The following is a 56514-nucleotide window of genomic DNA, read 5'->3' on the forward strand; positions in this document are numbered from 1 at the left end:
AGATTGGTGCGCCTGCATCGAGCGCAAGCCGTGATGCCGGCAGCATATCGAACATGGAGACCGGATGCAGCTACGTTTGGAAGGCGTCGCACAGCAGGCAGGTTCGCAGGCGTATCTCTATCCGCTGACGCTGGCCCCGGTTCCGGGCGCGGTCACCATCCTGCTGGGCGCGACGCAGGCGGGCAAGACTTCGCTGATGCGGGTCATGGCGGGGCTGGACCGGCCCAGCGCCGGGCGCGTGCTGGTCGACGGCGACGATGTCACCGGCATGCCGGTGCGCGAGCGCAATGTGTCGATGGTCTACCAGCAGTTCATCAACTACCCATCGCTCAGGGTGTTCGACAACATCGCTTCGCCGCTGCGGCTGCGGCGCAAGGCGGCGGCCGGCGAGATCGCCGCGCGCGTGCGCGAGCTGGCGGCGCGGCTGCATATCGACCATCTGCTGGAGCGCTATCCGGCCGAGCTTTCCGGCGGCCAGCAGCAGCGCGTGGCGCTGGCGCGCGCGCTGGCCAAGGAGGCCCCGCTGATGCTGCTGGACGAGCCGCTGGTCAACCTGGACTACAAGCTGCGCGAAGAGTTGCGCGAAGAACTGGCCCAGCTGTTCGCGCACGGCGATGCCACCGTGATCTACGCCACCACCGAGCCCGGCGAGGCGCTGCTGCTAGGCGGGCACACCGCGGTGCTCGATGCGGGCGAGCTGCTGCAGTACGGGCCCACGCCGCAGGTCTTCCACTTTCCCGATTCGCTGCGCGTGGCGCGCGCCTTCAACGATCCGCCGATGAACCTGGTCGAGGGCCGGCTCGAGGGCGGCCGGGTTGTGCTGGCCGGCGGGATCGCGGTGCCGGTGCCCGGCGTGGCGGCGCAAGACGGTCCGGTGACGCTTGGCGTGCGCGCCTCCGCGTTGCGCCTGGCGAGCGAGCCCGGCGCGGTCGCGGTGCATGGCCGCGTGGCGCTGGCCGAGCTGTCCGGGTCGGACACCTTCGTCCACGCCGATACCGCGGTCGGCAACCTGGTGGCGCAGTTCGCGGGCGTGCTCGACCTGCGGCTGGGCGAGCCGGTGACGCTGCACCTGCTGCCCGAGCAGCTCTACCTGTTCGATGCGGACGGCCGCCGCATCCATGCGCCGCGCCGGCCCGGCGGGCTCGCTACCGAGGTGCCCGGCGGCGGCGCCGCGGCGGGAGGCTGAGATGGCGCGCATCGACCTGGACCTGGCGCACTCGTACGTGCCCCATCCGCGCACCGACGAGGACTACGCGCTGCTGCCGCTGCGCTTCACCTTCGAGGACGGCGGCGCCTATGCGCTGCTGGGCCCGTCGGGCTGCGGCAAGACCACGCTGCTGAACTGCATTTCGGGGCTGCTGCGTCCTTCGCACGGCACCATCGCCTTCGACGGCCGCGACGTCACCGGCGCCACGCCGCAGGCGCGCAATATCGCCCAGGTGTTCCAGTTCCCCGTGATCTACGACACCATGACCGTCGGCGAAAACCTGGCCTTTCCGCTGCGCAACCGCGGCGTGCCGGAAGCGCAGGTGCGCGAGCGGGTCGGGCGCGTGGCCGAGATGCTGGACCTGTCGTCGACGCTCGGGCGCCGCGCCAGCGGCCTGGCCGCCGACGCCAAGCAGAAGATCTCGCTCGGGCGCGGGCTGGTGCGCCAGGACGTGTCGGCGATCCTGTTCGACGAGCCGCTGACGGTGATCGACCCGCAGCTGAAATGGCAGCTGCGGCGCAAGCTCAAGGAGATCCACCATGAGTTTCGGCTGACGCTGATCTACGTGACCCACGACCAGACCGAGGCGCTGACCTTTGCCGACCAGGTGGTGGTGATGTCGCGCGGCAAGGCGGTGCAGGTGGGGCCGGCCGATGCGCTGTTCGAGCGGCCGGCGCACACTTTCGTCGGGCACTTCATCGGCTCGCCGGGGATGAACTTCCTGCCAGGACAATGGCGCGACGGCGCCGTCGAAGTGGCCGGGCGCCGCTACCTGCCGGCGCTGGCGCCGCCGGTGGAGGCGGCGCTGCGCGCGGCGGGCAGCTTCCGCATCGGCGTGCGCCCGGAATACCTGCAACTGGCGGCCGAGCGCGACGCGCAGGCGGTGCCGGTGCAGGTGCAGCGCGCGCAGGACATAGGCACCTACTGGCTGCTGACCGGCACGGTGCAGGAGGCGGGCGCGCAGGCCGGCACGCTGCGCGCGCGGCTGGGCGCCGAGGCCGCCGGCCTGCGCGCCGGCGACACGGCGTGGCTGTCGGTGTTCAACCGGCATACCTGCTACTACGTCAACGAGGAGCTGGTGCCATGAAGCCCGTCAATCAGAAGGCCTGGCTGCTGGTGCTGCCGGTGGTGGTGTGCGTGGCGTTCTCCGCCATCCTGCCGCTGATGACCATCGTCAACTACTCGGTGCAGGACATCATCTCGCCCGAGCGGCGCGTGTTCGTCGGCACCGAATGGTTCCGCACGGTGCTGCGCGACGGCGAGCTGCACGACGCGCTGCTGCGCCAGCTCGGCTTCTCGCTGGCGGTGCTGCTGGTGGAGATCCCGCTCGGCATCCTGCTGGCGTTGTCGATGCCGGCCCGGGGCTGGAAGGCCTCGGCGGTGCTGGTGATCATCGCGCTGTCGCTGCTGATCCCGTGGAACGTGGTCGGCACCATCTGGCAGATCTTCGGCCGCACCGACATCGGCCTGCTCGGCGCCGCGCTGGCAGGGCTCGGCTTCGACTACAACTACACCGGCAGCGCCTTCGACGCCTGGATCACGGTGCTGGTGATGGACGTCTGGCACTGGACGCCGCTGGTCGCACTGCTGTGCTACGCCGGCCTGCGCGCGATCCCCGACGCCTACTACCAGGCCGCGCAGATCGATGGCGCCTCGCGCCTGGCAGTGTTCCGTTATATCCAGCTGCCCAAGCTGCGCGGCGTGCTGATGATCGCGGTGCTGCTGCGCTTCATGGACAGCTTCATGATCTACACCGAGCCGTTCGTGCTGACCGGCGGCGGACCCGGCAACGCCACCACCTTCCTGTCGCAGTACCTGACGCAGAAGGCGGTCGGGCAGTTCGACCTGGGTCCGGCGGCGGCGTTTTCCATCGTCTACTTCCTGATCATCCTGCTCATGTGTTTCATCCTCTACAACTGGATGCAGCGCGCGGGCACCGCCGGCAGCGAGGACATGCCCCATGGCTGAGATCTCTTCGGCAGTCCCTGCGGTGATCCCCACCGCAATCCCCGCGCAGGCCAACCGCGCCGCCTGGTGGCGCGCCGGTTTCCTGCTGGCCTACCTGGTGTTCGCGATCGTGCCGATCTACTGGATGGTCAATATGTCGTTCAAGACCAACGAGGAGATCGTGTCGACGCTGTCGCTGTGGCCGGGGCAGTTCACGCTGGAGCACTACAAGACCATCTTCACCGATCCGTCGTGGTATTCGGGCTACGTCAACTCGATGATCTACGTGGCGATGAACACCGTGATCTCGATCGGCGTGGCGCTGCCGGCCGCCTATGCCTTCTCGCGCTACCAGTTCATCGGCGACAAGCACGTGTTCTTCTGGCTGCTGACCAACCGCATGACGCCGCCGGCGGTGTTCCTGCTGCCGTTCTTCCAGCTCTACAGCACCATCGGCCTGATGGATACGCACCTGGGCGTGGCGCTGGCGCACCTGGTCTTCAACGTGCCGCTGGCGGTGTGGATCCTGGAGGGCTTCATGTCGGGCGTGCCGCGCGAGATCGACGAGACCGCCTATGTCGACGGCTACTCGTTCCCGCGTTTCTTCCTGACCATCTTCCTGCCGCTGATCAAGGCCGGCGTGGGCGTGGCCGCATTCTTCTGCTTCATGTTCAGCTGGGTCGAGCTGCTGCTGGCGCGCACGCTGACCTCGGTCAACGCCAAGCCCATCGTCGCCACCATGACGCGCACGGTGTCGGCGTCGGGCATGGACTGGGGCGTGCTGGCCGCGGCCGGCGTGCTGACCATCGTGCCCGGCGGCATCGTGATCTGGTTCGTGCGGCACTACATCGCGAAGGGCTTCGCGATGGGCCGCGTTTAACCCAAGCCCCTGGAGACGGCGCCAATGCTGAACTGGATGGTATGGACCACACCGGTGGCGGTGTTCTTTGGCTGCATCGTGGTGATGCTGGTCGGCATGACGATCCTGGAAATCCGTTCGCCGTCGGTGCTGCGCAAGGGCTTCCTGCCGATCGCCACCACCCGCGGCGACCGGCTCTTTATCGGGCTGATGTGCGCGGCGTGGATCAACCTGGCGTGGGTCGGGCTGGGCGAGAAGGTCGCCGCCTGGCTGGCACTGCCGGAAGAGCCGTCGGTGTGGATCAGCTTCGCGGCATCGATGCTGGTGCTGGCGCTGATCCTGCGCAAGGGCTAGCTGCGCGCCGGCCGGCATTAATACGCATGAACGGGAAACGCGGCTTGTCCCCACCCCGGGGCCGCCACCCAGACCACAACCGGGGCAGGGGATTCTTGAGGAGACACCGATGAAAGTGCACGTGACGTTGGGGATGTCAGCCCTTGCCTGCGCGGCCGCGCTGGCTTGCGGTTCCGCCCGGGCCGGCGAAGCGGAAGCGAAGAAGTGGATCGACAACGAGTTCCAGCCCTCGTCGCTGTCCAAGGACAAGCAGGCGGCGGAAATGAAGTGGTTCATCGACGCCGCGGCCAAGCTCAAGGCCAAGGGCGTCACGCAGATCAACGTGGTGTCCGAGACCATCACCACGCACGAGTACGAATCCAAGACCCTGGCCAAGGCGTTCGAGGAAATCACCGGCATCAAGGTCAACCATGACCTGATCCAGGAAGGCGACGTGGTGGAGAAGCTGCAGACCTCGATGCAGTCCGGCAAGTCGATCTACGATGGCTGGATCTCCGACTCCGACCTGATCGGCACGCATTACCGCTATGGCTCGATCCTGCCGCTGACCGACTACATGAACGGCGCCGGCAAGGAGTGGACCAATCCCGGGCTGGATGTGAAGGACTTCATCGGCACCAAGTTCACCACCGCGCCGGATGGCAAGCTGTACCAGCTGCCCGACCAGCAGTTCGCCAACCTGTACTGGTTCCGCGCCGACTGGTTCGCGCGCAAGGACCTGCAGGACAAGTTCAAGGCCAAGTACGGCTACGACCTGGGCGTGCCGACCAACTGGTCCGCCTATGAGGACATCGCCAACTTCTTCACCAACGACGTGAAGGAAATCGACGGCAAGAAGGTCTATGGCCACATGGACTACGGCAAGAAGGACCCGTCGCTGGGCTGGCGCTTCACCGACGCCTGGCTGTCGATGGCCGGCACCGCCGACAAGGGCCTGCCCAACGGCATGCCGGTGGACGAGTGGGGCATCCGCGTGGCCGAGGACAAATGCACGCCGGTCGGTGCCTCGGTGGCGCGCGGCGGCGCCACCAACAGCCCGGCCGCGGTCTACGCGCTGACCAAGTACATCGACTGGATGAAGAAGTACGCGCCGCCGCAGGCGATGGGCATGACCTTCTCCGAAGCCGGGCCGGTGCCCGCGCAGGGACAGGTGGCGCAGCAGATCTTCTGGTACACGGCCTTCACCGCCGACATGACCAAGAAGGGCCTGCCGGTCGTCAACGCCGACGGCTCGCCCAAGTGGCGCATGGCGCCGTCGCCGTACGGCCCGTACTGGAAGCAGGGCATGCAGAACGGCTACCAGGACGTGGGTTCGTGGACCTTCTTCAAGAACACCGATCCCAACAAGCTGGCCGGCGCGTGGCTGTATGCGCAGTTCGTGACGTCCAAGACGGTATCGCTGAAGAAGTCGCTGACCGGCCTCACCTTTATCCGCGACAGCGACATCCACCACGACTACCTGGCCAAGAACGCGGCCAAATATGGCGGCCTGGTCGAGTTCTACCGCAGCCCCGCGCGCGTGGCGTGGACCCCGACCGGCACCAATGTGCCGGATTACCCGAAGCTGGCGCAGCTGTGGTGGAAGAACGTGGCCACCGCGGTGACCGGCGAGAAAACGCCGCAAGCCGCGATGGACACGCTGGCCGAAGAGATGGACCAGGTCATGGCGCGGCTGCAGCGCGCCGGCATGAGCCATTGCGCGCCCAAGCTGAATGCGAAGGGCGATCCGGCCAAGTGGCTGTCGAACGACCACGCGCCCTGGAAGAAGCTTGCCAACGAGAAGCCCAAGGGCGAGACCATTCCGTACGACAAGCTGCTGCAAGCGTGGAAGGAAGGGAAGGTGCGCTGAGGGGTTTGAGGTGCCGGCAATGAACGCACACTCCCGGTTTGCTCCCCTCTCCCGCTTGCGGGAGAGGGGCAGGGGGTGAGGGCAGGCGGTGGCATACCGACACGTCTTGCCTGGTTGATACATCCGCCCTCACCCCAGCCCTCTCCCGCAAGCGGGAGAGGGAGCACCCAATGGGTCGTTTGGGGCCGGACGTCGGAGCTAGCATTTTTGCGCTGCCAGGTCGGACGGCGCTACCCTATCCGTCACCTGCGCGGCATAGCGCGCCTTGCCGTGCCGCTTGGCTTGATACAGCGCCATGTCGGCGTGCAGGAACAGTTCGCTCACGGTCATGGCGTGCCGCGCATCGCGCAGCGCCGCGCCGACGCTGGCCGACGCCGCCAGCGATCGGCCATCGATCACGAAAGGCATGCGCGCGGCCTGCACGATGGTGTTGGCCACGGATGCCATGGCATGGCGGTCCGCAATGCCATCCAGGATCACCGCAAACTCGTCGCCGCCGATGCGCGCAACGGCATCGCCCTTGCGCACGCAGGCACGCAGGCGCTGCGCGAACGCCACCAGCAACTGGTCGCCGATGGCGTGGCCATGGTTGTCGTTGATCGCCTTGAAGTCGTCCAGGTCCACCAGCAGCAGCGCCAGCGGGCACGCGCTCGCGCCGGCGCGGGCCATGGCCTCGGCCAGGCGCCGGTCGAAGCCCTTGCGGTTGAGCAGGCCGGTCAGGTAGTCGGAGACGGTCTGAGCTTCCAGGCTGCGCAGCTTTTCGCGCTCGTGCGTGACATTGCGCCCGAACATATGCAGGCCGACCACGGTGTCCTGGGCATCGTTCCACGCCGGCTGGCAGGTGATCTCGATGCATTCGGTGCCGTCCGCGCTTTCGCGGGTAAAGGTCACGGCCTGGCCGGTGCCGGCTTGCTGCAGGTAGGGCTGGCATGCCAGGTATTCCTGCGTGCCCCACAGCTCGCGCAGCGACAGCCCCACGATCTGCTGCGCCGGCAAGCCGTAGCGCCGTGCATACGCCTGGTTGACGAAGACATAGCGCTGCTGCACGTCGATGAACGAGATAAAGTCCGGCACATGGTTGGCAATCGCCTCGATGCGCTTCTCGCTGGCGGCGGCGCGGTCCTTGGCGGCCTGCAGCGCGGCCTCGCGCTCCGACAGCCGGGCCACGACCTCGGCGAAGCTCGACGCCAGTTCGCCGATCTCGTCGGCACGGCCGACCGGCAGGTCCGCCACCGCTTTCGGGTCGGTGCCGAGCTGGCGCACCGCGCGGTGCAGCCGCTGCAGCGGCGCCAGCAGCCGCCACATCACCAGCCACATCAGCGCGGCCGCGATCACCATGGTGATCGCGCCCATCGCGAGGGTGCGCTGGCGCACCGAGATCAGCGGCGCATAGGCTTCGGCCGCGGGCAGGACCGCCACCACCTCCCAGCCGTTGGCGGCCAGCAGGTAGCGTGCGACGATCGGCTGGGTCGGCGTCACGACTTCCAGCAGCGCGGGCGGCTGCTCGGCGCCGCAGGCTTCGCCGACGGCGCGCGCCGGTGCCAGCACGCGCGACACGTCCGCATGCATCGCATAGCGGGGGGTGCTGCCCGAGGACACCAGGCAAAAGCTGCCGGTGGTGCCCACCCGGCTGTGCGCCAGTTCGCGCAGGAAGTTGCTGTCCGCCAGGTTCAGCACGCCGCCGACCACGCCGCGCAGTTCGCCGGCGGGTCCCCGCATCGGCACCGCCAGCACCACGCCCGGTGCGTTGGTCTGCCTGCCCTGGATCAGGTCCGACACCGCGAACGACTGCCCCTGCAGCACATCGCGGAAATAGTCGCGGTCGTTCACGCGCAGGCGCACGCCATCCGGCACGGCGGTGCTGAAGGTCAGTTCGCCGTCCGGCGAGGCCAGGAAAACGGCATTGAAGGTCTCGGGAATTTCCACCAGCCCCTCCGCCGCACGGCGCAAGTCGGCCGGCCGGGCGCCATGGAGGGCGGACAGCTGGCGCGCCACCCGGTGCAGCACGGCGGCGCGAGCCTGCAGCTTTTCATCGAGCTGCTCGGCGACCATCTTGACCAGCGTGTCCTGCTGCGACTGCAGCAGGTTCTTCAGGCTGTCATAGGCGTAATACTGGGCGTAGAGCACGCGCAGCACGATGATCAGCGTCACCACCCCGGCCGTGGCCAACGCCATCCGATACTTCAATGAGTGCTGCATGATTGACTTCTTTCTGGTGCGCACTGACCCGATTCTTCTCGTCCCGGACCGGGGCTTGACTGGAACGCCAGTGACGGTGACGTGCTAAGAAGGTTAGCAGAAGTCAAGCGGCATTTCGAAACTGTTTGCAACAGCGGTGGAGTGCAGTTCCGGCAAGCTGAGGAGCTTGTGGAGGAGGTCGGGGAGCGGATCTGGAAATGAAAAAAGCCAGCGCGAGGCTGGCTTTTTGAAACTGGTGGGTGGTACAGGGATTGAACCTGTGACCCCTGCCGTGTGAAGGCAGTGCTCTACCGCTGAGCTAACCACCCCTGTCTGCGTCGTCGTTGCCGTCGTGCAGCAGAGAAATGAGATTATGCAGAGGTTCTTGTATCTTGTAAAGCCCTTTTTTGAACTTTCTTACGCTGCCAGCGTTCCCGGGGCTTCGGCAGGGTCTTCCCGCCATACCGTCTTGCCGCCGCTGGCCTTGTCGAGGCCCTTGATTATGGCCAGATGGGCCTGCTGTTCCTCATCGGTGGCGCGCAGTACCGGCAAGGTCAGCCGGGACAGGTCGGCGGTGGCGACCACGCCGCCCTGGCCGCCGCTGCTGTCGAGCGTGTCGATCACCAGCGAATCCTGGCCGCGCGTCATCGCCAGGTAGACCTCGGCGAGCAGTTCGGCGTCCAGCAGCGCGCCGTGCAGCGTGCGGTGGGCGTTGCTGATGCCGAGGCGTTCGCACAGGGCATCGAGCGAGTTGCGCTTGCCGGGGAACATCTGGCGGGCTTCGCGCAAGGTATCGATCACGTTGCCGACATGCTGGCGGAACGGCGGCAGGCCCAGCAGCTGGAATTCCATGTCGAGGAAGCCCAGGTCGAACTGCGCGTTGTGGATGATCAGCTCGGCGTCCTGCACGAATTCGCGGATGTCGTCGACGACTTCGGCAAAGCGCGGCTTGTCGGCCAGGAATTCGACGGTGATGCCGTGCACGGCGATCGCGCCCTCGTCGATATCGCGTTCCGGGTTGACGTAGAAGTGCAGGTGGCGTCCCGTCAGGCGGCGGTTCATCAGCTCGACGCAGCCGATTTCGATCAGGCGGTCGCCGGTGGCGGCATTCAGGCCGGTGGTTTCGGTATCGAGAACGATTTGTCGCATGGCGGGCATTCTAGCGGAGCGGGGCGGGCGTTCCGCGCTTGTTGTTGGTGGTGAAGCGGGATCCGGTCAGCGGCCGATCGATTCGACGCCGCGGTTGGCCAGCGCGTCGGCGCGCTCATTGCCGGGGTGGCCGTTGTGGCCGCGCACCCAGTGCCACGAGATCTGGTGCGGTTGCGCCAGGGTGTCCAGCGCCTGCCACAGGTCGGCGTTCTTGACCGGCTTCTTGTCGGCGGTTTTCCAGCCGCGCGCCTTCCAGCCGGGCAGCCACTCGCTGATGCCTTTCTGCACGTACTGCGAGTCGGTATAGACGCGCACTACGCAGGGCCGCTTGAGCGCGCGCAGCGCTTCGATCACGGCGGTCATTTCCATGCGGTTGTTGGTGGTGTTCGGCTCGCCGCCGAACAGCTCTTTCTCGCTGGTGCCGGCGACCAGCACTGCGCCCCAGCCGCCGCGGCCGGGATTGCCCTTGCAGGCGCCGTCGGAGTAGATCGTGACTTCTTGCATGTGATTCCGTGGTGGCCACCCGCGGGTCGGGTGGCGCATTGAGGGGCGGGACAGGTGGATCACCCGCGCGGCCGGGCCGCGTCAGTGTTCCTTGCCCGGGGCCTTGCCGTGCGTGCCGGTGGGGGTGGCCACCGGCGCCGACACCGGCGCCAGCGCCGGCTTGCTCTTCCACGCCGGTCCGACCAGCCGGATATTGCGCACGCGCTTGATCGCCGAAATCATATAGACCGCGCCGAAGATCGGCCACCAGCGGTCGCCGGCCTTTTCCATGAAGGCGGCGCGCTGCAGCCAGCGGTCGGTGCGGTACGGCGGGCAATAGCAGCCGAAGCGGCCGCGGATGATATCGAAGCCGAGCAGCTTGAGCCAGTCCTTGATGCGCACGAAGCCGATCTGCTGGGCGTCGGTCGGCAGGAAGGGCGTGGCACCGAGCCGGTTCATGCCCTGGCGCGCACCCCACAGGCTCATCGGGTTGAAGCAGGTGACCACCACGCGGCCCTCGGGCATCAGCACGCGCGAGACTTCGCGCAGCACTTCATGCGGGTCTTCGGCAAACTCCAGGATGTGGGGCAGCGTGACCAGGTCGATGCTCTGGGTGTCGAACGGCAGTTCGTCGAAACGGCACAGCAGCTGGCGCGCATCCGGATGTGCGGCACGCGGCCCGTGCGGGCCGCTGGACGGATCCAGCGCCAGCGCCGAGAACGGCATCCGGTTCTCGCGCAGGGTATCGATATAGGGCAGGCCGAGCTGGACCGCGTGATAGCCGAAGATGTCGGCCACGGTCCGGTCGTACTGCTGCGCCTCCCAGCGCAGCATGTACTCGCCGGGCGGCGAGGCCAGCCAGTCTTCCCAGCTTACAATCGGGTGATTGGGACGATTGGACATAGGAGCATGCGCATGTTGAAGGTTGAGCCGATCCCGGCGTTCCAGGATAACTATATCTGGGCCATCCACGACGGGCACTGCGCCGCCGTGGTCGATCCTGGCGAGGCCGCGCCGGTGGAGCGCTTCCTGGCGCAAAGCGGTCTGGCTCTGGGCGCTATTGTAATCACCCATCACCACGGCGATCACCAGGGTGGGGTGGCCGAGCTGCTGGCCGCGCATCCGCGCGCGCCCTCGGGCGAACCGCTGCCGGTGCTGGGGCCGGCGCGCGAGCGTATCGGCGGGCGCACCCGGGCGCTGCGCGAGGGCGATGTGGCGACGCTCGAGGCGCCGGCGCTGACGCTGCGCGTGCTGGACGTGCCCGGCCACACCGCCGGCCACATCGCCTATGTTGCCGACCTGGGCGAAGCCGGCCCGGCAGTGTTTTGCGGCGATACGCTGTTCGCCAGCGGCTGCGGGCGCCTGTTCGAAGGCACGCCGGCGCAGATGCTGGCGTCGCTGGACAAGCTGGCGGCGCTGCCCGGCGACACCCGCGTCTATTGCGCGCACGAATACACGCGCAGCAATGTCCGCTTCGCGCGCGCGGTCGAGCCGGGCAATGCCGCGCTGGCGGCGTGGGAGGAACGCGTCGAGGCGCTGCGCGCCGCGGACCGGCCGACGCTGCCGACCACCATCGCGCATGAGCGCGAGGTCAACCCGTTCCTGCGCTCGCGCGAACCGGCGGTGCGCGCCGCGGTGTCGGCGCACGGCGGCGCCACCGCGGGCGATGCGCAGGCGTTCGGTGCGCTGCGCGGCTGGAAGGACAATTTCCGCTGAGCCACCGGCCCGGCCCCATGCCTTGTGCCGCAAGGCACGGCGGCGGCCGGCCGGATAGCGGCTATATGGAAAATCTGATTGACGCGATACGCGGTTTTTTTTAGCATCACGCAACCTTTTAGCGTCACGATTTGAGAACTTAATGAAAATTGGTCGACTACTGGCGGTGGTCGCGTGCGCCGCGCTGCTTGCAGCGTGCGCCAGCACCCCCACGCCGCCTGAAGGCGCCGACGGCGCCGCGACCGCCCAGACTGCCAAGCGCCCGGACCCGCTCAACTCGCTCAGCGACAAGTCGGCGCTCTCTTCCACTTCCACCATCAATGTCGACCAGGGCGGCCTGGACTGGCTGCGCGGCCCGTCCAACGATATCTGGGACCGCATCCGGCGCGGCTTTGCCATGCAGGACCTGGAGGGTACGCTGGTCGATGATCGTACCCAGTGGTATGCGCAGCGGCCGGAGTACATGGAACGGATGGTCGGGCGCTCGAGCCGCTACCTCTACCACATCGTCGAGGAGCTCGAGCAGCGCAAGATGCCGACCGAGCTGGCGCTGCTGCCGTTCGTCGAGAGCGCGTTCAATCCGCAGGCGCAGTCCACCGCCAAGGCGGCCGGGATGTGGCAGTTCATCCCCAGCACGGGCAAGTCGTACAACCTGAAGCAGAACATGTTCCGCGACGAGCGCCGCGACGTGCTGGCCTCGACCGACGCCGCGCTCGACTACCTGGCGCGGCTCTACGACATGTTCGGCGACTGGCACCTGGCGCTGGCGGCGTACAACTGGGGCGAGGGCGCGGTGTCGCGGGCGATCGCGCGCAACCAGGCGCGCGGGCTGCCGACCGACTATGCCAGCCTGCCGATGCCCAACGAGACGCGCTACTACGTGCCCAAGCTGCAGGCGGTCAAGAACATCATCGCCAACCCGGCCGCGTACGGCGTCAAGCTGCCCGAGATTCCGGACCATCCGTACTTCGTCACGGTGACCACCTCGCGCGACATCGACGTGAACCTGGCGGCCAAGCTGGCGGACATGTCGGTGGAGGAATTCAAGGCGCTGAACCCGTCGTTCAACCGGCCGGTGATCCTGGGCGCGTCGAATCCGCAGATCCTGCTGCCGTTCGATAACGCCGAGCGCTTCCAGTACAACCTGAACACCTATCGCGGCGGGCTGTCGAGCTGGGCCGCGGTGACGGTGGACAGCCGCGAGCGCGTCGAGTCGCTGGCGGCGCGCCTGAATGTCGATGCCGACACGCTGCGCGAGATCAACAGCATCCCCAAGGGCATGCGCCTGAAGGCGGGCTCGACCGTGATGATCCCGCGCTCGGGCCGGCATGACCAGGACATCAGCGCCACCCTCGCCGACAGCGCCATGCTGGCGATGGAGCCGGACCTGCCCGATGCGCGCCGCGTGGTGGTGCGCGCCAGCCGGCGCGACACCGTGGCCTCGGTGGCGCGGCGCTACGGGGTCTCGGCGGGGCAGGTGCAGTCGTGGAACAAGCTCTCCGGCACCAAGCTGGTGGCCGGACAGAGCCTGGTGCTGATGGTGCCGGTGCGCGGCGCCGGCGCCGTGCGCGCGGCCCGTGCCGAACGCGCCGACCGCGCCGAGCGGGCCGAGCGCAGCGAACAGGCCAGCCGCAAGGAACCCACCGGCAAGGCCGGCAAGGGCGCCAGGGTGGTCCGGGTTTCCGCCAAGGGCAAGGGCGAGGCGCGCCAGCGTGTGGTGGTCGAAGCCTCGCCGCGACGCGGGGCCAAGGCACCGGCAGTCGCCAAGGTGTCGGCCAAGACCTCCACCAAGGCCAGCGCCAAGGGCGTCAAGGCGCGCTGACGCGGCCGCACCGGCGCGACGCCGGGAGCAAAAGGGGCGATGCCGTTGGCACGCCCCTTTTTTCATGTGCCGGCGCCGCCCCGTGCGCCAGCACGCCCAAACCGTGGCCACGGGTACCCGGGCCGGTGGCAAACTACGGGCATATCCACAACTACCGCACAAGCGGAGGAGACAGACATGACGGCAAGCCATGCCGTGCATGCCCGTTCGCTGGCCGACCCCGAGGGGTTCTGGGCCGAACAGGCGGCACGCATCGACTGGGAAACCCCGTTCAGCCAGGTGCTCGACAACAGCCGCGCCCCCTTTACGCGCTGGTTCGTCGGCGGGCGCACCAACCTGTGCCACAACGCGGTCGACCGCCACCTGGCGGCCCGCGCCAGCCAGCCGGCGCTGCACTGGGTTTCGACCGAAACCGACCAGGCCCGCAGCTTCACCTACGCCGAACTGCACGACGAGGTCAGCCGCATGGCGGCGATCCTGCAGCAACTGGGCGTACAGCGCGGCGACCGCGTGCTGATCTACATGCCGATGATTCCGGAAGCCGCCTTCGCGATGCTGGCGTGCGCGCGCATCGGCGCCATCCATTCGGTGGTGTTCGGCGGCTTTGCCTCGGTCAGCCTGGCCGCGCGCATCGAGGATGCCCGCCCGCGCGTGGTGGTCAGCGCCGATGCCGGCTCGCGCGCGGGCAAGGTGGTGCCGTACAAGCCGCTGCTGGACGAGGCCATGCGGCTGTCGTCGCACCAGCCCGAGAAGGTGCTGCTGGTGGACCGGCAACTGGCGGACATGCCCCGCACCGCAGGCCGCGACCAAGACTACGGCGCGTGGCGCGAGCGCGTCGCCGGCGTGCAGGTGCCGTGCGTGTGGCTGGAGTCGGGCGAGCCGTCCTATGTGCTCTATACCTCGGGCACCACCGGCAAGCCCAAGGGCGTGCAGCGCGATACCGGCGGCTATGCGGTGGCGCTGGCCACGTCGATGGAATACATCTTCTGCGGCAAGGCCGGCGACACCATGTTCACCGCGTCGGACATCGGCTGGGTGGTGGGGCACAGCTATATCGTCTATGGCCCGCTGCTGGCCGGCATGGCGACGCTGATGTATGAAGGCACGCCGGTCCGGCCCGATGGCGGCATCCTGTGGCGGCTGGTTGAACAATACCGGGTCAACCTGATGTTCAGCGCCCCGACCGCGATCCGCGTGCTGAAGAAGCAGGATCCGGCGTGGCTGACGCGTTACGACCTGTCCAGCCTGCGCCTGCTGTTCCTGGCCGGCGAGCCGCTCGACGAGCCCACCGCGCGCTGGATCCAGGACGGCCTGGGCAAGCCGGTGGTCGACAACTACTGGCAGACCGAATCCGGCTGGCCCATCATCGCGATCCAGCGCGGCCTCGAGGCGTTGCCGCCCAAGCTGGGCTCGCCCGGCGTGCCGGCCTACGGCTATGACCTGAAGATCGTCGACGAGGCCACCGGCGAAGAGTGCCCGCCCGGGCAGAAGGGCGTGGTCGCCATCGACGGCCCGCTGCCGCCGGGATGCATGAGCACGATCTGGGGCGACGATGACCGCTTCGTGCGCACTTACTGGCAGGCGGTGCCGAACCGGCTGTGCTATTCCACCTTCGACTGGGGCGTGCGCGATGCCGACGGCTATGTCTTTATCCTGGGACGCACCGACGACGTGATCAACGTCGCCGGCCACCGGCTGGGCACACGCGAGATCGAGGAAAGCCTGTCGTCCAGCGCCGCGGTGGCCGAGGTCGCCGTGGTGGGCGTGCAGGACGCGCTCAAGGGACAGGTGGCGATGGCGTTCTGCATCGCCCGCGATCCGGCGCGCACCGCCACGCCGGAGGCGCGGCTGGTGCTCGAGGGCGAGCTGATGAAGACGGTCGAGCAGCAACTCGGCGCGGTGGCCCGGCCGGCGCGTGTGCTGTTCGTCAATGCGCTGCCGAAGACGCGTTCCGGCAAGCTGCTGCGGCGTGCCATGCAGGCCGTGGCCGAGGGCCGCGATCCGGGCGACCTGACCACCATCGAGGATCCGGGCGCGCTGGACCAGCTGCAGGCCGCGTTGAAGGGCTAGTGGGGAAGGGCGATGGCGGTGTCGCGCGCGGCACACCGCATCGCCGCCTTGCCATCGGTCGTGATGCAGTCTAATATTTGAAGCATAAAATATTTAGTCTTGATCTAGATCGCGGTGAGGCCCGGATGCGGTCGCAATATGCGGCGCGCCCGGCACAGCCGGCAGGAGGCAACAGATGCGTGTGCTTTGTATTGGCGGAGGCCCCGCCGGCCTGTACTTCGGCCTGCTGATGAAACTGCAGGATGCGGCCAACGAGGTCATCGTGGTCGAGCGCAACCGGCCCTACGACACCTTCGGCTGGGGCGTGGTGTTTTCCGACGCCACCATGGACAACCTGAAGCAGGCCGACCCGGCCAGCGCCAGCGAGATCAACGCCGCCTTCAACCACTGGGACGATATCGACATCCATATCGGCGGGCGCACCATCCGCTCGGGCGGGCATGGCTTTATCGGCATCGGCCGCAAGCGCCTGCTGAACATCCTGCAGGCGCGCTGCGAAGCGCTCGGGGTGAAGCTGGTGTTCGAGACCGATGTCTCCGACGACCAGGCGCTGGCGATGCAATACCAGGCCGACCTGGTGATCGCCTCGGACGGACTGAACAGCCGCATCCGCACCCGCTATGCCGACACCTTCCGGCCGGATATCGATACGCGCCAGTGCCGCTTTGTCTGGCTGGGCACGCACAAGCTGTTCGATGCCTTCACCTTTGCCTTTGAAAAGACCGAGCACGGCTGGTTCCAGGCGCATGCCTACCGCTTCGACGACAACACCTCGACCTTTATCGTCGAGACGCCGGAAGCGGTCTGGCGCGCCGCCGGCATCGAGCAGATGAGCCAGGAAGAGGGCGTGGCCTACTGCGAGAAGCTGTTCGCGCGCTACCTCGACGGCAACAAGCTGATCAGCAACGCGGCGCACCTGCGCGGCTCGGCGATCTGGATCCGCTTCCCGCGCGTGATCTGCCGGCAATGGGTGCACTGGAACACCTTGCCCGACGGCCGCCGCGTGCCGGTGGTGCTGATGGGCGATGCCGCGCACACCGCGCATTTCTCGATCGGCTCCGGCACCAAGCTGGCGCTCGAGGATGCCATCGACCTGGCCGAAGAGATCCGCGGCAGCGGCCACGACGGCCTGCCCGACGCGCTGGCGCGCTATGAAGCCACGCGCGGCGTGGAGGTGCTGAAGATCCAGAACGCGGCGCGCAACTCGACCGAGTGGTTCGAGAACGTCGAGCGCTACGCCGGCAGCCTGCCGCCGGAGCAGTTCGCTTATTCGCTGCTGACGCGCTCGCAACGGATTTCGCATGAGAACCTGCGCGTGCGCGATGCCGGCTATGTCGCGCAATTCGAGCACTGGCTGGCACAGCAGGCCGGGGTGCCGGCCGACAGCCTGCAGCTGCAGGCGCACCAGCCGCTGCCGCCGATGTTCACGCCGTTCCGCGTGCGCGGCGTCACGCTGAAGAACCGCGTGGTGGTATCGCCGATGGCCATGTATTCCTGCACCGACGGCGTGCCGGGCGACTTCCATCTGGTCCACCTGGGTGCGCGCGCACTCGGCGGCGCCGGCATGGTGGTGGCCGAGATGACCTGCGTGTCGCCCGATGCGCGCATCACGCCGGGCTGCCCGGGCTTGTGGAACGATGCACAGCGCGACGCGTGGAAGCGCATCGTCGATTTCGTGCATGCCAACAGCGATGCGCGCATCGCCATGCAGATCGGCCACTCGGGCCGCAAGGGCTCGACGCAACTCGGCTGGGAAGCGATGGACCACCCGCTGCCGCAGGGCAACTGGCCGGTGATTTCAGCGTCGCCGCTGCCTTACCTGCCGGGCGAATCGCAGACCCCGCGCGCGATGACGCGCGCCGACATGGACCGCGTGCGCGACGACTTCGTCGCCAGCGCGCGGCGCGCGGCCGAAGCCGGCTTCGACTGGCTCGAGCTGCACTGCGCGCACGGCTATTTGCTGTCGAGCTTTATCTCGCCGCTGACCAATACCCGCGACGACGAATACGGCGGTTCGCTGGCGGCGCGGCTGCGCTATCCGCTGGAAGTGTTCGAGGCCGTGCGCGCGGTCTGGCCGCAGGACAAGCCGATGTCGGTGCGTATCTCGGCGCACGACTGGGTCGAAGGCGGCATCACGCCCGACGACGCTGTCGAGATCGCCCGGGCCTTCAAGGCCGCGGGCGCCGACATGATCGATTGCTCGTCGGGGCAGGTCAGCCCGGACCAGGCGCCGGTCTACGGCCGCATGTACCAGACCCCCTTTGCCGACCGCATTCGCAACGAGGCCGGCATCGCCACCATTGCGGTGGGCGCGATCTTCGAGGCCGATCACGTCGACTCGATCATCGCCGCCGGCCGCGCGGACCTGTGCGCGATTGCGCGCCCGCACCTGGCCAACCCGGCGTGGACGCTGCAGGAAGCCGCGCGCATCGGCTACCGCGATATCGCCTGGCCCAAGCAGTACCTGGCCGGCAAGCGGCAGCTGGAAACCAACCTCGAACGCGCCGCGGCGCAGGAGAAGCAGGCATGACGGGCAGCACGGCAACGCTGGCCGGCCGGCACGCGCTGGTCACCGGCGGCGGGCGCGGCATCGGCGCGGCGATCGCGCGGCGGCTGCTGGCCGATGGCGCCAGCGTGACGCTGCTGGGGCGCGCTGCCGGCACGCTGCAGGCGACGGTGCAGGCGTTGCGCGGCCAGGCGCCGGCAGGGGCCATGGTGTCGTTCGTCACCGCCGATATTGCCGATGCCGACAGCGTGGCGCGCGCCTTTGCCACGGCCACGGAACAGGCCGGCCGCGTGGCGATGCTGGTCAACAATGCCGGGCAGGCCCACAGCGCGCCGTTCCTGAAGACCGATGCCGCGCTGTGGCAGCGGATGCTTGACGTCAACCTGACCGGCACCTTCCTGTGCACGCAGGCCGCCTTGCCCGCGATGCTTGAAGCCGGCTGGGGCCGCATCGTCAACGTGGCCAGCACCGCGGGCCTGATCGGCTACGGCTATGTGAGCGCCTATTGCGCGGCCAAGCATGGCGTGATCGGGCTGACGCGCGCGCTGGCGCTGGAAACCGCGGCCAAGGGCGTGACCATCAACGCGGTCTGCCCCGGCTATACCGAAACCGATATCGTGCGCGACGCCGTCGCCAATATCGTTGGCAAGACCGGTCGTACGGAAGATCAGGCGCGTGCCGAACTGGCCGCGCGCAACCCGCAGCGGCGCCTGGTGCAGCCGGAGGAAGTGGCCGACGCCGTGGCATGGCTGTGCCAGCCGTCCGCGGGCGCGATCACTGGACAGGCGATCCCGGTGGCCGGCGGCGAAGTGATGGCGGGCTGACAAGACAAGGACCGGAGAGAAAACCATGACTGAAATCGCACTCGACATGCGCCACCACAAGCGCAGCTTCGCCGCTTATGAACCGCGGCACTTCCTGTGGTCGGTGTCCGACGACGGCAAGGTCGGCACCATCACGCTGAACCGGCCCGAACGCAAGAACCCGCTGACCTTCGACTCCTACGCCGAGCTGCGCGACCTGTTCCGCGGCCTGTGCTACGCCAGCGACATCAAGGCGGTGGTGGTGACCGGCGCCGGCGGCAACTATTGCTCCGGCGGTGATGTGCACGAGATCATCGGCCCGCTGACGCGCATGTCGATGCCGGAGCTGCTCGACTTCACACGCATGACCGGCGACCTGGTCAAGGCGATGCGCGCGTGCCCGCAGCCGTTGGTGAGCGCGGTCGACGGCATCTGTGCCGGCGCTGGCGCGATGATGGCGCTGGCGTCCGACATGCGCCTGGGCACGGCGCAGGCCAAGACCGCGTTCCTGTTCACGCGCGTGGGCCTGGCCGGTGCCGACATGGGCGCGTGCACGCTGCTGCCGCGCGTGATCGGGCAGGGCCGGGCCAGCGAGCTGCTGTACACCGGCCGTTCGATGAGCGCGGAGGAAGGGCTGCAGTGGGGCTTCTTCAACGCGCTGCACCCGACCGAAGCGGTGCTGGCGCAGGCGCAGGCGCTGGCCGCGCAACTGGCCGCCGGCCCGACCTTCGCCCACGGCGTGACCAAGAAGCTGCTGCACCAGGAATGGAATATGGGCCTGGACGAGGCTATCGAGGCCGAGGCCGAGGCGCAGGCGATCTGCATGCAGACGCGCGATTTCCGCCGCGCCTATGAGGCCTTCGTCGCCAAGACCAGGCCGGTCTTCGAAGGGGACTGAGCCGCCATGTCCGACAAGACCTACCTCGATCTGCCGCTGTTCGACGATGCCCACCGCGTGCTGGAGCGCGAGCTTGACGCATGGTGCGGGCAACACCTGCGGGTCGACCACAGCGACACCGATGCCGCCTGCCGCGCGCTGGTGCGGCAACTGGGCGAGGTCGGCTGGCTGCGCTATTGCGTGCCGGCCGCGCATGGCGGCGCGCTGCCCGCGCTCGATTCGCGCTCGCTGTGCCTGCTGCGCGAGACCCTCGCGCGCCATGACGGCCTGGCCGATTTTGCCTTTGCCATGCAGGGGCTGGGCTCGGGCGCGATCACGCTGGCGGGCAGCGAGGCGCTGCGCGCGCGCTACCTGCCGCGCGTGGCCCGCGGCGAGGCGATCGCCGCGTTCGCGCTGTCGGAACCCGATGCCGGTTCGGATGTCGCCGCGATGCAATGCAGCGCGCGGCTGTCCGAAGACGGCAGCCACTATGTGATCGATGGCGCCAAGACCTGGATCTCGAACGGCGGCATTGCCGACTTCTACTGCGTGTTCGTGCGCACCGGCGAAGCGCCGGGCGCGCGCGGCATCACGGCCCTGGTGGTCGACGCCGACACGCCGGGCCTGGCCATTGCCGAGCGCATCGACGTGATGGCGCCGCATCCGCTGGCCACGCTGCGCTTCGACCAGTGCCGCGTGCCGGTGGGCAACCGGCTGGGCGAGGCGGGGCAGGGCTTCAAGGTGGCGATGATGACGCTCGATATCTTCCGCGCTTCGGTGGCGGCGGCGGCGCTGGGTTTCGGCCGCGCCGCGCTGGACGATGCGCTGGCGCGTGCCCGCGCGCGGCCGATGTTCGGCGGCGTGCTGGCCGACCTGCAGCTGACCCAGGCCGCGGTCGGCGACATGGCCACCGCCATCGACGCCGCCGCGCTGCTGACCTATCGCGCGGCCTGGCTGCGCGATGTGAAGGGACAGCGCACCACGCGCGAGGCGGCCATGGCCAAGATGGTCGCCACCGAGAACGCGCAGCAGGTGATCGACCGCGCGCTGCAGATGTTCGGCGGCCTCGGCGTCAAGGTCGGCACGCGGGTGGAAAGCCTGTACCGCGAGATCCGCTCACTGCGCATCTATGAAGGCGCCACCGAAGTGCAGAAGCTGATCATCGCGCGCGAGACGCTGGCCGGGCACAAGGCGTAAGGGAGAAGATGGTGACGTACGTCAAAAGGAAATCTTTTGCGACGCCGCTAATAAACCGTCGTCCCCGCGCAGGCGGGGACCCAGTGACTTTTGTCCCCAGAGGACTTCAAAGACGCTGGATTCCCGCCTGCGCGGGAATGACGACGGCTTTTTCGAACGCTGTCGTGAAAAACTGAAAGTTCAATAGTCGGCGAGACAGCTGACAGCAGACAGGAGACAAGCCATGGCGACCACAGCCCACCTCGATACCTTCGCGCGCGACCGCCTGCCGCCGCAAGACCAGTGGCCGGTGTTCCGCTTCAACGCCGATACTGACTACCCCGAGCGGATCAATGCGGCGGTGGAGCTGGTCGACCGCCACGTGCGCGAAGGACGCGGCGAGCGCATCGCCATCCGCCATCGCCGCGACGGCCGCATCGAGACCGTCAGCTATGCCGAGCTCGCGGCGCTGGTGAACCGCATCGCCCATGTGCTGGTCGAGGACATGCGGCTGGTGCCCGGCAACCGTGTGCTGCTGCGCGGCCCCAACAACCTGATGATGGCAGCCAGCTGGCTGGCGACGCTGAAGGCCGGACTGGTGGCGGTGCCGACCATGCCGCTGCTGCGCGCCAGGGAGCTCAAGCAGATCATCGACAAGGCGCAGGTCAGCGCCGCGCTGTGCGATGCGCGGCTGCGCGAGGAACTCGACGCCAACCAGCAGGCCGGCGGCGAATGGCATTGCCCGAGCCTGGCGCGCACGCTGTATTTCAACGGCGAAGGCGAAGGTTCGCTCGAGGCCGCGATGGCCGGCAAGCCGGAGACCTTCGACGCCTGCGACACCGCCAGCGACGATGTCTGCCTGATCGCCTTTACCAGCGGCACCACCGGCCAGCCCAAGGGCACCATGCATTTCCATCGCGACGTGCTGGCGATGTGCGACCTGTTCCCGCGCCATGTGCTGCGCTCCACGCCGGACGACATCTTCTGCGGGACGCCGCCGATCGCCTTTACCTTCGGGCTCGGCGGCATGCTGTGCTTCCCGTTGCGCATCGGCGCCAGCACGGTGCTGGCGGAGAAGCTCACGCCCGAAACGCTGCTCGAGCTGATCCACGACTTCCGCGCCACCATCGTCTTCACCGCGCCCACGTTCTACCGGCAGATGGCGACGCTGGCGCCGCGCTTCGATATCTCCAGCCTGCGGCACAGCGTGTCGGCCGGCGAGGCGCTGCCCGACGCCACGCGGCAGAGCTGGAAGGCCGCCACCGGCATCGAGATGACCGATGGCATCGGCGGCACCGAGATGATGCACATCTTTATTTCGAGCGCGGGTGCCGAGGTCAGGCCCGGCGCGATCGGCAAGGTGGTGCCCGGCTACGTGGCGCAGATCGTCGACGAGGAGATGCGGCCGCTGCCGCCGGGCCAGGTCGGCAAGCTGGCGGTGCAGGGCCCCACCGGTTGCCGCTACCTGGACGACCCGCGCCAGGCCAACTACGTGAAGGGCGGCTGGAACCTGCCGGGCGATACCTTCGTTTGCGACGCGGACGGCTATTACTTCTACCAGGCGCGCTCCGACGACATGATCATCTCGGCCGGCTACAACATCGCCGGCCCGGAGGTGGAAAGTGCGCTGATGCAGCACGAGGCCGTGGCCGAATGCGGCGTGGTCGGCGCGCCGGACGACGGGCGCGGGCAGGTGGTGATGGCCTACGTGGTGCTGCGCGAGGGCGTGGCCGCCGACGACGCCACCCGCACCGCGCTGCAGGAATACGTGAAGCGCCAGATCGCGCCCTACAAGTACCCGCGCCGGATCGAGTTCGTGCCGGCGCTGCCGCGCACCGAGACCGGCAAGCTGCAGCGCTTCAGGCTGAGGCAGATGGCGCAGCAGGGTGCCGGCAGCAATAACGGCAGCAGTGGCGGCAGTGGCGGCAAGCAGCAGGAGAAGCCATGAGCGACGTGTTCCGCAACACCGTGCAGGTGCGCTTCAAGCACTGCGACGCGGCCGGCATCGTGTTCTACCCGCGCTACTTCGAGATGCTCAACGACCTGATCGAGGACTGGTTCGGCGAGGCGCTGGGCTGGCCGTTCGATGCCATGCATGGCGAGGGCCGCGCCGGCGTGCCCACGGCCGAGCTGGAGTGCCGCTTCCTGTCGCCGAGCCGGCTGGGCGAGGTGCTGACGCGCGAATTGCGGGTGCTGAAGTTGGGCCAGTCCAGCTTCACGCTGGCGGTCCGCTTTGCCGGCCCGCATGACGATACCCGCATGGAAGTGACGCAACGGCTGGTCTGTGTCGATACCGGCGCGATCGCCCCCCAGCCGCTGCCCGAAGCCGTGCGCGAGGCCATGGCGCGCTATCTGGTCGCCGCGGCCTGAGACGAATTTCCATCCACCCATACCAAGCAACCAAGGGAAACGACATGAAGATCCTGCAGCCGCCCGACTGGGCGCCGCCGCGCGGCTACGCCAACGGCATGATGACCGAGATGCAGGCCGGCAGCCGCCTGCTGTTCATCAGCGGCCAGATCGGCTGGAACAGCCAGTGCGAATTCGAGACCGACGACTTCGGCCTGCAGGTGGCGCAGACGTTGCGCAACGTCGTGGCGGTGCTGGCCGCCGGCGATGCGCGGCCCGAACATATCGTGCGCATGACCTGGTATGTGAAGGACAAGGCCGAATATGTCGGCGCCTATGGGGCGATCGGCGAACATTACCGGGCCATCATCGGCCGTCACTTCCCGGCGATGACCGCGGTCGAGGTCGCGGACCTGGTCGAGCCGCGCGCCAAGGTGGAAATCGAGGTCACGGCGGTGGTGCCGCCGCCGCGATAATCCGCCGGCGCCAGGTGCAACCGCGCCTGCGGGAACGGGCAGCGCGGCGGCGGCCGGCGCGGCGAGATCGCCGCCTGCCGCGCGCAAGTCCTTGAAAACTTGAGAAATTGGGTGGCTCGGGATATAATTCGAAAGTTTCGCTTTCAGAACCCTTCACCCTAGCGCCTACCGCTTTCCACCTTCCGCCGCCCCCATCCGCGCCGCCATTGCCGTCTGCATCAGATGTGACGCAATGAGCATGTCGCGACCGGACCCGACCGCATCGGCGCAATGCCGCTGCCGCCGTCGCGGATCCAGCCTGGGAGGCACGAGGCGTCGATTGGTCGGTCACGGGGTGAGTCCAGCAGGAGCCTACCCGTGTTACCGTCTTTTCCGTCCGCCATTCTCGCGCTAGCAGACGGCACGGTCTTTCGTGGCTATTCCATTGGCGCTTCCGGCCATACCATCGGCGAAGTGGTGTTCAACACCGCCATCACCGGTTACCAGGAAATCCTCACCGACCCCAGCTACTCGCGGCAGATCGTCACGCTGACGTATCCGCATATCGGTAACTACGGGGTCAATCCTGAGGATGTCGAAGCCACGAAAGTCCACGCCGCCGGCCTGATCATTAAGGATCTTCCTATCCTGGCGTCCAACTTCCGCAAGGAACACACCCTGGCCCATTACCTGAAGCAGGAAAAGGTGGTGGCCATCGCCGGCATCGATACGCGCAAGCTGACGCGTATTCTGCGCGAGAAGGGCGCCCAGAACGGCTGCATCCTGGCCGGCGAGGACAACGTCCAGAAGGCCATCGACCTGGCCCGCTCGTTCCCCGGCCTGGCCGGCATGGACCTGGCCAAGGTGGTGTCGGTCAAGGAACCGTACGAATGGACCCAGTCCGAATGGAAGCTGGGCGAGGGCTACGGCAAGCAGCAGCAGCCGCAGTTCCATGTGGTCGCCTATGACTACGGCGTCAAGTACAACATCCTGCGCATGCTGGCCGAGCGCGGCTGCAAGGTCACGGTGCTGCCGGCGCAGGCCAGCGCGGCCGACGCGCTGGCGCTGAATCCGGACGGCGTGTTCCTGTCCAACGGCCCCGGCGACCCCGAGCCGTGCGACTACGCCATCGCCGCCACGCGCGAGTTCATCGCGCGCGGCATCCCGACCTTCGGCATCTGCCTGGGCCACCAGATCATGGCCCTGGCGGTCGGCGCCAAGACCCTGAAGATGAAGTTCGGCCACCACGGCGCCAACCATCCGGTCAAGGACCTGGACGACGGCCGCGTGGTGATCACGTCGCAGAACCACGGCTTCGCGGTCGACGCCGACACGCTGCCGGCGAACGTGCGCGTCACCCACAAGTCGCTGTTCGACGGCTCGCTGCAGGGTTTCGCGCTGACCGACAAGCCGGCGTTCTGCTTCCAGGGCCACCCGGAAGCCTCGCCCGGCCCGAACGACGTGGCGTACTTGTTCGACCGCTTCATCGAGCTGATGACCGACGCGCGCAAGTAAGCGTGCAAGCGAGCGCGCGGGCACAGCGAGAGAGATACAGGGACACCCCATGAACGCCTTCATGCATACCGCTTTCGGCATCACCGATTTCTGGACCTATGTGCTGGGCACGATCTTTATCGTGCTGCTGCCGGGCCCGAATTCGATGTACGTGCTGTCGGTGGCGGCGCAGCGCGGCGTGCGCGCCGGCTACAAGGGCGCGTGCGGGGTGTTCCTGGGCGACGCGGTGCTGATGGTGCTGTCGGCGGCGGGCGTGGCCTCGCTGCTCAAGGCCAGCCCGGCGCTGTTCTACGTGGTGAAGTACGTCGGCGCGGCCTACCTGGCGTGGATCGGCTTCAACATGCTGCGCGGCGCGCTGCGCAGCTGGGCCGCGCGCGGCGATGCCGCCGGCGCGGCGGTGCCTGCGGCCACGCCGGACCAGTCCGACCCGTTCCGCAAGGCGTTGCTGATCAGCCTGCTGAACCCCAAGGCGATCCTGTTCTTCATCTCGTTCTTCATCCAGTTCGTCGACCCGGCCTTCGCCTACCCGGTGCTGTCGTTCGGCGTGCTGGGGCTGGTGTGCCAGATCTGCAGCTTTGCCTACCTGACCACGATCATCTTCGTGGGCGCGAAGCTGGCCGAGGCGTTCCGGCGCCGCCGCCGGCTGTCGGCCGGCATGGCCAGCGGGGTAGGGGCGATGTTCATCGGCTTCGGCGCCAAGCTGGCCACGGCCACGATGAACTGAGCCAGACCACATTTTCGAATCCGGACGGATTCCCTGATTACCGGCGCGGTCCGCAGGCAAGGCGGGCCGGCCCATAAAGAGAGCGTGCAATGCCAAAACGCACAGACATCAAGAGCATCCTGATCATCGGCGCGGGCCCCATCATCATCGGCCAGGCGTGCGAGTTCGACTATTCCGGCGCCCAGGCCTGCAAGGCCCTGCGCGAGGAAGGCTTCAAGGTCATCCTGGTCAACTCCAACCCGGCGACCATCATGACCGACCCGGCCACGGCCGATGTGACCTACATCGAGCCGATCACCTGGGAAGTGGTCGAGCGCATCATCGAGAAGGAGCGTCCGGATGCGATCCTGCCGACCATGGGCGGCCAGACCGCGCTGAACTGCGCGCTGGACCTGCATCGCCATGGCGTGCTGGACAAGTACAAGGTGGAACTGATCGGCGCGTCGCCCCAGGCCATCGACAAGGCCGAGGACCGCCAGAAGTTCAAGGACGCGATGACCAAGATCGGCCTGGGCTCGGCCAAGTCCGGCATCGCCCACTCGATGGACGAGGCCGTGGCCGTGCAGGCCCGCATCGCCCAGGAGACCGGCACCAGCGGCTACCCGATCGTGATCCGCCCGTCGTTCACGCTGGGCGGCACCGGCGGCGGCATCGCCTACAACCGCGAAGAATTCGAAGAGATCTGCAAGCGCGGCCTGGACCTGTCGCCCACGCGCGAGCTGCTGATCGAGGAATCGCTGCTGGGCTGGAAAGAGTATGAGATGGAAGTGGTCCGCGACAAGCAGGACAACTGCATCATCATCTGCTCGATCGAAAACCTGGATCCGATGGGCATCCACACCGGCGACTCGATCACCGTGGCGCCGGCGCAGACTCTGACCGACAAGGAATACCAGATCCTGCGCAACGCCTCGCTGGCGGTGCTGCGCGAGATCGGCGTCGACACCGGCGGCTCCAACGTGCAGTTCTCCATCAACCCGAAGGACGGTCGCATGATCGTCATCGAGATGAACCCGCGCGTGTCGCGTTCGTCGGCGCTGGCGTCCAAGGCCACCGGCTTCCCGATCGCCAAGGTCGCGGCCAAGCTGGCGGTCGGCTACACGCTGGACGAGCTGAAGAACGAGATCACCGGCGGCGCCACCCCGGCGTCGTTCGAGCCCTCGATCGACTACGTCGTCACCAAGGTGCCGCGCTTCGCCTTCGAGAAATTCCCGCAGGCCGACAGCCACCTGACCACCCAGATGAAGTCGGTGGGCGAAGTGATGGCGATGGGCCGCACCTTCCAGGAATCGTTCCAGAAGGCTTTGCGCGGGCTGGAAGTGGGCGTCGACGGCCTGGACGAGAAGTCCACCGACCGCGACGAGATCGTCGAGGAGATCGGCGAGCCCGGCCCGGACCGCATCTGGTACGTGGGCGACGCGTTCCGCCTCGGCATGTCGCTGGAAGAGGTCTATCACGAGACCGCCATCGATCCGTGGTTCCTGGCCCAGATCGAGGACATCGTCCGCACCGAAGGCCTGGTCAAGTCGCGCACGCTCGACAGCCTGTCGACCGCCGAACTGCGCTTCCTGAAGCAGAAGGGCTTCTCCGACCGCCGCCTGGCGCGGCTGCTGAAGACCGATGCCAAGGCCGTGCGCGCGGCGCGCATCGCCCAGAACGTGCGCCCGGTCTACAAGCGCGTCGACACCTGCGCGGCCGAGTTCGCCACCAACACCGCCTACATGTACTCGACCTACGAGGCCGAGCATGGCGAGTGCGAGGCCGCGCCGACCGACAAGAAGAAGATCATGGTGCTGGGCGGCGGCCCGAACCGGATCGGCCAGGGCATCGAGTTCGACTACTGCTGCGTGCACGCCGCGCTGGCGCTGCGCGAAGACGGGTACGAGACCATCATGGTCAACTGCAACCCGGAAACCGTGTCGACCGACTATGACACGTCGGACCGCCTGTACTTCGAGCCGCTGACGCTGGAAGACGTGCTCGAGATCGTCGACAAGGAAAAGCCGGTCGGCGTGATCGTGCAGTACGGCGGCCAGACCCCGCTGAAGCTGGCGCTGGACCTGGAGCGCAACGGCGTGCCCATCATCGGCACCAGCCCCGACATGATCGACGCGGCCGAAGACCGCGAGCGCTTCCAGAAGCTGCTGCAGGACCTGGGCCTGCGCCAGCCGCCCAACCGCACCGCGCGCGCCGAGGACGAAGCGCTGCGGCTGGCCGAGGAAATCGGCTATCCGCTGGTGGTGCGCCCGTCGTACGTGCTGGGCGGCCGCGCCATGGAAATCGTGCATGAGCCGCGCGACCTCGAGCGCTACATGCGCGAGGCGGTCAAGGTCTCCAACGACTCCCCGGTGCTGCTCGACCGCTTCCTGAACGACGCCATCGAGTGCGATGTCGATGCCCTGTGCGACGGCAAGCGCGTCTTTATCGGCGGCGTGATGGAGCATATCGAGCAGGCCGGCGTGCACTCGGGCGATTCCGCCTGCTCGCTGCCGCCGTACTCGCTGTCGGCCGAGACCGTGGCCGAACTCAAGCGCCAGACCGCGGCGATGGCCAAGGCCCTGAACGTGGTCGGCCTGATGAACGTGCAGTTCGCGATCCAGCAGAACAATGGCGTCGATACCGTCTACGTGCTGGAAGTGAACCCGCGCGCCTCGCGTACCGTGCCGTACGTGTCCAAGGCCACCGGCATGCAGCTGGCCAAGATTGCAGCGCGCTGCATGGCCGGCCAGTCGCTGGACGCGCAGGGCGTCGGCGACGAGGTGATCCCGCCGTACTACAGCGTCAAGGAAGCGGTGTTCCCGTTCAACAAGTTCCCGGGCGTCGATCCGGTGCTCGGACCCGAAATGCGTTCGACCGGCGAAGTGATGGGCGTGGGCAAGAGCTTCGGCGAGGCCCTGTTCAAGAGCCAGCTGGCCGCGGGCTCGCGCCTGCCGGAGAAGGGCGCCGTGCTGATCACCGTGAAGGACAGCGACAAGCCGCGCGCCGTGGCCGTGGCCCGCATGCTGCACGACATGGGCTACCCGATCGTCGCCACGCGCGGCACCGCCTCGGCGATCGAGGCCGCCGGCATCCCGGTCAAGGTCGTCAACAAGGTCAAGGACGGCCGTCCGCATATCGTCGACATGATCAAGAACGGCGAACTGGCGCTGGTGTTCACCACCGTCGACGAAACCCGCGGCGCGATCGCCGATTCGCGCTCGATCCGGATCTCGGCGCTGGCGCATCGCATTCCTTACTACACCACCATCGCCGGCGCGCGCGCCGCGGTGGAAGGCCTGAAGCACATGCAGAGCCTGGAGGTCTACGACCTGCAGGGCCTGCATGCCTCGCTGGCCTGATGCCGTCAAGGTAAGCAGGCAACACATCGCCAAGGGGCCGGCCGCATTGCGGCGGCCCCGCCCGGGAAGCCCGCCGGAGTTGCTGCCGGCGGGCTTCCTGACCTAAACTACGTCAAATTCGTCGATCGAACCGGCGTGCCCGCGTTCGATCCTGTCTGAAAGCCGCGGTTGAGCGGAAGTGCCCTGGCGGGTTTGCCGGGGATGGCTCCAGCTCCGCTGCGGCTCATTTTTTTGTTGAACGAAGACATGAGCACCATTCCGATTACCAAGCGTGGCGCAGAGCTCCTGAAGGAGGAGCTGCAGCGCCTGAAGGCTGTCGAGCGTCCGGCGGTGATCAATGCCATCTCGGAAGCGCGCGCCCAGGGCGACCTGTCTGAAAACGCCGAGTACGACGCCGCCAAGGAAAAGCAGGCCTTTATCGAAGGCCGCATCCTGGAAGTCGAGGCCAAGCTGTCGGCCGCGCAGATCATCGACCCGACCCAGCTGGACACCGACGGCCGCATCGTCTTTGGCGCCACCGTCGACCTGGAGGACCTGGAGTCCGGCAACCCGGTCAGCTACCAGATCGTCGGCGATGACGAGGCCGACCTCGACGCCGGCAAGATCTCGGTCAGCTCGCCCATTGCGCGCGCGCTGATCGGCAAGTTCGAAGGCGACGTCGCCACCGTGCTGGCCCCGGGCGGCGAGCGCGAGTACGAAGTCATTACGGTTCGCTACATCTGATGCCGGCCCGGCCGGCGGGCTTAGGCCTGCGCCGGCCACCGGAAAGGCCGGCTTGTGTTCTCCAGTTCCTATAACAACCTGCCGCCGCTGCCGCACCGCATCTTCCTGCTGCTGACGGTGGTGTGGGCGGGCAGCCTGTGGACCGTCGGCTACATGGTGGCACCGACGCTGTTTTCGGTGCTGCCCAGCCGCGAGATGGCGGGCATGATCGCCGGTCACCTGTTCCATACCGAAGCCATCGTCGGCGTGACCAGCGGCGTGCTGCAGCTGGTGCTGTGCAACGTGATGATCCGGCGCGGCGCCCACCGCTACCGCGGGCTGCGCTGGCTGGTGCTGGGCATGCTGTGCTGCGTGCTGGTGGGCTATTTCGGCACCCAGCCCTTCATGGGCAGCCTGAAGGAAAAGGCGCTGGCGCTGGGCGTGGGGGTGTCGGAGTCGCCGTACAAGGCGCAATTCGGCATGCTGCACGGCGTGTCCAGCGCCTTCTACCTGCTGCAAAGCCTGCTGGCGCTGGCACTGGTGTGGCGCGCTTCGGCGCCGCGTTCGGCCGGGGAGTGAGTCCGGCAGCGGGCGCCTGGCGGCGCCCGCCTGGGTTTTGCCCGGGCTGCCTTAGCCCAGGGACTTCTTCTTCTGGCTGGTGGGACGCGCGCGCGCGCGCTTCACATTGCCGCCGGCGGTGACGCGCTCGTTGCCGAGCACCGTGACTTCCTTGCGGGTCGGACGGCGGTTCGGCGCGGCGCTGGGCTTCTTCACCGTCACCGTGCGCGGGGCGGCGCCGCCGCGGCGGGCGGGCGTGTGCCGGCCGAGGTCTTCGGGCTGGTTTTCCTTCAGGCGCGCTTCGCCCGGACGCCAGACCACCAGCAGCTTGCCGATATGCTGGATCGGCGCGGCGCTGAGCTGGTCGCAGATTTCTTCGTAAATGGCGATGCGCGCTTCGCGGTCGTCGCCGAACACGCGGATCTTGATCAGGTCATGGGCAGCCAGGCTGCGGTCGATCTCGGCCAGCACGGCGCGGGTCAGGCCCTCGGCGCCGACCATCACGACCGGGTTCAGGGCATGGGCGCGGGAGCGCAGGTCGGAGCGCTGGGCAGGGACTAGTTGTAGAGCAGGCATAGTTTGGCGCTGAATAAGGCGCTTGAAATAGGGATAGAGCGCTTGGCGCTGGTAATCGGGCGCTGCAGCCCGCGCCGGTCGTGACACGGCGCGCGGAACAGGCTGCCGGCGGCCACCGGTTGGCGGCAAGCCGGGGTGCGGATTGGCGCGTATTATCCGTCAATCCGGCACTGTCGGGCAGCAAAATCATCAAAACAGTAGGAAAACCTGCGCCGCCGGTTCAACCGGCGCGCGCGGGCAGGGAACAGGCTGGTATCTGGCATGGCAAAGAACAAGTTCAACCATTCGTGGCTGCACGACCACATCAACGATCCGTACGTAAAGATGGCGCAGCGCGAGGGCTACCGCGCGCGCGCGGCCTACAAGCTCAAGGAAATCGACGAGCAGGACAAGCTGATCCGCCCGGGCCAGGTCATTGTCGACCTGGGCGCGGCGCCCGGCAGCTGGAGCCAGTACGCCCGCAACAAGCTGGCCGACTCACCCCGCGCCAGGGATGGCAGGATCGACGGCGCGGTCGTGGCGATCGACCTGCTGCCGATGGAGCCTGTCGCCGACGTCACTTTCATCCAGGGTGACTTCCGTGAGGAATCGGTCTTCCGCGAACTGGAAAGTGTGGTTCTGGACGCCTCCGGCGGCAACAAGATTGACCTTGTTTTGTCGGACATGGCCCCCAATTTGTCCGGTGTGGCCTCCGCCGATGCCGCCCGGATCGAGTACCTGTGCGACCTGGCGCTTGAATTCGCGCAGGCCCACCTTAAGCCGGAGGGAGCATTGCTGGTAAAGTGTTTCCACGGGAGCGGCTACAGCCAGATCGTGGAAAAGTTCAAACGGCAGTTCAAAGTGGTCGCAAAGCGCAAGCCCAAGGCGTCGCGCGACAAGTCTTCCGAAACCTTTATCCTTGGGCGCTACCTCAAGGCAGTGGATTGACCGATCTCGATACAAGCCAGGGCGGAATAAGAAATGTAGAGGGAAATACCCTCACCCGGTGCTATCGGCATCATAGTTTCTCTGTTTCCCCTCGAGGGCGGGGGCTGCATTACAATGCAGCTATCCGTTGGCAAGGCAATTGCAAAGGAGTTCGGCCTTGAATAACAACCTGTTTCAAAAGGCGGCAATCTGGCTCGTGATCGCGCTGGTGTTGTTTACCGTCTTCAAGCAGTTCGACAAGCCCCGTGCGCAGGACAGCGTCACCTATTCGCAGTTCATGGATGACGCCAAGAACGGCAAGGTGTCGCGCGTCGACGTGCAGGGCCGCAACCTGGTGGTCTCGCCCAAGGAAGGCGCGAAGTACACCATCATCTCGCCGGGCGACATCTGGATGGTCGGCGACCTGATGAAGTACGGCGTGCAGGTCACCGGCAAGGCGGACGACGAACCCAACGTGCTGGTCCAGGCCCTGTACTACCTCGGGCCGACCCTGCTGATCATCGTGTTCTGGTTCTACATGATGCGTCAGATGCAGGGTGGCGGAAAAGGCGGCGCATTCTCATTCGGCAAGTCGCGTGCGCGCTTGATCGACGAGAACCAGAACGCCGTCACGTTCCAGGACGTGGCCGGCTGCGACGAATCCAAGGAAGAAGTGGTCGAGCTGGTCGACTTCCTCAAGGATCCGCAGAAATTCCAGAAGCTGGGCGGCCGCATCCCGCGCGGCGTGCTGCTGGTCGGCCCTCCGGGCACCGGCAAGACGCTGCTGGCGCGTGCCATCGCCGGCGAGGCCAAGGTGCCGTTCTTCAGCATCTCGGGCTCCGACTTCGTTGAAATGTTCGTCGGCGTGGGCGCGGCGCGTGTCCGCGACATGTTCGAGAACGCCAAGAAGCAGGCTCCCTGCATCGTCTTCATCGATGAAATCGACGCGGTCGGCCGCCATCGTGGCGCCGGCATGGGCGGCGGCAATGACGAGCGCGAGCAGACCCTGAACCAGATGCTGGTCGAGATGGACGGCTTCGAGGCCAACTCGGGCGTGATCGTGATCGCCGCGACCAACCGTGCCGACGTGCTGGACAAGGCGCTGCTGCGTCCGGGCCGTTTCGACCGCCAGGTCTACGTCGGCCTGCCGGACATCCGCGGCCGCGAGCAGATCCTGAAGGTCCATATGCGCAAGGTGCCGATCGGCAACGACGTCGACGCCTCGGTGATCGCGCGCGGCACGCCGGGCTTCTCGGGCGCCGACCTGGCCAACCTGGTCAACGAGGCCGCGCTGTTTGCCGCCCGCCGCAACAAGCGCGTGGTCGACATGCAGGACTTCGAAGACGCCAAGGACAAGATCTACATGGGTCCGGAGCGCAAGTCGACGGTGATGCGCGAGGAAGAGCGCCGCGCCACGGCTTACCACGAGTCCGGCCATGCGGTGGTGGCCAAGCTGCTGCCGAAGGCCGACCCGGTGCACAAGGTCACCATCATGCCGCGTGGCTGGGCGCTGGGCGTGACCTGGCAGCTGCCGGAACATGACAAGTATTCGAAGTACAAGGACAGCATGCTGGAAGAGGTGGCGATCCTCTTCGGCGGCCGCGCGGCGGAAGAGGTCTTCCTCAACGCCATGAGCACGGGCGCTTCCAACGACTTCGAGCGCGCCACCAAGATCGCGCGCGACATGGTGACCCGCTTCGGCATGAGCGATTCGCTGGGGGCGATGGTCTACGTCGATACCGAGCAGGACGGCATGTTCGGCAAGCTGTCGTCGAAGACCGTGTCGGAAGCCACGCAGCAGAAGGTCGACGCCGAGATCCGCCGCATCATCGACGAGCAATACGCGCTGGCCAAGCGCCTGCTCGAAGAGAACCGCGACAAGGTCGAGGCCATGACCAACGCGCTGATGGAATGGGAAACCATCGATGCCGACCAGGTCAACGACATCATGGCCGGCAAGCCGCCGCGCCCGCCGCGCAGCGCGTCGGGCCCCAACGGTGGCGGCAGCACGCCTTCGGGCGGCTCGCCGGTGGCGCCGACCAACGCGCCCGCCACGGCCTGATCCAGCGCTGGTCCCACTGACGGCGCTGTAGCGATGGCTGTGTAGTGCCTCTCCCTGAAGCCGGTGCCTGGTGCACCGGCTTTTCCTTTTAGCGCGGCCAGGCCGCGCGCATCGCCGAAGCCCTACCTTGCAGCAGACCACTCAAACCCGGCACTTCCAGTGCGGCCGTTTCCGCTTTGCCCTGGACCAGCGCCCGCTGGTGATGGGCATCCTCAATGTCACGCCCGACTCGTTTTCCGACGGCGGCCAGCATGCCAGCCGCGACGCGGCGCTGCGCCATGCCGAGCAGATGATTGCCGAGGGCGTCGACATCATCGACATCGGCGGCGAATCGAGCCGGCCCGGTTCCGCCGCGCTGCCGCTGGCGGACGAGCTGGCGCGCGTGATTCCGGTAGTGAAAGCGCTGCGCGACTGCGGCAAGCCGCTGTCGATCGATACCTACAAGCCGGAGGTCATGCGCGCCGCGCTTGCGGCCGGAGCCGATCTCATCAACGATATCTGGGGCCTGCGCATGCCCGGCGCGATCGAGGCGGTGGCGGGCGGACAGGCGGGCCTGTGCGTGATGCATATGCAGCGCGATCCGCAGACCATGCAGGAGGATCCGCACTACGACGATGTGGTCGCCGAAGTCGCGCAGTTCCTGGCCGAGCGCGTCGCCGTGCTGCGCGCGGCTGGGATCGACGATGCCCGCATCTGCCTCGATCCGGGATTTGGCTTCGGCAAGACGCCGGATCATAATCTGCGCCTGCTCGGGCAGTTGCCGAGGCTGGCGCTGGACGGCCTGCCGGTGCTGGCGGGCATCTCGCGCAAATCCACGCTGGGCGCCATCCTGGGGGGCCGGCCGCCGCAGCAGCGCATTGCCGCCAGCATCGCCGCGGCGGTCTGTGCGGTGGAGCGCGGTGCGTTGATCGTGCGCGTGCATGATGTGCAGCAGACCGTCGATGCCGTGAAGACCTGGTGGGCCGTGCGCAACGAATCCGTCAGCGCGGGCTGAGCCGGGCGCCGACGCCGGTCGGCGCCACCAAGACAGAACACAGAAGAGAAAGGGAACAAGGAATGACACGCAAGTATTTCGGGACCGATGGCGTGCGGGGCAAGGTCGGCGATGCGCCGATCACGCCGGATTTCGTGATGCGGCTGGGCCATGCCGCTGGCAAGGTGCTGGCGCACGGCGCCAGGACCGGGCAGGGCAAGCCGACCGTGCTGATCGGCAAGGACACGCGCATTTCGGGCTACATGCTCGAAGCCGCGCTGGAAGCCGGCTTTACCTCGGCGGGCGTGCACGTGCTGCTGACCGGGCCGCTGCCGACCCCAGGCATCGCCTACCTGACGCGGGCGCTGCGGCTGTCCGCGGGCGTGGTGATCTCGGCCAGCCACAACCCCTACTACGACAACGGCATCAAGTTCTTCTCGGCCAGCGGCGACAAGCTGCCTGACACGGTCGAGGCGGCGATCGAGGCGGCCCTGGACGAGCCCATGGTGTGCGCCCCCTCCGACGACCTGGGGCGCGCCCGCCGCATCGACGATGCCGCCGGCCGCTATATCGAATTCTGCAAGAGCACCTTCCCGTACGAGCAGGACCTGCACGGCCTGAAGCTGGTGGTCGACTGCGCCCATGGCGCGGCGTATCACATCGCGCCGCCGGTGTTCCATGAGCTGGGCGCCGACGTGGTCGCCATCGGCAACCAGCCGAACGGCCGCAATATCAACGCCGGCTACGGCGCCACCGCGCCGGAGAAGCTGATCGAGGCGGTCAAGGCCAACGGCGCCGACCTGGGCCTGGCCTTCGATGGCGACGCGGACCGGCTGCAGGTGGTGGACGCGGATGGCCGGCTCTACAACGGCGACGAACTGCTGTATCTGATCGTGCGCGACCGCCAGGCGGCGGGGCAGGCGGTACCCGGCGCGGTCGGCACGCTGATGACCAATATGGCGGTGGAGCTGGCGCTCAAGCGCGAGGGCGTCGACTTCGTGCGCGCCAAGGTGGGCGACCGCTATGTGCTGGAGGAGCTGAACAAGCGCAAGTGGACGCTGGGCGGCGAAGGCTCCGGCCACCTGCTGTGCCTGGATCGCCACAGCACCGGCGACGGCATCGTGTCGGCGCTGCAGGTGCTGGGCGCACTGCGCCGCAGCGGCAAGACCCTGGCGCAACTGCTCGACGGCGTGAAGCTGTTCCCGCAGACGCTGATCAATGTGCGCGTGCAGAAGGGGTTCGACTGGCAGACCCACGCCGGCCTGCAGGCGGCGCGTGCGGCGGTGGAGCCGGAACTGGAAGGCCGCGGCCGGGTGCTGATCCGCGCCTCGGGCACCGAGCCCGTGGTGCGCGTGATGGTCGAGGCCGAGCAGGCCGAGATGGCCGAGCGCGCGGCGAGGAAGCTGGCGGACGCGCTGGGTGCGTGATAGCGCCCATCCCAGAAAAGAACGCCGGGCTCGCCCGGCGTTCTTTTTGTCTAACTGCGCAATTAACCGCCGTCATATTTGCCACCCGGCAGGGCGGCACCCTCCCGTCATTACCTTGCTGCAGGCCAGTTTCAAGAAGATTTAAAGATGTCACGGAATTGTCATACAGGCAGCATAAAGTTCGTCTTGTCAAAAATTTGTCATTCCCAACCAATGTTCTCTGGAGGACATATGAAGCTGGTCAAGACTGCCGTGGCAGGCATCGTTTCGATGGTGGTGGCGGGTACTGCGTTCGCGGCGGAAATTACCGGTGCAGGCGCTTCCTTCCCGGCGCCCGTGTATTCCAAGTGGGCCGACGCATATAACAAGGCAACGGGCAACAAGGTCAACTATCAATCCATCGGCTCGTCGGGCGGCATCAAGCAGATCGGCGCCAAGACGGTCGATTTCGGTGCCTCGGACGCGCCGCTGAAGGACGAGGACCTGAACAAGCAGGGCCTGGTCCAGTTCCCGACCGTGATCGGCGGCGTGGTGCCGGTGATCAACCTGCAAGGCGTGAAGCCGGGCGAGCTGACCATCACCGGCGAGGTGCTGGCCAACATCTACCTGGGCAAGATCAAGAAGTGGGACGATCCCGCGATCAAGGCGCTGAACCCGCAAGCCAAGCTGCCGAGCCAGGACATCCTGCCGGTGCGCCGCGCCGACGGTTCGGGCACCACCTTCATCTTCACCAACTACCTGTCCAAGGTCAGCGCTGACTGGAAGGGCACGGTGGGCGAGGGCACCACGGTCAACTGGCCGGGCGGCGGCACCGGCGGCAAGGGCAACGAGGGCGTGGCCGCCTTCGTGCAGCGCCTGAACGGCGCCATCGGCTATGTCGAGTACGCCTACGCCAAGCAGAACAAGATGACTCACGTGAACATGAAGAACGCGTCGGGTGCCGTGGTCAAGCCGGGTGACGACGCCTTCAAGGCCGCCGCCGCCGGCGCGGACTGGAGCAAGAGCTACTACCAGATCCTGACCAACCAGCCGGGCAAGGACGCCTGGCCGATCGCCGGCGCCACCTTCATCCTGGTGCACAAGAACCAGGACAAGCCGGCGCAGGGCGCGGAAGTGCTGAAGTTCTTCGACTGGGCGTACAAGAACGGCACCGGCATGGCCGCCGACCTGGACTACGTGCCGCTGCCGGAAAACGTCGTCAACCAGATCCGCACGACCTGGAAGTCGGTCGTCAAGGACTCGGCAGGCAAGGCGCTGTACTGATCTGACGGTATCGCCGGCCCGCGTGCAAGCGCGGGCCGGCGAACCCTCCCGAATTTTCCGACATGGCGACTACCCCCTCCGACACCCGCAACGTCCAGCCCCCGAGCCGCATGGGCGACATCCTGTTCGGCGGCCTGACGCGCGGCGCCGCGATCGTGACGCTGCTGCTGCTGGGCGGCATCATCGTCTCGCTCGCGATCAGCGCCTGGCCCTCGATCGAGGCCTTCGGCGCGCGCTTCCTGTGGTCCGCGGAGTGGGATCCTCCCGCCGATGTCTACGGTGCGCTGGTGCCCATCTACGGCACCATCGTGACCTCGCTGATCGCATTGATCATCGCGGTGCCGGTCAGCTTCGGCATCGCCCTGTTCCTGACCGAGCTGTCGCCCGCCTGGCTGCGCCGCCCGCTCGGCACGGCCATCGAGCTGCTGGCCGCGGTGCCGTCGATCGTCTACGGCATGTGGGGCCTGCTCGTGTTCGCGCCGATCTTCGGCGAATATTTCCAGAAGCCGCTGGCCGCCACGGTGGGCCAGCTGCCGGTGGTCGGCAAGCTGTTCCAGGGCGCGCCGCTGGGCATCGGCCTGCTGTGCGCGGGCGTGATCCTGGCGATCATGATCATCCCGTACATCGCCTCGGTGATGCGCGACGTGTTCGAAGTCACCCCGGTGCTGCTCAAGGAATCCGCCTACGGCGTGGGCTGCACCACCTGGGAAGTGATGTGGAACGTGGTGCTGCCCTACACCCGCGCCGGCGTCATCGGCGGCGTGATGCTGGGCCTGGGCCGCGCGCTGGGCGAGACCATGGCCGTCACTTTCGTGATCGGCAATACCAACCTGCTGGACAGCGCCTCGCTGTTCTCGCCGGGCAACAGCATTACCTCGGCGCTCGCCAACGAGTTCGCCGAGGCCGGCGCCGGCCTGCATACGGCCGCGCTGATGGAGCTGGGCCTGATCCTGTTCTTCATTACCTTCGTGGTGCTGGCGCTATCCAAACTGCTGTTGCTGAAGCTCGCCAAGAACGAGGGCGCCAAATGAGCCAAATGACCCAAGCGAGCCAGGCCGTGTCTTCCGTCTCGATTCCCGCCGTCCGTCCCGATGCCGATGCCGTGCGCGCGCGCCTGCAGGGCCGCCGCCGCCGCGTCAACCTGTACGCGCTGACCGCTTCGCTGGTGGCGATGGGATTCGGCCTGTTCTGGCTGGCGTGGATCCTGTGGACCACCGTCACGCTGGGCGTGGGCGGGCTCTCGCTGGACCTGTTCACGCAGATGACGCCGGCTCCCAATACCGCCGGCGGCGGCCTGGCCAACGCCATCTTCGGCAGCTTCGTGATGGTCGGCATGGCCACGCTGTTCGGCACGCCGCTGGGCATCCTGGCCGGCATTTACCTGGCCGAGTATGGAAAGAGCTCGCCGCTGGCCAGCTTTATCCGCTTTATCAACGATATCCTGCTGTCGGCGCCGTCGATCGTGATCGGCCTGTTCGTCTACGCACTGGTGGTGACCCGCATGGGCCACTTCTCGGGCTGGGCCGGCATCTGCGCGCTGGCGCTGCTGCAGGTGCCGATCGTGGTGCGCACCACCGAGAACATGCTGAACCTGGTGCCCAACGCGCTGCGCGAGGCCGCCTTCGCCCTGGGCACGCCCAAGTGGAAGATGGTGCTGTCGATCACGGTGAAGTCATCCTACGCGGGAATTGTGACCGGCGTATTGCTGGCGGTCGCCCGTATCGCCGGCGAAACCGCGCCGCTGCTGTTCACCGCGCTGTCCAACCAGTTCTGGACCAGCGACCTGAACAAGCCCATGGCCAACCTGCCGGTGACGATCTTCCGCTTTGCCATGAGCCCGTTCACCGAATGGCAGCAACTGGCCTGGGCGGGCGTGTTCCTGATTACGATTGGCGTGCTGGCCCTGAATATCCTGGCGCGCATCCTGTTCAAGAAATAAGCGGCGCGCCCGTGCTCCGGACCCGCCCCAAGACTGCAAGCGAGAAAACGCAATGACCTCCACCGTCATCGACATTCCCGATTCGGTTCGCGCCAAGATCGACGTGCGCAACCTGAACTTCTACTACGGCCAGTTCCATGCCCTGAAGGACATCAACATGTCGATCCCGGACCGCAAGGTCACGGCCTTCATCGGGCCGTCGGGATGCGGCAAGTCGACGCTGCTGCGCACCTTCAACAAGATGTACGCGCTCTATCCCGAGCAGCGCGCCGAGGGCGAGATCAACATGGACGGCGACAACCTGCTGACCGCCAGGCAGGACATCGCGCTGCTGCGCGCCAAGGTCGGCATGGTGTTCCAGAAGCCGACGCCGTTCCCGATGTCGATCTACGACAACATCGCCTTCGGCGTGCGCCTGTTCGAGAAGCTGTCGCGCTCGGAAATGGATGACCGCGTGGAATGGGCGCTGACCAAGGCGGCGCTGTGGAACGAGGCCAAGGACAAGCTGCACCAGTCGGGCTACGGCCTGTCCGGCGGCCAGCAGCAGCGCCTGTGCATCGCGCGCGGCATCGCCATCCGCCCCGAGGTGCTGCTGCTGGACGAGCCGTGCTCGGCGCTCGACCCGATTTCCACCGGCCGCATCGAAGAGCTGATCGCGGAACTGAAGGACGAGTACACCGTGGTGATCGTCACGCACAACATGCAGCAGGCGGCGCGCTGTTCCGACTACACCGCCTACATGTACCTGGGCGAACTGATCGAGTTCGGCGAGACCGAGAAGATCTTCATCAAGCCGCACCGCAAGGAAACGGAAGACTACATCACCGGCCGGTTCGGCTGACGGGCACGGCAGGGACTAGCATATCCATAAGCGGCCAGGAGAATCCCATGACTGACAAGCACCTGTCGACCCAGTTCGACGCAGACCTCAACGCCATCAACACCAAGCTGCTGCAGATGGGCGGGCTGGTGGAGTCGCAGATCGAGCTGGCCATGCGCGCGCTGACCGACTTCGACGCCGAGATCGCCGACCAGGTCATCGCGCGCGAGCTGCAGCTCAATGCGCTGGAAGTCGAGATCGATGCCGATTGCGGCAATATCATCGCCCGCCGCCAGCCGACCGCGCGCGACCTGCGCCTGGTGATGGCCATCTCCAAGACCATCACCAACCTGGAGCGCGCCGGCGACGAGGCCGAGAAGATCGCCAAGCGCACCAAGCACATCATGGAAGACGCGTCGGCGCACAGCATCAACTACGCCGAGGTCAAGCTCTCGGGCGAGATGGCGATCGCGCTGCTGCGCCAGGCGCTCGACGCCTTTGCCCGGCTGGATACGGTCGCGGCCGCGCGCATCGTCAAGGACGACAAGGCCATCGACGAGGAATTCCGCGGCTTCGTGCGCAAGCTGATCACGTACATGATGGAAGACCCGCGCACGATTTCGGTGGCGCTGGATTTCCTGTTCATCGCCAAGGCCGTGGAGCGCATCGGCGATCACGCCAAGAACATCGCGGAATTTATCATTTACATTGTCAAGGGGACGGACGTCCGCCATGTCTCGCGCGAGGACATGGAGCGCGAAGCGCTGAGCTGAGATCAGCCGCCCACGGAGAACCATACACATGCCAAGCAGTATTCTCGTTGTCGAAGACGAACCGGCGATCGCCGAACTGATCGCCGTGAACCTGCAGCACGCGGGGCATTATCCGATCCGGGCCTATAACGCCGAGCAGGCGCTGTCGCTGATGAGCGATGTGCTGCCCGACCTGGTGCTGCTCGACTGGATGCTCCCGGGCAAGTCAGGCGCGAACTTCGCCAAGGAGTTGCGCGCCAATGACCGTACCCGCCAGATCCCCATCATCATGCTGACCGCGCGCGGCGAAGAGCAGGACAAGGTGATGGGGCTTGAAGCCGGTGCCGACGACTATGTCACCAAGCCGTTCTCGCCCAAGGAACTGCTGGCGCGGATCAAGGCGGTGCTACGCCGCCGCGCGCCGCAGCTGACCGACGACGTGGTGGCGATCAACGGCCTGCGGCTGGACCCGGCCACGCACCGTGTCACCGGCCAGGACGAGAGCGGCCCGATCAAGCTGGAGCTGGGGCCGACCGAGTTCCGCCTGCTGCACTTCCTGATGACGCACCCAGAGCGCGTGCACAGCCGGTCGCAATTGCTCGACCAGGTCTGGGGCGACCATGTCTTCGTCGAGGAACGCACCGTCGATGTCCATATCAAGCGCCTGCGCGCCGCGCTGACCCCGGGCGGCTACAGCAACATGATCGAAACTGTGCGCGGCAGCGGCTACCGGCTGGCGCGCACTCCTGGCGCCTGAGCCGACGCACGGGTTTCAAGCCGCTGGCAGGGCGCGGCGAAATCGTGGCACACTCCGTCGCAACCCTGCAGCCAGCCGGTTTTCCCAATGCCATGGCTGGCCGCGAGCCTGAACCCTGCGCATGAATGTCATCTGGGCCCGTTCCGCGGCCATCCTGATCAGCCTGCTGGTGCTGTCCGCCGGCGTCTACCTGGTCGCCGGCCCGGTGCCGGCGCTGGCGCTGGCCTGCGTTTCGCTGCTGGGGCTGCTGTTCTACTACCTGTACCAGATCAACCGCCTGTGGAAGGTGCTCGACGCTCCCGTCTACGGCGAGATCCCGAGCGCGCTCGGCCTGTGGGGCGAGGTGTATTACCGCCTGCACCGGCTGGTCAAGCGCTGGCGCACCCAGGTGCTGCAGGTGGAGCAGCAGCACACGCGCTTTATCCAGGCCATCCAGGCCTCGCCCAACGGCGTGCTGATGCTCGATGACGCCGACCAGATCGAGTGGTGCAACGACGTCGCCGAGCAGCATTTCGGCCTGAACGCGCGGCGCGACGTGCGCCAGCGCATTACCCACCTGATCCGCCGGCCGGAGTTTGTCCATTACCTGACGCGGCAGCAGTTCGACGAGCCGCTGGTGATGCGCGACATGGGCGAGCACAAGCACAGCGTGATCGCGGTGCAGATCCTGCCGTATGGCGACAACCGCAAGCTGGTGATCACGCAGGACATCACCAAGCTGGAAAACACCGAGGCGATGCGGCGCGACTTCGTCGCCAATGTCTCGCATGAATTGAAGACCCCGCTGACCGTGATGACCGGCTTCCTCGAGACCGTGCGCGACCTGCCGGTGTCAGAAGAGGACCGGCGCCGCTACATCGACATGATGCTGGCGCAGTCGGTGCGGATGCAGAGCATCGTCGAAGACCTGCTGGCACTGGCCAAGCTGGAAAGCGATGCCCAGCCGCCGGGCCATGACGTGGTGCCGATCCGCGCCATGGTGGCGCACCTGATGCACGACGCCGAGGCGCTGTCGCAGGGCCGGCACCACGTCGCGGCCGAGATCGATCCGACCGTCGGCATGCGCGGTGCGGAGACCGAGCTGATGTCGGCGCTGGGCAACCTGGTGTCGAACGCGGTGCGCTACACGCCGGAGGGCGGGCGCATCACCATGCGGCTGGCCTGGGAAGACGGCCACGCGGTGTTCGCGGTGGCCGATACCGGCCTGGGCATCGCGCCCGAGCATATTCCCCGGCTGACCGAGCGCTTCTACCGCGTCGACCGCAGCCGCTCGCGCGACACCGGCGGCACCGGACTGGGCCTGGCCATCGTCAAGCACGTGCTGTCGCGCCACCATGCGGAACTGCGCGTGACCAGCGAGGAGGGTCGGGGCAGCGTGTTCCGCGTGGTGTTCCCGCTGGAGCGCAGCCTGCGCTCCGCCGCCGAAAGCGCCGGCAGCCCGGTGCCGGGGGCGGGTCCGACGGTAACGCCGCAGGCACCGGACAGTTCCCGGCGCGCAGCCTGATCGCAAAGAGAAACCCCGCCGCGGCGGGGTTTCTCTTTGGCTGCGAGGCGCGGTTCAGGGCGTGCCGCCGAACATCACCAGCAGATCGTTCTGGCTGACATGCGGATGCTTGGAGCGCGTCTGCTTGCGCACGTAGTTGCCATCCGATTGCATGATCCACGCCGACGCATTGTCGCGCAGGTGCACCTGCAGGCTTTCCTTGATGACGCGCGCCTTGAGCGCCTTGTCCAGTACCGGGAACGCGACCTCCACGCGGCGGAACAGGTTGCGGTCCATCCAGTCGGCGCTGGAGAGGTAGAGCACCTCTTCGCCGGCGGCGTGGAAGTAGTAGACGCGGTGGTGTTCCAGGAAACGCCCGATGATCGAGCGCACCGAAATGTTCTCGGACATGCCCGGCACGCCCGGCATCAGCGCGCACACGCCGCGCACGATCAGGTCGATCTTCACGCCGGCGCGCGAGGCCTTGTACAGCTCGTCGATGATCGACGGTTCCAGCAGCGCGTTCATCTTGGCGATGATGCGCGCCGGCTTGCCTGCGCGCGCGTGGCGAGCCTCGGCGCGGATATGGTCGACCAGGTTGCTCTGCATGGTGAACGGCGACTGCCACAGGTGGTTCAGCCGGATCGTGCCGGCCGTGCCGGTCAGCAGCTGGAACACATGGTGCACGTCTTCGCAGATGGCCTCGTCGGCGGTCAGCAGCCCGAAGTCGGTATAGAGCCGGGCCGTGCGCGGGTGGTAGTTGCCGGTGCCCAGGTGGGCATAGCGGCGCAGCTTGACCTGCTTGGCCTTCGGCCCGGTGGGTTCGCGCCGCACGATCAGCAGCATCTTGGCGTGGCACTTGTGCCCGACCACGCCGTAGATCACATGCGCGCCGGCCGACTCCAGCCGCTCGGCCCAGTTGATATTGGTTTCCTCGTCGAAGCGCGCCAGCAGTTCCACCACCACCGTCACTTCCTTGCCGTTGCGCGCGGCGGTCATCAGCGCTTCCATCACCAGCGATTCGTTGCCGGTGCGGTAGACCGTCTGCTTGATCGCGACCACGTTGGGATCGGCCGCGGCCAGCTGCAGCAAGTCCAGCACGGAGCTGAAACTCTCGTAGGGATGGTGCAGCAGCACGTCCTGCTGGCGCATCACGTCGAACATCGATACGCCGCCGGAAAATACCTTGACCGGCGCCGGCACATAGGGCGGGAACTTGAGCGCCGGCCGGTCGACCATGTCCGGGATCTGCATCAGCCGCACCAGGTTCACCGGGCCGGAAACTCGGTACAGGTCGTGTTCGGCGAGGCCCGATTCCAGCAGCAGCCGGCGCGCCAGCGGGGCGGGCGTATCGGAAGAGATTTCCAGCCGCACCGTGTCGCCGAAATGGCGCGCGGGCAGTTCGCCTTGCAGCGCTTCGCGCAGGTCGGTGATGTCGTCCTCCGACACGAACAGGTCGGAGTTGCGCGTGACGCGGAACTGGTAACAGCCATGCACGGCGATGGCCGGAAACAGTTCGTGCACGAACCCCTGCATGAACGACGACAGCATGACAAAGCCGTACGGATAGCCCGACAGCTTCTCCGGCATCTTCACCACCCGCGGCAGCGCGCGCGGCGCCTGCACGATGGCCAGGTCGGCATCGCGCCCGAAAGCATCCTTGCCGGACAGCTCCACCACGAAGTTCAGGCTCTTGTTGAGCACGCGCGGGAAGGGGTGGGCCGGATCCAGGGCAATGGGGGTCAGCACCGGCGCCAGCTCGCGCTGGAAGAACTGGCGCGCCCATTCACGCTGGGCGTCGGTCCAGGTGGTGGTCAGGTGGAAAAAGACCCCTTCTTTTTCAAGTAATGGAAAAATGGTGTTCTGCAGCATGTCATACTGCGAAGCCACAAGCCGTTGCGTGCGCTCGGTGACAAGCTGGTAGGTCTGCTGGAACGAGAGGCCATCCGGCGTCAGGCCCGAGGCGTTGTCGCGCATCTGTTCCTTCAGGCCCGCCATGCGGATTTCAAAGAACTCGTCCAGGTTGCTGGATACGATGCAGATGAACTTCAGCCGCTCGAGCAGCGGGACTTTCGGGTCCGCGGCTTGCGCCAGCACGCGGGCATTGAATTCCAGGATGCCCAGTTCGCGATTGAGCAGCGTACTGGACGGAGTCGTCGACATGGTCATGACCTTCTTTTGGTAATGTGGCGACTTTTTCATAGAATCGTGTCACTTTCATGACAGTTTGATTTTGTCATGATGCCGACATGACCACGACATATTTTTCCCGGGCCCGAATCGCGGCAGGCCAAGGCTCCAGCGTGTTCCTGCCGTGCTTCGCAACGCCAACGCGAACTTGCCCTCCAAGCACACGATGAACAACACTCCACGCCTGCTGGCCGCCGTCGACATGGGCTCGAACAGCTTCCGCCTGATGATCGGGCGGGTGGACGAGACCCCCACGGCCAATGGCCCGGCCAGCCAGATCTTCCAGGTCGACGCGCTGCGCGAGCCGGTGCGGCTGGCGGCCGGGCTGACGCCCGACAAATACCTGGACCAGCCCGCCCGGCGGCGCGGCATCGATGCGCTGCGGCGCTTCGGCGACCGCCTGCGCGAGTTCGCGCCGGGACAGGTGCGCGCGGTTGCCACCAATACGCTGCGCGTGGCCAGGAACGCCTCTGAATTCCTGATCGAGGCCGAGGGCGCGCTGGGCTTCCCGATCGAAGTGATCGCCGGGCGCGAAGAGGCGCGGCTGATCTACCTGGGCGCCTCGCACGATGCACCCGCCTGCCAGGGTAACCGCCTGGTGGTCGATATCGGTGGCGGCTCGACCGAGTTCATCATCGGCAACGGCTACCAGTCCAAGCTGATGGAAAGCCTGTATATCGGCTGCGTCTCGCACAGCCGCCAGTTTTTCCCCAGCGGCAATGTCGACGAATACGCGATGAAGCAGGCCGAGCTGGCGGCGCGCCGCGAGATCCAGGTGCTGGTGCGCCAGTACCGTGCCGCGGGCTGGGAACAGGCGGTGGGCTCGTCGGGGACCGCGCGCGCGCTGGCCGAGCTGATCGAGCTCAACGGCATGAACGACAGCAATGCCGAGCACGGCATCACGCGCGAAGGCCTGGAGCGACTCAAGCGCGCGCTGATCAAGGCCGAGAACACCAACCGCGTCAAGCTGACCGGCCTCAAGCCGGACCGCATCCCGGTGCTGCCCGGCGGGCTGTCGATCATGCTGGGCGTGTTCGCCGAACTCGATATCGAGCGCATGGACGTGACCGACGGCGCGTTGCGGCTGGGCGTGCTGTACGACCTGCTCGGCCGCAGCCACCATGAGGACATGCGCACGGTCACGGTGGACCAGTTCATGCGCCGCTACGGCGTCGACCGCGCGCAGGCCAGCCGCGTGCGGCGCACCGCGCAGACGCTGCTGTCACAGTTCCCGGATCCGGCCAATGAACGGCGCGAGGACAACCTGGCTCTGCTGGGCTGGGCGGCCAGCCTGCATGAGATCGGCATGTCGATCTCGCACAGCGGCTACCACAAGCATTCCGCCTACATCGCCACGCATGCCGACATGCCGGGCTTCTCCAAGACCGACCAGGCGCGGCTGGCGACGCTGCTGCTGGGCCATGCGGGCAAGCTGGGCAAGCTGTCGGGCAGCGGCAAGTTCGTCGACTGGCGCATGCTGTTCAGCCTGCGCCTGGCCTTTGTGCTGTGCCGGCGCCGCTCGGATGTGGCGCTGCCGGACATCCGTGTCGCGCAGCTGGCCGAGGCGCTGGACGAAGGCTTTACCGTGCGGCTGCCGAAGGCGTGGATCGACGCCAATCCGCTGATCGAATACAGCCTGGCCCAGGAAGCCGACGAGTGGCAGCGCATCGGCAAGCGCTACAAGGTGGTCTACGACTGAGGGTGGGTGGGTCGAGCGGCCGCCGATGGGGCGGCCGTGACCGGATTTGCCTTTTGGCAGGCGCCGCTCAGGCGGCGTTGTTCAGGCCCAGGAAGTGGCGGGCGTAGCGCGGGTTCATGTCGTTCACGCGCAGCAGCGTGAGGAAGTCGGCCACGTTGAAGTCCGGGTCCCAGGCCGGCTGGCCGCAGATCTTCGCACCCAGGCGCAGGTAGCCCTTGATCAGCGCGGGCGGCTCGACCGCCAACTGCTGGTTCAGGTCTTCCACCGGCAGCGGCAGGCGCGGGAACGCGTGGTACTCGATCGGTGCCAGCGAGCGCTCGGTGAACAGCCGGTGCAGGCTGGCCGCGTAGTGGCCGCCGTCGCTCATCGGCACGCTGGCGCAGCCCAGCATCGATTCGATGCCCCAGCGCTGCAGGTACTCGCCCAGCCCGCCCCACAGCGCCATGATGACGCTGCCGGAGCGGTAGTCGCGGTGCACGCATGAGCGGCCCAGTTCCAGCATCTTGGGGCGCAGGTGCGACAGGCGCACCAGGTCGAATTCCGACTCGGCGTACAGGCAGCCCAGGCGCTTGGCCTGGTGCGGCGGCAGCACGCGGTAGGTGCCGACCACGCGCAGCGTGGCCATGTCGCGCACGATCAGGTGGTCGCAGTAGGCATCGAACATGTCGATGTCCAGTTCGGGCACCGAAGACGTCAGGCGCGCGCCCATTTCCTCGGCAAAGACCTTGTAGCGCAGGCGCTGGGCCTCGACTACTTCATCCTGGTGGCGCGCCCACGCCACGCTGAGAACAGGCGACTCATGTGCCGGTGTATCCGATGGGCGATGAAGACGCCTCCGCGCCGTCTGGCCGCCGAGGCCATTGGGCAGGGAGTCGAAGAGCGGCTGGGTAGGCGTCGGCAGATCTCGCATCAGTATGTCCTTTTGGTGACGAAACTGTTGCGATGCAATGTAGTGAGGGCCGGTGACAGTGCCGTGACCTCGCGATGACGGTTGCGTGACTTCGGCAGCCGGGCCTGTTCGGGAGGGCTTGAGGGGCACACAGGTCGGTGCCGCACCCCCGCAGGCTCAGAGGAATTCGGGATTGATGACCGCGCGCAGCACGGTCTGCGCCTCGCTTTCGCGGGTACGGCCGGTGAGCCACCAGATGCCGCCTTTGCGCACGCTCCAGTTCATTTCGGCGCCCGCCAGCAGCAGGCTGGCGACGCGGCCGATCCAGGGCTGGTGGCCGACCACCACCACGTGCTCGGCGCGCTCGGGCCATTCGACCGCGGCGAGCACGGCGCTGACATCGGCGCCCGGGGCCAGGGCATCGAGGATTTCCGCCTCGCCGGTCAGCGCCGCCGCGGTTTCGCGGGCGCGCACGGCGGGACTGCACAGGATGCGGGTATCGGCGGGCAGGTGGGCACGCAGCCATTTGGCCGAAGCCTCGGCCTGCTTGCGGCCGCGGCGCGTCAGCGGCCGCTGCAGATCGGCATGCCGGCTAAGGCTGAGGGCGTCGGGAAGGTCTTCGGCTTCGGCATGGCGCCACAGGATCAGGTTCATGTCGGACGGGGCAATGAGCGTGCTTCGAGTATGGTGAAGCGGCCCGACCGGCGCAAGCGCAGCGCAAACAAAAGCGGGCTGCCGGTCAGGGCAGCCCGCAAGTGTCTCCGGGCGCGGTGTCAGCGGCGTGACAGCGCGTCGGCGCAACACTGCAGCGGGGCCGAGGGCAACGCGTTCGCGCTGCCCTCGGCCCCGTCAGGAAACTCAGGACTTGTGGCGGAAGTTGATGCGTCCCTTGGTCAGGTCGTACGGCGACATTTCCAGGGTCACGCGATCGCCGGCCAGGATGCGGATGCGGTGCTTTTGCATCTTGCCCGAAGCGTATGCCCAGATTTCGACGCCGTTTTCCAGCGTGACACGATAGCGGTTGTCAGGCAGGGCTTCCGACACCACGCCGCCAAATTCAATGAGTTCTTCCTTAGCCAATCTGTCTTCCTTTTCGGCAGCCCGCGAAGGCTGCATGGTTACGTTTCCAAAAATTCCTGTTCGGTTCGCCCGCCATGGCGCCGAACCGCGGCGTCTTGCGCCGATGCGGCCCACCGCGCCTGAGTTGGTTCGGGGCAGGGCGCGCAGGCTTCGGCGGCTGGCGCCGGCATGGCCGGTTCAGTCGGCGGTCGTCAGCGGTGTCGCCTTGCGGGCGCGGATGGCTTGGGCGAAAACCTGGTCGCTGACAGCCGGAGAGGCCGTGTGCTTCGCGGAGCAGGCGGGCAGGTGTACCCGGTGGTTCGCCAGTTCGGTGTCGTCGCGGATGGCCCGCGCCGGCGGCTGCTGTTCGCTCGCAGGAGCGCGCTGGTGAGAACGCCCGGTTACAGGGCTCGGACACCCCGGGGGCTACTGCGACATTGTATCACGTACGCGGATGCAGCATTGCCGGCGCGTCGGTTGCACCCGGCCCGCGCCCGGCGCAACAAAATGGCGATAGAGTCGCAAATCGGATCGCGCGCCGCTTGGTATTTGGGCCCTATGAGCTAGAACTAACGCGTACGGCCGTACCGGGCCGGATTCGCGAGGAGACTGCCATGGAACTCCATCTGGAATCGCACCGCTATGTCCGCTGCCGTCCCGACTGGCGCGCCGCGGTGCTGGCGGGGCTGATTGCGGGCGCGGTCTACATGGTGCTGGAGCTGCTGACCGCGCGCTTTCTGCTGTACCAGGGCGCCTGGGGCACCGTGAAGATGGTCGCCGCGATCATCCTGGGTCGCGAGGCGCTGTCGGCGGATGCCTTCAACTGGACCATCGTACTGGCCGCGGGCACGGTGCATTTCGCCTTGTCGATCATCCTGGCGGCGGCGCTGGCGGTGATCCTGTCGTCGTTCCGCTTCGACACCAGCCTGGGGCTGGCCTCGGTGGTCGGCATCGTGTTCGGCGTGGTGGTGTACCTGGTCAACTTCTATGTGTTCGGGCGCTATATGAACTGGTTCGACGAGGCGCGCGGCTGGGAGATCCTGTTCGCGCACGCGCTGTTCGGGCTGGTCGCGGCCGACGTGTACTGCAACCTGGCACGGCGGCGCGGCGGGGCGGAGGACCAACCGCCCGCCTGAACCGTTTAGCCCATCTGGTTGATATGACGATTAACGCGCTCGCACTACGCTAGAGGCAAACAACCATAGCGGCTGGCGTCTGGCACGTCCGCGCACAGCCACACCGGAGTGCCCATGCGGGTCGCAATCGTCAGTACCGAAACCACCGGGCTCACGCCAGCCGATGAGCCCGTCAGCATCGGCTTGCTGCTGGTCGAGGTATCGCCGCGTGCCGGCGGCCTGTTGCGCGAGGTGGCGGAGTACTACGGTTCGCAGGAGCCCACCGTGCCGATCAGCGCGGCGGCCACCGATACCCACGGGCTGACCGCCGACATGCTGCGCGGGCGCCGCTTCGATATCGGCGCCATCCGCGCCATTGTCGACGATGCCGACGTGCTGGTCGCCCACGGCGCCGCCTTCAATGCCAGGATGCTGGAGAAAGTGCTGCCCGGCATCCGGGACAAGCGCTGGCGCTGCTCGGTGCGGCAGGTGCGCTGGTCGCAGTATTTCCACGCCGCCAACCACAAGCTCGATACGCTGTGCGAGCACCTGCATATCTTCCGTCCCCGGCCGCAGGTTGCCCTGGACGATTGCCTGGCGCTGTCCAAGCTGCTGTTCCGGCCGCTAGGCGCCACCCAGCAGGCGACGCCGATGGGCTTCCTGCTGGCCGAAGCCGATTTCGCCATGAGCGCTGCGCCGCATCCCGGCAGCGCGCCGGCGCCACCGCCCGCGGCGGCGCCGCTCCCGGCGGCTGCGTCGGCATGGATGCCGCAGGTCGACGCCAACCATCACGGCCCCGGGCGGGGACTGGTCATGGCAGCCGTGGTGCTGATGCTGCTCGCCGGCGCGGTGATCTGGCCGGATTTGTTCCCGTGGTGATCGGCGGCGTCTTCGCTGCCATCGGCCTGCCCATCAGGAGGTCCCTGCAATATAAATTTGTGCAGCGCAAAAAACGTGGTCCGGGGGCCTATACTGGAACCAGCGGCTGGGGGAATAACCACCTAATAGGAGGTGGAAACCATGCTTAAGAAACTATTATTGTTTGCTGTACTGAGTACCGTTGGGTCCGCCGCAGTCTATGCCGGAACGATGGGGCCGCGTGACCCCTATACCGATGGAGGCAAAACTGCACAGTTTGACGTCTACACGGATGGTGCTTCGGTCACCGACACGCGGGATGTCTTTTCCGAAGGGGCGCGGATCACGAACCGCGACGGCTACACCGATGGTGCATAACTAGATGGCTGTCCGGGAGCTCTGAGAACGCTGCTCTCGGACCATTAGCCCACTGTGGTCACCTCGCGTCAGAAGGCATCACGGCTTGACGTCTCGCATTCGATCTCAAAGCTGTGTGGTTCCGTAACATCCCCATCGAGGCCCTGAATCAGCAGATCGACGTGTTCGCGCTTGACCGGCGGGGTGCCGCATCGACTATGAGGCACTGTGTCCATGTGAACTCGAGCGGACAAAAAAACGGCCTGGATCTTGCGATCCAGGCCGTTGTTTCCGTTACATATTTCTGGTCGGAGCGATAGGATTCGAACCTACGACCCTCTGATCCCAAATCAGATGCGCTACCAGGCTGCGCTACGCTCCGAAGCCGGCCATTGTAGCCGCGTCGGCGAGCCACGGTCAATGTGCATCGACGCAGGCGGGTTCGTGCCCGGCGGGTGTGCCGCGCTGCTCCCCCTTCTGGCGGGGGCGCTTTGTCTTGACTTGGGTTTGCGCGCTGCGATAATCCGCACACCGCTCCAGTCCGACCGGCGTGCTGTTGGGAACGCCCGGTTTTGCGTATTTCCTTCCGGACTGACCTGATCACCAGAACAAGAACGGCGCTCCCGCCCATGGCGAGCGAGCGGCTCGGTTTGCCCGCGCTTGCCGGATGGCTGCACGGGCGGCCTGAAACAGGAAGTGCGGCATTCGATAACAACGGTCCGGCACAGGATCGGCAAAGAAGCAGGGAAGAGCGGCGGCATGCGGAGCGCCGCGGCTTGCCTTGGACGGGAATAAAGATGTTTCAGTCGCACGTGGTTGTGCTCATCGCAGGGCTGTTTGCCTTGCAGATGGCGGTGGTTTGCGTGGTGTTGCGCCGGTCGTCGGGCATGGAGCGCAGCGGCCTGACATCGTGGGCGCTGGGCAGCGTGCTGGCGGCGTTTGCCGCGGCGCTGGCCGCGGTGCAGGCATTGCGGCCGATGTGGCTGGTGCCGGAGTCGACCGATCTGGCGCTGCTGGCCGCGCTGTCGGTGATGGCGGTGGGCGCGCGGCACTTCGCGCAACGGCCGGGCCGTGCCGCGGGCTGGCTGGGGCTGAATCTGGCGGCAGCGGCGGCGGTGGCCTGGGGCGACCTGGCGCCGCGATATCTGGAAAGCGCCGTGGCATTGCCTGATCTGGCGCCAATCCTCAGCGCCTGCCATATCGTGCTGCTGCTGGATCTTGCCCGCAGCGTGGTGCCGGCGGTGCCGGCCACGCGCGGCACCGGACGGCTGGCGGCATGGTCGCTGGCGGCGATCGTGATTGCCGCCGCGGCCATCAATGCCTGGACCGTACTGCGGCCGCTGGCGGCGATGACGCAGGGCGGCGCCTGGCCGCGGCCGATGCCGTGGGATGGCGAGCTGGCCATGTTCAATGTCTTTGCCCTGGTCGGGGTGTCGGTCAGCTTTGCGCTGATGGCACACGACCGGCTGCGCCGGATGCTGGAGCGGCGCGCGCGGCACGACGACCTGACCGATGTGCTGCTGCGCGGCGCCTTCTGGGAGGAACTGGAGGCCGCCTGCCTGCAGGCCGAGCGGCAACGCAAGCCGATGACGGTCGCGTTCGTCGACCTCGATCACTTCAAGGCCATCAACGATGTCTACGGCCACCTCGCGGGAGACAGCGTGTTGCGGCATTTCGCCGGCCTGCTGCGCAAGACGGTCGGCTACGGCGACCTGGTGGGGCGCCTGGGCGGCGAGGAATTTGCCATCGTGATGCCGGATACCGCGCTCGAGTCGGGGCGGCTTGCCTGCCTGCGGCTCGCCACGGCGGTGCGCGCCACGCCTTGCCCGTCCGAACCTGATCCGATCGCCTATACCGTCAGCATCGGCGTGGCGGCGCGGCAGCCCGGCGAGGGTGCCGACGCGCTGATGCGCCGCGCCGATCGCGCCCTGTATGACGCCAAGCTGAAGGGGCGCAACTGCGTGTCGCTGCACCCGGTGGGCGGCGACAGCGCGGCGTCGGCCCCTGATGCCACGGCCGACGCTGGCCGCTACGTCACGCGCAGCCAGCCGCGCGCCATCTCCTGACGCGCACGGCTTGTCACCGCGGGCGAGCGCTGCGGTAGAATGCACGCCTTCGCGTCCTTAGCTCAGTTGGATAGAGCACTCGCCTTCTAAGCGAGCGGTCAGAGGTTCGAATCCTCTAGGACGCGCCAGTTCCTTGGGACCCATCCCATGGCTGGCTGCGCGTACCACCTCCCGCGAAGGCAAGCATTGCTGGCGGACCGGGGCAGCATTGGTGTCCGATCTCAGGAAATCGTGTAGGTGGTACGTTCCCCGGGGTTGTAGAGGTCCCTGGCCAGTTGCAGGATCTGGTCCCGATGATGATCGAAGATGGCGAGGAGCGCGGTTTCTTCCGCGCTAGCCTGGCGGCTCAGGCGCAGCAGGATTTCATCAGTGACCTGGAATGCCACTTCACGCGCGTTGTCGTAGCCCCAGAAGCAAACGCAGTGCCGCGCCGCATCGTAGCTGCGGCTGGGATTGGGAAAGTTCAGTGCCATCGCAGACTCCTGTCCGGTCATATTGCGCCGGGCGTGTCGGGCTTGGTGGCGCCTGCCGGGCTGCCGGCCCCAGTATGCACCGGTTTCCGGCAAGCTGGGCGCGGTGCCCGCGGCGCGCTGCGGCGCATGGCCGGTACTTCGAGAAAGATATTTCTTTTGCCGGCGATTTAGCGCGTATGCTGGGGTTGCCAATATCTCCGGGCAAGCCCTTCAGGAATCCATCATGGCCAAGAGTCAACTACGCAGCAGCCGCGAGGCCAAAAAGCCCAAGCAGCCGAAAAAACCATCGGTCCCGGCCTCCCCCTTCAGTCCGGTACAGTCCCGCGGGCATGATCTGGACGCCAAGAAGAAGAAATGAATGAGACCGACAGCGCAGGGATGATCTGGTCCCTTGTGTTCCTGGTCGTCCTGGTGGGGCTCTACGGCTACATCATCCGGGTGGGCATCCACCGCAAGCCGGTGTTCGGCATAGCGAGGCATTCGCTTCGGTACTGGCGGCATCGGCTGGTCCACGTGATCAGGTAAGCAGATGCAATGCCGGCCGTTCAGGCCGGCGCCGGCAGGATTTGCGTTTTTGCCGCACAATACGGCCTGCGCGCCGCACAGGAGCACGCTGGATCGATCAGAGGCGAGGACACTACCTCGCCCGTCAGCGGGCGGCATTTCGTTGAACCCCAGCAAATCCTGTACATGGCCGCCCCACATGCACACTCCGCCGCGGATCCAGACCGCGGCGCCGACGCTTCCCTGTCTTCCCGCGATCACAAATCAGTCGGCCGCCTGCCGCTGCTGGCGCTTGGCGTCGGCAGCTTCGGCATCGGCACCGGCGAGTTCGTCATCATGGGCCTGCTGCCCGATGCCGCCACCGACCTCGGCATCTCGATCCCGCAAGCTGGCCACCTGATCAGCGCCTATGCGCTCGGCGTGGTCGTCGGCGCGCCGCTGCTGGCGGTGCTGGGCGCACGCTGGCCGCGGCGCAACCTGCTGATCGCACTGATGGCGGTGTTTGCTGCGGGCAATATCGCCAGCGCGCTGGCGCCGTCGTACCTGTCGATGATGGTGGCGCGCCTGCTCACGGGTTTTCCGCACGGCACGTACTTCGGCGTGGCGGCGCTGGTTGCCGCGAGCCTGGTGCCGCGCGAGCGGCGCGCGCAGGCGGTAGGGCTGGTGATGCTGGGCCTGACCACCGCCACGCTGGTCGGCGTGCCGATCGCCGCCGCGGTCGGCACATGGCTGGGCTGGCGCTCGGCCTTCGTGATCGTCGGCGCGCTCGGCGCGTTGACCGCGCTGCTGGTATGGCGCTGGGTGCCGTTCGTGCCGGCTGACCGGCGTGCCAGTCCGCTGCGCGAGCTGTCGGCACTCGGGCGCAAGCAGGTCTGGCTGACGCTGGGGATCGGCGCGATCGGGTTTGGCGGCATGTTTTCCGTGTTCAGCTATATCAAGCCGACCATGCTGGAGCTGGCGCATATGCCGGCGGCGGGCATCCCGGTGGTGCTGGCGCTGTTCGGCGTCGGCATGGTGGTCGGCAACCTCGCCGGCGCCAGGCTGGCCGACAAGGCGCTGATGCCGACAGTGGGCGGTGTTCTGGTCTGGACCGCGCTGGTGCTGGGCGCCTTTACCTTGACCGCGCCGCATGCCTGGCTGGCGGCGTTCAACGTGCTGCTGGTGGGCACCGCGGTGGCGCTGGGCCCGGCGTTGCAGATCCGGCTGATGGACGTGGCGGGCGACGCCCAGACGCTGGCCGCCGCGCTCAACCATTCGGCCTTCAACCTGGCCAATGCGCTGGGCGCATGGCTGGGCGGGCTGACCATTGCCGCCGGCTTCGGCTGGGAATCGACCGGGTGGGTCGGGCTGCTGCTGGCGCTTGGCGGTCTGGTGATCTATGCCTGGTCGATGCTGAGCATGGAGCGGCGCGTCCCTGCCGCGGCGTAGCACCCTGGCGGGTGCGGCGCAGCAGAATCCCGAAAACAAGAAGGGGGTGCCATGCCGGCACCCCCTCCTTGATTGCGCGTGTTGCCTGCGCCGGATTTACTCCGCGTCTGCCACGCTCGCGCCGACCACGTTGAAGCCGCCATCGACATAGGTGATCTCACCCGTCACGCCGCTGGCCAGGTCCGACAGCAGGAAGGCGGCGACGTTGCCGACTTCTTCGATGGTGACATTGCGGCGCAGCGGCGCGGCTTCTTCGAAGTGGCCGAGCAGCTTGCCGAAGC

51 protein-coding genes and 3 tRNA genes (1 of these 54 only partly in view) are annotated in these 56514 nt (G+C 66.9%); 41 read left to right on the forward strand and 13 right to left on the reverse strand.

Going from position 1 to position 56514, the window contains the following annotated elements:
- The first annotated feature begins 64 nt into the window (after positions 1-64).
- From LIN44_RS07305 to LIN44_RS07330, 6 genes are all read left to right on the forward strand, one after another.
- Positions 65-1186 (forward strand): ABC transporter ATP-binding protein, encoded by a 1122-nt coding sequence (locus tag LIN44_RS07305; RefSeq protein ID WP_227314141.1) that lies wholly within the window; start codon positions 65-67, stop codon positions 1184-1186.
- 1 nt (position 1187) lies between these two features.
- Complete coding sequence (locus LIN44_RS07310) at positions 1188-2294, forward strand: ABC transporter ATP-binding protein (RefSeq protein ID WP_227314142.1); 1107 nt, start codon at positions 1188-1190, stop codon at positions 2292-2294.
- Complete coding sequence (locus LIN44_RS07315) at positions 2291-3175, forward strand: carbohydrate ABC transporter permease (RefSeq protein WP_227314143.1); 885 nt, start codon at positions 2291-2293, stop codon at positions 3173-3175. Before LIN44_RS07310 ends, LIN44_RS07315 begins: the two co-directional genes overlap by 4 nt.
- Positions 3168-4034, forward strand: a complete 867-nt coding sequence (locus LIN44_RS07320) for a carbohydrate ABC transporter permease (protein WP_227314144.1) — start codon at positions 3168-3170, stop codon at positions 4032-4034. The genes LIN44_RS07315 and LIN44_RS07320 overlap by 8 nt, the downstream gene beginning before the upstream one ends.
- Positions 4035-4058: 24 nt before the next feature.
- Positions 4059-4367 (forward strand): DUF2160 domain-containing protein, encoded by a 309-nt coding sequence (locus tag LIN44_RS07325; RefSeq protein ID WP_227314145.1) that lies wholly within the window; start codon positions 4059-4061, stop codon positions 4365-4367.
- 109 nt (positions 4368-4476) lie between these two features.
- A complete protein-coding gene (locus tag LIN44_RS07330) occupies positions 4477-6216 on the forward strand; it encodes an ABC transporter substrate-binding protein (RefSeq protein WP_370641628.1) in 1740 nt (579 codons plus the stop codon).
- 198 nt (positions 6217-6414) lie between these two features.
- Here the strand turns inward: LIN44_RS07330 and LIN44_RS07335 are convergent, their stop codons facing one another.
- From LIN44_RS07335 to LIN44_RS07355, 5 genes are all read right to left on the reverse strand, one after another.
- Positions 6415-8415 (reverse strand): diguanylate cyclase domain-containing protein, encoded by a 2001-nt coding sequence (locus LIN44_RS07335; protein WP_227314146.1) that lies wholly within the window; start codon positions 8413-8415, stop codon positions 6415-6417.
- Positions 8416-8648: 233 nt separating this feature from the next.
- Positions 8649-8723, reverse strand: a tRNA-Val gene (locus LIN44_RS07340).
- Positions 8724-8811: 88 nt separating this feature from the next.
- Entirely contained in the window at positions 8812-9552 is a 741-nt protein-coding gene (dnaQ, locus tag LIN44_RS07345) for a DNA polymerase III subunit epsilon (RefSeq protein WP_227314147.1), read from the reverse strand.
- A gap of 57 nt (positions 9553-9609) precedes the next feature.
- Entirely contained in the window at positions 9610-10047 is a 438-nt protein-coding gene (gene rnhA, locus LIN44_RS07350; protein ID WP_018007845.1) for a ribonuclease HI, read from the reverse strand.
- An 81-nt stretch (positions 10048-10128) separates the two neighbouring features.
- On the reverse strand, positions 10129-10929 hold the full coding sequence (locus LIN44_RS07355; protein WP_227314148.1) for a class I SAM-dependent methyltransferase: 801 nt from the start codon (positions 10927-10929) through the stop codon (positions 10129-10131).
- Between the two features lie 12 nt (positions 10930-10941).
- Between LIN44_RS07355 and gloB the strand changes: the two genes are divergently transcribed.
- The 15 genes from gloB (at position 10942) to LIN44_RS07430 (ending at position 30658) form a co-directional block, all read left to right on the forward strand.
- The gene (gloB, locus tag LIN44_RS07360) at positions 10942-11742 is read left to right on the forward strand and encodes a hydroxyacylglutathione hydrolase (protein WP_227314149.1); all 801 of its coding nucleotides are present in this window, start codon (positions 10942-10944) and stop codon (positions 11740-11742) included.
- Positions 11743-11884: 142 nt separating this feature from the next.
- Positions 11885-13564, forward strand: a complete 1680-nt coding sequence (locus tag LIN44_RS07365) for a transglycosylase SLT domain-containing protein (RefSeq protein WP_227314150.1) — start codon at positions 11885-11887, stop codon at positions 13562-13564.
- A 177-nt stretch (positions 13565-13741) separates the two neighbouring features.
- Positions 13742-15634 (forward strand): propionate--CoA ligase, encoded by a 1893-nt coding sequence (locus LIN44_RS07370; RefSeq protein ID WP_255638277.1) that lies wholly within the window; start codon positions 13742-13744, stop codon positions 15632-15634.
- Positions 15635-15809: 175 nt separating this feature from the next.
- Positions 15810-18164, forward strand: coding sequence for a bifunctional salicylyl-CoA 5-hydroxylase/oxidoreductase (locus LIN44_RS07375; protein ID WP_227314151.1), 2355 nt, complete (start codon positions 15810-15812; stop codon positions 18162-18164).
- Positions 18161-18964, forward strand: coding sequence for an SDR family NAD(P)-dependent oxidoreductase (locus LIN44_RS07380; protein ID WP_227314152.1), 804 nt, complete (start codon positions 18161-18163; stop codon positions 18962-18964). Before LIN44_RS07375 ends, LIN44_RS07380 begins: the two co-directional genes overlap by 4 nt.
- Before the next feature lie 25 nt (positions 18965-18989).
- Entirely contained in the window at positions 18990-19841 is an 852-nt protein-coding gene (locus LIN44_RS07385; RefSeq protein ID WP_227314153.1) for an enoyl-CoA hydratase family protein, read from the forward strand.
- Positions 19842-19847: 6 nt separating this feature from the next.
- Complete coding sequence (locus tag LIN44_RS07390; RefSeq protein WP_227314154.1) at positions 19848-21017, forward strand: acyl-CoA dehydrogenase family protein; 1170 nt, start codon at positions 19848-19850, stop codon at positions 21015-21017.
- Positions 21018-21240: 223 nt separating this feature from the next.
- On the forward strand, positions 21241-22944 hold the full coding sequence (locus LIN44_RS07395; RefSeq protein WP_227314155.1) for an AMP-binding protein: 1704 nt from the start codon (positions 21241-21243) through the stop codon (positions 22942-22944).
- Positions 22941-23366, forward strand: a complete 426-nt coding sequence (locus tag LIN44_RS07400; protein WP_227314156.1) for a thioesterase family protein — start codon at positions 22941-22943, stop codon at positions 23364-23366. The genes LIN44_RS07395 and LIN44_RS07400 overlap by 4 nt, the downstream gene beginning before the upstream one ends.
- A gap of 44 nt (positions 23367-23410) precedes the next feature.
- Positions 23411-23821: a RidA family protein gene (locus LIN44_RS07405; RefSeq protein ID WP_227314157.1), complete on the forward strand. Its 411-nt coding sequence runs from the start codon at positions 23411-23413 to the stop codon at positions 23819-23821.
- A gap of 357 nt (positions 23822-24178) precedes the next feature.
- Entirely contained in the window at positions 24179-25315 is a 1137-nt protein-coding gene (carA, locus tag LIN44_RS07410) for a glutamine-hydrolyzing carbamoyl-phosphate synthase small subunit (RefSeq protein WP_227314158.1), read from the forward strand.
- A gap of 49 nt (positions 25316-25364) precedes the next feature.
- On the forward strand, positions 25365-26039 hold the full coding sequence (gene leuE, locus LIN44_RS07415; RefSeq protein ID WP_111517608.1) for a leucine efflux protein LeuE: 675 nt from the start codon (positions 25365-25367) through the stop codon (positions 26037-26039).
- Between the two features lie 89 nt (positions 26040-26128).
- Positions 26129-29377: a carbamoyl-phosphate synthase large subunit gene (carB, locus tag LIN44_RS07420; protein WP_227314159.1), complete on the forward strand. Its 3249-nt coding sequence runs from the start codon at positions 26129-26131 to the stop codon at positions 29375-29377.
- Between the two features lie 246 nt (positions 29378-29623).
- The gene (gene greA, locus LIN44_RS07425) at positions 29624-30100 is read left to right on the forward strand and encodes a transcription elongation factor GreA (protein WP_018007830.1); all 477 of its coding nucleotides are present in this window, start codon (positions 29624-29626) and stop codon (positions 30098-30100) included.
- A gap of 54 nt (positions 30101-30154) precedes the next feature.
- Entirely contained in the window at positions 30155-30658 is a 504-nt protein-coding gene (locus LIN44_RS07430; RefSeq protein WP_227314160.1) for a DUF4149 domain-containing protein, read from the forward strand.
- 51 nt (positions 30659-30709) lie between these two features.
- Here the strand turns inward: LIN44_RS07430 and LIN44_RS07435 are convergent, their stop codons facing one another.
- Positions 30710-31213 carry a YhbY family RNA-binding protein gene (locus LIN44_RS07435; RefSeq protein WP_227314161.1) on the reverse strand — a complete coding sequence of 168 codons (504 nt, stop codon included), beginning with the start codon at positions 31211-31213 and terminating at the stop codon, positions 30710-30712.
- 261 nt (positions 31214-31474) lie between these two features.
- Between LIN44_RS07435 and LIN44_RS07440 the strand changes: the two genes are divergently transcribed.
- The 11 genes from LIN44_RS07440 (at position 31475) to phoR (ending at position 43616) form a co-directional block, all read left to right on the forward strand.
- Positions 31475-32140, forward strand: a complete 666-nt coding sequence (locus tag LIN44_RS07440; RefSeq protein WP_227314162.1) for an RlmE family RNA methyltransferase — start codon at positions 31475-31477, stop codon at positions 32138-32140.
- 157 nt (positions 32141-32297) lie between these two features.
- Entirely contained in the window at positions 32298-34181 is a 1884-nt protein-coding gene (ftsH, locus tag LIN44_RS07445) for an ATP-dependent zinc metalloprotease FtsH (protein WP_012353229.1), read from the forward strand.
- A 202-nt stretch (positions 34182-34383) separates the two neighbouring features.
- Positions 34384-35175, forward strand: a complete 792-nt coding sequence (folP, locus tag LIN44_RS07450; protein ID WP_227314358.1) for a dihydropteroate synthase — start codon at positions 34384-34386, stop codon at positions 35173-35175.
- A 62-nt stretch (positions 35176-35237) separates the two neighbouring features.
- Positions 35238-36581: a phosphoglucosamine mutase gene (glmM, locus tag LIN44_RS07455; protein ID WP_227314163.1), complete on the forward strand. Its 1344-nt coding sequence runs from the start codon at positions 35238-35240 to the stop codon at positions 36579-36581.
- Positions 36582-36812: 231 nt separating this feature from the next.
- Complete coding sequence (pstS, locus tag LIN44_RS07460) at positions 36813-37844, forward strand: phosphate ABC transporter substrate-binding protein PstS (RefSeq protein WP_227314164.1); 1032 nt, start codon at positions 36813-36815, stop codon at positions 37842-37844.
- A 62-nt stretch (positions 37845-37906) separates the two neighbouring features.
- A complete protein-coding gene (pstC, locus tag LIN44_RS07465; protein ID WP_227314165.1) occupies positions 37907-38875 on the forward strand; it encodes a phosphate ABC transporter permease PstC in 969 nt (322 codons plus the stop codon).
- Positions 38876-38880: 5 nt separating this feature from the next.
- A complete protein-coding gene (pstA, locus tag LIN44_RS07470) occupies positions 38881-39783 on the forward strand; it encodes a phosphate ABC transporter permease PstA (protein ID WP_116383076.1) in 903 nt (300 codons plus the stop codon).
- Between the two features lie 52 nt (positions 39784-39835).
- Entirely contained in the window at positions 39836-40624 is a 789-nt protein-coding gene (pstB, locus tag LIN44_RS07475) for a phosphate ABC transporter ATP-binding protein PstB (RefSeq protein WP_010814309.1), read from the forward strand.
- Positions 40625-40671: 47 nt separating this feature from the next.
- On the forward strand, positions 40672-41376 hold the full coding sequence (gene phoU, locus LIN44_RS07480; protein ID WP_227314166.1) for a phosphate signaling complex protein PhoU: 705 nt from the start codon (positions 40672-40674) through the stop codon (positions 41374-41376).
- 28 nt (positions 41377-41404) lie between these two features.
- A complete protein-coding gene (gene phoB, locus LIN44_RS07485) occupies positions 41405-42112 on the forward strand; it encodes a phosphate regulon transcriptional regulator PhoB (RefSeq protein ID WP_227314167.1) in 708 nt (235 codons plus the stop codon).
- Positions 42113-42233: 121 nt separating this feature from the next.
- On the forward strand, positions 42234-43616 hold the full coding sequence (gene phoR / locus LIN44_RS07490; protein ID WP_227314168.1) for a phosphate regulon sensor histidine kinase PhoR: 1383 nt from the start codon (positions 42234-42236) through the stop codon (positions 43614-43616).
- Positions 43617-43670: 54 nt separating this feature from the next.
- Here the strand turns inward: phoR and ppk1 are convergent, their stop codons facing one another.
- On the reverse strand, positions 43671-45758 hold the full coding sequence (gene ppk1 / locus LIN44_RS07495) for a polyphosphate kinase 1 (protein ID WP_255638280.1): 2088 nt from the start codon (positions 45756-45758) through the stop codon (positions 43671-43673).
- A gap of 193 nt (positions 45759-45951) precedes the next feature.
- On the opposite strand from ppk1, the gene ppx reads away from it, so the two are divergent.
- Positions 45952-47484: an exopolyphosphatase gene (gene ppx, locus LIN44_RS07500; RefSeq protein ID WP_227314170.1), complete on the forward strand. Its 1533-nt coding sequence runs from the start codon at positions 45952-45954 to the stop codon at positions 47482-47484.
- A 67-nt stretch (positions 47485-47551) separates the two neighbouring features.
- On the opposite strand, the gene LIN44_RS07505 is transcribed toward ppx, so the two are convergent.
- From LIN44_RS07505 to infA, 3 genes are all read right to left on the reverse strand, one after another.
- The gene (locus tag LIN44_RS07505; RefSeq protein WP_112774029.1) at positions 47552-48394 is read right to left on the reverse strand and encodes a GNAT family N-acetyltransferase; all 843 of its coding nucleotides are present in this window, start codon (positions 48392-48394) and stop codon (positions 47552-47554) included.
- 156 nt (positions 48395-48550) lie between these two features.
- On the reverse strand, positions 48551-49027 hold the full coding sequence (locus tag LIN44_RS07510; RefSeq protein WP_227314171.1) for a histidine phosphatase family protein: 477 nt from the start codon (positions 49025-49027) through the stop codon (positions 48551-48553).
- Between the two features lie 204 nt (positions 49028-49231).
- Positions 49232-49453, reverse strand: coding sequence for a translation initiation factor IF-1 (gene infA / locus LIN44_RS07515; RefSeq protein WP_008641674.1), 222 nt, complete (start codon positions 49451-49453; stop codon positions 49232-49234).
- Between the two features lie 593 nt (positions 49454-50046).
- Between infA and LIN44_RS07520 the strand changes: the two genes are divergently transcribed.
- From LIN44_RS07520 to LIN44_RS07530, 3 genes are all read left to right on the forward strand, one after another.
- The gene (locus tag LIN44_RS07520) at positions 50047-50568 is read left to right on the forward strand and encodes a hypothetical protein (protein ID WP_227314172.1); all 522 of its coding nucleotides are present in this window, start codon (positions 50047-50049) and stop codon (positions 50566-50568) included.
- Positions 50569-50682: 114 nt separating this feature from the next.
- Positions 50683-51426, forward strand: a complete 744-nt coding sequence (locus tag LIN44_RS07525) for a DNA polymerase III subunit epsilon (protein ID WP_227314173.1) — start codon at positions 50683-50685, stop codon at positions 51424-51426.
- A 141-nt stretch (positions 51427-51567) separates the two neighbouring features.
- Positions 51568-51783, forward strand: coding sequence for a hypothetical protein (locus LIN44_RS07530; RefSeq protein ID WP_227314174.1), 216 nt, complete (start codon positions 51568-51570; stop codon positions 51781-51783).
- Positions 51784-52067: 284 nt separating this feature from the next.
- Here the strand turns inward: LIN44_RS07530 and LIN44_RS07535 are convergent.
- A tRNA-Pro gene (locus LIN44_RS07535) sits at positions 52068-52144 on the reverse strand.
- A gap of 415 nt (positions 52145-52559) precedes the next feature.
- Between LIN44_RS07535 and LIN44_RS07540 the strand changes: the two genes are divergently transcribed.
- The gene (locus LIN44_RS07540; RefSeq protein ID WP_227314175.1) at positions 52560-53828 is read left to right on the forward strand and encodes a GGDEF domain-containing protein; all 1269 of its coding nucleotides are present in this window, start codon (positions 52560-52562) and stop codon (positions 53826-53828) included.
- Positions 53829-53879: 51 nt separating this feature from the next.
- Positions 53880-53956, forward strand: a tRNA-Arg gene (locus tag LIN44_RS07545).
- 93 nt (positions 53957-54049) lie between these two features.
- Here LIN44_RS07545 and LIN44_RS07550 read toward each other — a convergent pair.
- Complete coding sequence (locus LIN44_RS07550) at positions 54050-54301, reverse strand: DUF1488 domain-containing protein (protein WP_227314176.1); 252 nt, start codon at positions 54299-54301, stop codon at positions 54050-54052.
- 223 nt (positions 54302-54524) lie between these two features.
- Here LIN44_RS07550 and LIN44_RS27545 point away from each other — a divergent pair, with 223 nt between their 5' ends.
- The 3 genes from LIN44_RS27545 (at position 54525) to LIN44_RS07560 (ending at position 56233) form a co-directional block, all read left to right on the forward strand.
- Complete coding sequence (locus LIN44_RS27545) at positions 54525-54659, forward strand: hypothetical protein (protein ID WP_255638281.1); 135 nt, start codon at positions 54525-54527, stop codon at positions 54657-54659.
- Positions 54656-54826: a hypothetical protein gene (locus LIN44_RS07555; RefSeq protein ID WP_227314177.1), complete on the forward strand. Its 171-nt coding sequence runs from the start codon at positions 54656-54658 to the stop codon at positions 54824-54826. The genes LIN44_RS27545 and LIN44_RS07555 overlap by 4 nt, the downstream gene beginning before the upstream one ends.
- 165 nt (positions 54827-54991) lie before the next feature.
- Entirely contained in the window at positions 54992-56233 is a 1242-nt protein-coding gene (locus tag LIN44_RS07560; RefSeq protein WP_227314178.1) for an MFS transporter, read from the forward strand.
- A gap of 96 nt (positions 56234-56329) precedes the next feature.
- Here the strand turns inward: LIN44_RS07560 and fabI are convergent, their stop codons facing one another.
- Positions 56330-56514, reverse strand: partial view of an enoyl-ACP reductase FabI gene (fabI, locus tag LIN44_RS07565; RefSeq protein ID WP_025585618.1) — the 3' portion only. The gene runs 604 nt beyond the window's last position; 185 of the gene's 789 nt are visible here — the last part of the coding sequence; its start codon lies beyond the right edge, outside the window; it ends in the stop codon at positions 56330-56332.

This window comes from Cupriavidus sp. MP-37 (assembly GCF_020618415.1).
Classification (GTDB): domain Bacteria; phylum Pseudomonadota; class Gammaproteobacteria; order Burkholderiales; family Burkholderiaceae; genus Cupriavidus.

What these genes read in the sequence shown, in the direction of transcription:
- LIN44_RS07385 (WP_227314153.1), top strand. Translation starts at nt 18,990, where the DNA reads ATGACTGAAATCGCACTCGACATGCGCCACCACAAGCGCAGCTTCGCC.
- LIN44_RS07355 (WP_227314148.1), bottom strand. Translation starts at nt 10,929, where the DNA reads ATGTCCAATCGTCCCAATCACCCGATTGTAAGCTGGGAAGACTGGCTG.
- ppk1 (WP_255638280.1), bottom strand. Translation starts at nt 45,758, where the DNA reads ATGTCGACGACTCCGTCCAGTACGCTGCTCAATCGCGAACTGGGCATC.
- rnhA (WP_018007845.1), bottom strand. Translation starts at nt 10,047, where the DNA reads ATGCAAGAAGTCACGATCTACTCCGACGGCGCCTGCAAGGGCAATCCC.
- folP (WP_227314358.1), top strand. Translation starts at nt 34,384, where the DNA reads ATGGGCATCCTCAATGTCACGCCCGACTCGTTTTCCGACGGCGGCCAG.
- LIN44_RS07400 (WP_227314156.1), top strand. Translation starts at nt 22,941, where the DNA reads ATGAGCGACGTGTTCCGCAACACCGTGCAGGTGCGCTTCAAGCACTGC.
- LIN44_RS07380 (WP_227314152.1), top strand. Translation starts at nt 18,161, where the DNA reads ATGACGGGCAGCACGGCAACGCTGGCCGGCCGGCACGCGCTGGTCACC.
- LIN44_RS07560 (WP_227314178.1), top strand. Translation starts at nt 54,992, where the DNA reads ATGGCCGCCCCACATGCACACTCCGCCGCGGATCCAGACCGCGGCGCC.
- LIN44_RS07435 (WP_227314161.1), bottom strand. Translation starts at nt 31,213, where the DNA reads ATGCCTGCTCTACAACTAGTCCCTGCCCAGCGCTCCGACCTGCGCTCC.
- LIN44_RS07375 (WP_227314151.1), top strand. Translation starts at nt 15,810, where the DNA reads ATGCGTGTGCTTTGTATTGGCGGAGGCCCCGCCGGCCTGTACTTCGGC.
- phoR (WP_227314168.1), top strand. Translation starts at nt 42,234, where the DNA reads ATGAATGTCATCTGGGCCCGTTCCGCGGCCATCCTGATCAGCCTGCTG.
- LIN44_RS07315 (WP_227314143.1), top strand. Translation starts at nt 2,291, where the DNA reads ATGAAGCCCGTCAATCAGAAGGCCTGGCTGCTGGTGCTGCCGGTGGTG.
- carB (WP_227314159.1), top strand. Translation starts at nt 26,129, where the DNA reads ATGCCAAAACGCACAGACATCAAGAGCATCCTGATCATCGGCGCGGGC.
- leuE (WP_111517608.1), top strand. Translation starts at nt 25,365, where the DNA reads ATGAACGCCTTCATGCATACCGCTTTCGGCATCACCGATTTCTGGACC.
- gloB (WP_227314149.1), top strand. Translation starts at nt 10,942, where the DNA reads ATGTTGAAGGTTGAGCCGATCCCGGCGTTCCAGGATAACTATATCTGG.
- LIN44_RS07440 (WP_227314162.1), top strand. Translation starts at nt 31,475, where the DNA reads ATGGCAAAGAACAAGTTCAACCATTCGTGGCTGCACGACCACATCAAC.
- LIN44_RS07335 (WP_227314146.1), bottom strand. Translation starts at nt 8,415, where the DNA reads ATGCAGCACTCATTGAAGTATCGGATGGCGTTGGCCACGGCCGGGGTG.
- pstA (WP_116383076.1), top strand. Translation starts at nt 38,881, where the DNA reads ATGACCCAAGCGAGCCAGGCCGTGTCTTCCGTCTCGATTCCCGCCGTC.
- LIN44_RS07510 (WP_227314171.1), bottom strand. Translation starts at nt 49,027, where the DNA reads ATGAACCTGATCCTGTGGCGCCATGCCGAAGCCGAAGACCTTCCCGAC.
- LIN44_RS07520 (WP_227314172.1), top strand. Translation starts at nt 50,047, where the DNA reads ATGGAACTCCATCTGGAATCGCACCGCTATGTCCGCTGCCGTCCCGAC.
- LIN44_RS07370 (WP_255638277.1), top strand. Translation starts at nt 13,742, where the DNA reads ATGACGGCAAGCCATGCCGTGCATGCCCGTTCGCTGGCCGACCCCGAG.
- LIN44_RS07305 (WP_227314141.1), top strand. Translation starts at nt 65, where the DNA reads ATGCAGCTACGTTTGGAAGGCGTCGCACAGCAGGCAGGTTCGCAGGCG.
- glmM (WP_227314163.1), top strand. Translation starts at nt 35,238, where the DNA reads ATGACACGCAAGTATTTCGGGACCGATGGCGTGCGGGGCAAGGTCGGC.
- LIN44_RS07310 (WP_227314142.1), top strand. Translation starts at nt 1,188, where the DNA reads ATGGCGCGCATCGACCTGGACCTGGCGCACTCGTACGTGCCCCATCCG.
- pstB (WP_010814309.1), top strand. Translation starts at nt 39,836, where the DNA reads ATGACCTCCACCGTCATCGACATTCCCGATTCGGTTCGCGCCAAGATC.
- pstS (WP_227314164.1), top strand. Translation starts at nt 36,813, where the DNA reads ATGAAGCTGGTCAAGACTGCCGTGGCAGGCATCGTTTCGATGGTGGTG.
- LIN44_RS27545 (WP_255638281.1), top strand. Translation starts at nt 54,525, where the DNA reads ATGGCCAAGAGTCAACTACGCAGCAGCCGCGAGGCCAAAAAGCCCAAG.
- LIN44_RS07550 (WP_227314176.1), bottom strand. Translation starts at nt 54,301, where the DNA reads ATGGCACTGAACTTTCCCAATCCCAGCCGCAGCTACGATGCGGCGCGG.
- dnaQ (WP_227314147.1), bottom strand. Translation starts at nt 9,552, where the DNA reads ATGCCCGCCATGCGACAAATCGTTCTCGATACCGAAACCACCGGCCTG.
- LIN44_RS07555 (WP_227314177.1), top strand. Translation starts at nt 54,656, where the DNA reads ATGAATGAGACCGACAGCGCAGGGATGATCTGGTCCCTTGTGTTCCTG.
- LIN44_RS07525 (WP_227314173.1), top strand. Translation starts at nt 50,683, where the DNA reads ATGCGGGTCGCAATCGTCAGTACCGAAACCACCGGGCTCACGCCAGCC.
- phoB (WP_227314167.1), top strand. Translation starts at nt 41,405, where the DNA reads ATGCCAAGCAGTATTCTCGTTGTCGAAGACGAACCGGCGATCGCCGAA.
- phoU (WP_227314166.1), top strand. Translation starts at nt 40,672, where the DNA reads ATGACTGACAAGCACCTGTCGACCCAGTTCGACGCAGACCTCAACGCC.
- LIN44_RS07530 (WP_227314174.1), top strand. Translation starts at nt 51,568, where the DNA reads ATGCTTAAGAAACTATTATTGTTTGCTGTACTGAGTACCGTTGGGTCC.
- LIN44_RS07320 (WP_227314144.1), top strand. Translation starts at nt 3,168, where the DNA reads ATGGCTGAGATCTCTTCGGCAGTCCCTGCGGTGATCCCCACCGCAATC.
- LIN44_RS07395 (WP_227314155.1), top strand. Translation starts at nt 21,241, where the DNA reads ATGGCGACCACAGCCCACCTCGATACCTTCGCGCGCGACCGCCTGCCG.
- LIN44_RS07540 (WP_227314175.1), top strand. Translation starts at nt 52,560, where the DNA reads ATGTTTCAGTCGCACGTGGTTGTGCTCATCGCAGGGCTGTTTGCCTTG.
- ppx (WP_227314170.1), top strand. Translation starts at nt 45,952, where the DNA reads ATGAACAACACTCCACGCCTGCTGGCCGCCGTCGACATGGGCTCGAAC.
- LIN44_RS07390 (WP_227314154.1), top strand. Translation starts at nt 19,848, where the DNA reads ATGTCCGACAAGACCTACCTCGATCTGCCGCTGTTCGACGATGCCCAC.
- LIN44_RS07405 (WP_227314157.1), top strand. Translation starts at nt 23,411, where the DNA reads ATGAAGATCCTGCAGCCGCCCGACTGGGCGCCGCCGCGCGGCTACGCC.
- LIN44_RS07330 (WP_370641628.1), top strand. Translation starts at nt 4,477, where the DNA reads ATGAAAGTGCACGTGACGTTGGGGATGTCAGCCCTTGCCTGCGCGGCC.
- LIN44_RS07325 (WP_227314145.1), top strand. Translation starts at nt 4,059, where the DNA reads ATGCTGAACTGGATGGTATGGACCACACCGGTGGCGGTGTTCTTTGGC.
- greA (WP_018007830.1), top strand. Translation starts at nt 29,624, where the DNA reads ATGAGCACCATTCCGATTACCAAGCGTGGCGCAGAGCTCCTGAAGGAG.
- LIN44_RS07365 (WP_227314150.1), top strand. Translation starts at nt 11,885, where the DNA reads ATGAAAATTGGTCGACTACTGGCGGTGGTCGCGTGCGCCGCGCTGCTT.
- LIN44_RS07505 (WP_112774029.1), bottom strand. Translation starts at nt 48,394, where the DNA reads ATGCGAGATCTGCCGACGCCTACCCAGCCGCTCTTCGACTCCCTGCCC.
- pstC (WP_227314165.1), top strand. Translation starts at nt 37,907, where the DNA reads ATGGCGACTACCCCCTCCGACACCCGCAACGTCCAGCCCCCGAGCCGC.